The sequence below is a fragment of the Rhodobacter sp. CZR27 genome, assembly GCF_002407205.1.
Classification (GTDB): Bacteria; Pseudomonadota; Alphaproteobacteria; order Rhodobacterales; family Rhodobacteraceae; genus Cereibacter_A.
Genome location: NZ_CP023548.1, coordinates 1,840,448 through 1,894,747, shown reverse-complemented (window position 1 = coordinate 1,894,747; position 54,300 = coordinate 1,840,448). Strand labels below are relative to the sequence as shown.

56 protein-coding genes and 3 tRNA genes (1 of these 59 running past the window's edge) are annotated in these 54,300 nt (G+C 68.4%); 40 read left to right on the top strand and 19 right to left on the bottom strand.

Annotated features, from left to right (window positions below):
- Positions 1-97 precede the first annotated feature (97 nt).
- The 4 genes from clpX (at position 98) to CK951_RS09185 (ending at position 2,693) form a co-directional block, all read left to right on the top strand.
- Positions 98-1,360: an ATP-dependent Clp protease ATP-binding subunit ClpX gene (gene clpX / locus CK951_RS09200; protein ID WP_096785861.1), complete on the top strand. Its 1,263-nt coding sequence runs from the start codon at positions 98-100 to the stop codon at positions 1,358-1,360.
- 117 nt (positions 1,361-1,477) lie between these two features.
- A complete protein-coding gene (locus tag CK951_RS09195; protein WP_096785860.1) occupies positions 1,478-1,852 on the top strand; it encodes an NADH:ubiquinone oxidoreductase subunit NDUFA12 in 375 nt (124 codons plus the stop codon).
- Positions 1,852-2,322 carry an outer membrane lipid asymmetry maintenance protein MlaD gene (gene mlaD, locus CK951_RS09190; protein ID WP_096785859.1) on the top strand — a complete coding sequence of 157 codons (471 nt, stop codon included), beginning with the start codon at positions 1,852-1,854 and terminating at the stop codon, positions 2,320-2,322. The genes CK951_RS09195 and mlaD overlap by 1 nt, the downstream gene beginning before the upstream one ends.
- Positions 2,319-2,693, top strand: coding sequence for a DUF2155 domain-containing protein (locus CK951_RS09185; protein WP_096785858.1), 375 nt, complete (start codon positions 2,319-2,321; stop codon positions 2,691-2,693). The genes mlaD and CK951_RS09185 overlap by 4 nt, the downstream gene beginning before the upstream one ends.
- On the opposite strand, the gene aat is transcribed toward CK951_RS09185, so the two are convergent.
- Genes aat through accB form a run of 3 tightly spaced genes read right to left on the bottom strand, consistent with a single transcriptional unit; the run spans position 2,642 to position 5,160 of the window.
- Positions 2,642-3,286 (bottom strand): leucyl/phenylalanyl-tRNA--protein transferase, encoded by a 645-nt coding sequence (gene aat / locus CK951_RS09180; RefSeq protein WP_096785857.1) that lies wholly within the window; start codon positions 3,284-3,286, stop codon positions 2,642-2,644. The genes CK951_RS09185 and aat overlap by 52 nt on opposite strands.
- Before the next feature lie 19 nt (positions 3,287-3,305).
- Entirely contained in the window at positions 3,306-4,652 is a 1,347-nt protein-coding gene (accC, locus tag CK951_RS09175) for an acetyl-CoA carboxylase biotin carboxylase subunit (RefSeq protein WP_096785856.1), read from the bottom strand.
- Between the two features lie 7 nt (positions 4,653-4,659).
- A complete protein-coding gene (accB, locus tag CK951_RS09170) occupies positions 4,660-5,160 on the bottom strand; it encodes an acetyl-CoA carboxylase biotin carboxyl carrier protein (RefSeq protein WP_096785855.1) in 501 nt (166 codons plus the stop codon).
- A 259-nt stretch (positions 5,161-5,419) separates the two neighbouring features.
- Here accB and CK951_RS09165 point away from each other — a divergent pair, with 259 nt between their 5' ends.
- The 4 genes from CK951_RS09165 (at position 5,420) to CK951_RS09150 (ending at position 10,597) form a co-directional block, all read left to right on the top strand.
- The gene (locus tag CK951_RS09165; protein WP_096785854.1) at positions 5,420-6,757 is read left to right on the top strand and encodes an NAD(P)-dependent oxidoreductase; all 1,338 of its coding nucleotides are present in this window, start codon (positions 5,420-5,422) and stop codon (positions 6,755-6,757) included.
- Between the two features lie 63 nt (positions 6,758-6,820).
- Entirely contained in the window at positions 6,821-7,360 is a 540-nt protein-coding gene (locus tag CK951_RS09160; RefSeq protein ID WP_096785853.1) for a DedA family protein, read from the top strand.
- Positions 7,361-7,433: 73 nt separating this feature from the next.
- Positions 7,434-8,738, top strand: coding sequence for an NAD-dependent dihydropyrimidine dehydrogenase subunit PreA (gene preA / locus CK951_RS09155; RefSeq protein WP_096785852.1), 1,305 nt, complete (start codon positions 7,434-7,436; stop codon positions 8,736-8,738).
- A 254-nt stretch (positions 8,739-8,992) separates the two neighbouring features.
- Positions 8,993-10,597: a heme peroxidase family protein gene (locus CK951_RS09150; protein WP_096785851.1), complete on the top strand. Its 1,605-nt coding sequence runs from the start codon at positions 8,993-8,995 to the stop codon at positions 10,595-10,597.
- A 316-nt stretch (positions 10,598-10,913) separates the two neighbouring features.
- Here the strand turns inward: CK951_RS09150 and CK951_RS09145 are convergent, their stop codons facing one another.
- Together CK951_RS09145 and CK951_RS09140 are read right to left on the bottom strand one after the other, a co-directional pair.
- On the bottom strand, positions 10,914-11,525 hold the full coding sequence (locus tag CK951_RS09145) for a TetR family transcriptional regulator C-terminal domain-containing protein (RefSeq protein ID WP_096785850.1): 612 nt from the start codon (positions 11,523-11,525) through the stop codon (positions 10,914-10,916).
- Between the two features lie 232 nt (positions 11,526-11,757).
- Entirely contained in the window at positions 11,758-12,390 is a 633-nt protein-coding gene (locus tag CK951_RS09140) for a TetR/AcrR family transcriptional regulator (RefSeq protein WP_096785849.1), read from the bottom strand.
- A gap of 132 nt (positions 12,391-12,522) precedes the next feature.
- Between CK951_RS09140 and CK951_RS09135 the strand changes: the two genes are divergently transcribed.
- The 13 genes from CK951_RS09135 to CK951_RS09075 all read left to right on the top strand — a co-directional run bounded on the left by CK951_RS09135 (position 12,523) and on the right by CK951_RS09075 (position 27,176).
- Positions 12,523-13,782 carry a Zn-dependent hydrolase gene (locus CK951_RS09135; protein ID WP_096785848.1) on the top strand — a complete coding sequence of 420 codons (1,260 nt, stop codon included), beginning with the start codon at positions 12,523-12,525 and terminating at the stop codon, positions 13,780-13,782.
- Positions 13,779-14,855 (top strand): acyltransferase, encoded by a 1,077-nt coding sequence (locus CK951_RS09130; RefSeq protein ID WP_157764528.1) that lies wholly within the window; start codon positions 13,779-13,781, stop codon positions 14,853-14,855. The genes CK951_RS09135 and CK951_RS09130 overlap by 4 nt, the downstream gene beginning before the upstream one ends.
- A 102-nt stretch (positions 14,856-14,957) precedes the next feature.
- Complete coding sequence (gene hydA, locus CK951_RS09125; RefSeq protein WP_096785846.1) at positions 14,958-16,409, top strand: dihydropyrimidinase; 1,452 nt, start codon at positions 14,958-14,960, stop codon at positions 16,407-16,409.
- The gene (locus CK951_RS09120) at positions 16,409-17,206 is read left to right on the top strand and encodes an ABC transporter ATP-binding protein (protein WP_096785845.1); all 798 of its coding nucleotides are present in this window, start codon (positions 16,409-16,411) and stop codon (positions 17,204-17,206) included. The genes hydA and CK951_RS09120 overlap by 1 nt, the downstream gene beginning before the upstream one ends.
- A gap of 9 nt (positions 17,207-17,215) precedes the next feature.
- On the top strand, positions 17,216-18,079 hold the full coding sequence (locus tag CK951_RS09115) for an ABC transporter permease (RefSeq protein ID WP_096785844.1): 864 nt from the start codon (positions 17,216-17,218) through the stop codon (positions 18,077-18,079).
- Positions 18,076-18,927 (top strand): ABC transporter permease, encoded by an 852-nt coding sequence (locus tag CK951_RS09110; RefSeq protein ID WP_096785843.1) that lies wholly within the window; start codon positions 18,076-18,078, stop codon positions 18,925-18,927. Before CK951_RS09115 ends, CK951_RS09110 begins: the two co-directional genes overlap by 4 nt.
- A 29-nt stretch (positions 18,928-18,956) precedes the next feature.
- The gene (locus CK951_RS09105) at positions 18,957-19,937 is read left to right on the top strand and encodes an ABC transporter substrate-binding protein (protein ID WP_096785842.1); all 981 of its coding nucleotides are present in this window, start codon (positions 18,957-18,959) and stop codon (positions 19,935-19,937) included.
- Between the two features lie 288 nt (positions 19,938-20,225).
- Positions 20,226-21,071 carry a fumarylacetoacetate hydrolase family protein gene (locus CK951_RS09100; RefSeq protein WP_096785841.1) on the top strand — a complete coding sequence of 282 codons (846 nt, stop codon included), beginning with the start codon at positions 20,226-20,228 and terminating at the stop codon, positions 21,069-21,071.
- Positions 21,072-21,224: 153 nt separating this feature from the next.
- Entirely contained in the window at positions 21,225-22,511 is a 1,287-nt protein-coding gene (locus CK951_RS09095) for a helix-turn-helix domain-containing protein (RefSeq protein WP_096785840.1), read from the top strand.
- 101 nt (positions 22,512-22,612) lie between these two features.
- Positions 22,613-22,981 carry a response regulator transcription factor gene (locus CK951_RS09090; RefSeq protein WP_096785839.1) on the top strand — a complete coding sequence of 123 codons (369 nt, stop codon included), beginning with the start codon at positions 22,613-22,615 and terminating at the stop codon, positions 22,979-22,981.
- Positions 22,982-23,012: 31 nt separating this feature from the next.
- Positions 23,013-23,288, top strand: coding sequence for a hypothetical protein (locus tag CK951_RS09085; RefSeq protein WP_096785838.1), 276 nt, complete (start codon positions 23,013-23,015; stop codon positions 23,286-23,288).
- Positions 23,288-25,972, top strand: coding sequence for an ATP-binding protein (locus tag CK951_RS09080; protein WP_096785837.1), 2,685 nt, complete (start codon positions 23,288-23,290; stop codon positions 25,970-25,972). The genes CK951_RS09085 and CK951_RS09080 overlap by 1 nt, the downstream gene beginning before the upstream one ends.
- A gap of 280 nt (positions 25,973-26,252) precedes the next feature.
- On the top strand, positions 26,253-27,176 hold the full coding sequence (locus tag CK951_RS09075; RefSeq protein WP_232520598.1) for a FliM/FliN family flagellar motor switch protein: 924 nt from the start codon (positions 26,253-26,255) through the stop codon (positions 27,174-27,176).
- 58 nt (positions 27,177-27,234) lie between these two features.
- Here the strand turns inward: CK951_RS09075 and CK951_RS09070 are convergent, their stop codons facing one another.
- Complete coding sequence (locus CK951_RS09070) at positions 27,235-27,666, bottom strand: TIGR01244 family sulfur transferase (protein ID WP_096785835.1); 432 nt, start codon at positions 27,664-27,666, stop codon at positions 27,235-27,237.
- Between the two features lie 180 nt (positions 27,667-27,846).
- On the opposite strand from CK951_RS09070, the gene CK951_RS09065 reads away from it, so the two are divergent.
- A complete protein-coding gene (locus tag CK951_RS09065; protein WP_096785834.1) occupies positions 27,847-28,164 on the top strand; it encodes a TraR/DksA family transcriptional regulator in 318 nt (105 codons plus the stop codon).
- A 20-nt stretch (positions 28,165-28,184) separates the two neighbouring features.
- Positions 28,185-28,358: a hypothetical protein gene (locus CK951_RS21380; RefSeq protein WP_096785833.1), complete on the top strand. Its 174-nt coding sequence runs from the start codon at positions 28,185-28,187 to the stop codon at positions 28,356-28,358.
- A gap of 20 nt (positions 28,359-28,378) precedes the next feature.
- Here CK951_RS21380 and CK951_RS09055 read toward each other — a convergent pair whose 3' ends face one another.
- The gene (locus CK951_RS09055) at positions 28,379-28,594 is read right to left on the bottom strand and encodes a hypothetical protein (RefSeq protein ID WP_096785832.1); all 216 of its coding nucleotides are present in this window, start codon (positions 28,592-28,594) and stop codon (positions 28,379-28,381) included.
- Between the two features lie 133 nt (positions 28,595-28,727).
- Between CK951_RS09055 and CK951_RS09050 the strand changes: the two genes are divergently transcribed.
- Entirely contained in the window at positions 28,728-28,982 is a 255-nt protein-coding gene (locus CK951_RS09050) for a GapR family DNA-binding domain-containing protein (RefSeq protein ID WP_011908505.1), read from the top strand.
- A gap of 229 nt (positions 28,983-29,211) precedes the next feature.
- Here CK951_RS09050 and CK951_RS09045 read toward each other — a convergent pair whose 3' ends face one another.
- A complete protein-coding gene (locus CK951_RS09045; protein ID WP_096785831.1) occupies positions 29,212-30,084 on the bottom strand; it encodes a hypothetical protein in 873 nt (290 codons plus the stop codon).
- Positions 30,085-30,168: 84 nt separating this feature from the next.
- On the opposite strand from CK951_RS09045, the gene CK951_RS09040 reads away from it, so the two are divergent.
- From CK951_RS09040 to CK951_RS09015, 6 genes are all read left to right on the top strand, one after another.
- Positions 30,169-31,845, top strand: a complete 1,677-nt coding sequence (locus CK951_RS09040; RefSeq protein ID WP_096785830.1) for an iron ABC transporter permease — start codon at positions 30,169-30,171, stop codon at positions 31,843-31,845.
- A 42-nt stretch (positions 31,846-31,887) separates the two neighbouring features.
- Positions 31,888-31,963 (top strand) — tRNA-Thr (locus CK951_RS09035).
- 175 nt (positions 31,964-32,138) lie between these two features.
- The gene (locus CK951_RS09030) at positions 32,139-33,278 is read left to right on the top strand and encodes an acyl-CoA dehydrogenase family protein (protein WP_096785829.1); all 1,140 of its coding nucleotides are present in this window, start codon (positions 32,139-32,141) and stop codon (positions 33,276-33,278) included.
- Positions 33,275-34,309 (top strand): enoyl-CoA hydratase/isomerase family protein, encoded by a 1,035-nt coding sequence (locus CK951_RS09025; protein WP_096785828.1) that lies wholly within the window; start codon positions 33,275-33,277, stop codon positions 34,307-34,309. The genes CK951_RS09030 and CK951_RS09025 overlap by 4 nt, the downstream gene beginning before the upstream one ends.
- Positions 34,306-35,178: a 3-hydroxyisobutyrate dehydrogenase gene (gene mmsB, locus CK951_RS09020; RefSeq protein ID WP_096785827.1), complete on the top strand. Its 873-nt coding sequence runs from the start codon at positions 34,306-34,308 to the stop codon at positions 35,176-35,178. Before CK951_RS09025 ends, mmsB begins: the two co-directional genes overlap by 4 nt.
- A gap of 141 nt (positions 35,179-35,319) precedes the next feature.
- Positions 35,320-36,003 carry a hypothetical protein gene (locus CK951_RS09015; RefSeq protein WP_096785826.1) on the top strand — a complete coding sequence of 228 codons (684 nt, stop codon included), beginning with the start codon at positions 35,320-35,322 and terminating at the stop codon, positions 36,001-36,003.
- A 223-nt stretch (positions 36,004-36,226) separates the two neighbouring features.
- On the opposite strand, the gene CK951_RS09010 is transcribed toward CK951_RS09015, so the two are convergent.
- The 5 genes from CK951_RS09010 to CK951_RS08990 all read right to left on the bottom strand — a co-directional run bounded on the left by CK951_RS09010 (position 36,227) and on the right by CK951_RS08990 (position 41,552).
- Positions 36,227-37,534: a VWA-like domain-containing protein gene (locus CK951_RS09010; RefSeq protein WP_096785825.1), complete on the bottom strand. Its 1,308-nt coding sequence runs from the start codon at positions 37,532-37,534 to the stop codon at positions 36,227-36,229.
- A complete protein-coding gene (locus CK951_RS09005; RefSeq protein ID WP_096785824.1) occupies positions 37,531-38,649 on the bottom strand; it encodes an ATP-binding protein in 1,119 nt (372 codons plus the stop codon). The genes CK951_RS09010 and CK951_RS09005 overlap by 4 nt, the downstream gene beginning before the upstream one ends.
- Before the next feature lie 416 nt (positions 38,650-39,065).
- On the bottom strand, positions 39,066-39,590 hold the full coding sequence (locus tag CK951_RS09000) for a hypothetical protein (RefSeq protein WP_096785823.1): 525 nt from the start codon (positions 39,588-39,590) through the stop codon (positions 39,066-39,068).
- A 145-nt stretch (positions 39,591-39,735) separates the two neighbouring features.
- Complete coding sequence (gene glnA, locus CK951_RS08995) at positions 39,736-41,145, bottom strand: type I glutamate--ammonia ligase (RefSeq protein WP_096785822.1); 1,410 nt, start codon at positions 41,143-41,145, stop codon at positions 39,736-39,738.
- Positions 41,146-41,213: 68 nt separating this feature from the next.
- A complete protein-coding gene (locus CK951_RS08990; RefSeq protein WP_096785821.1) occupies positions 41,214-41,552 on the bottom strand; it encodes a P-II family nitrogen regulator in 339 nt (112 codons plus the stop codon).
- A 172-nt stretch (positions 41,553-41,724) separates the two neighbouring features.
- On the opposite strand from CK951_RS08990, the gene CK951_RS21980 reads away from it, so the two are divergent.
- Positions 41,725-42,393, top strand: coding sequence for an NAD(P)H-hydrate epimerase (locus tag CK951_RS21980; RefSeq protein WP_325175720.1), 669 nt, complete (start codon positions 41,725-41,727; stop codon positions 42,391-42,393).
- Positions 42,390-43,235: an NAD(P)H-hydrate dehydratase gene (locus CK951_RS21975; protein ID WP_096785819.1), complete on the top strand. Its 846-nt coding sequence runs from the start codon at positions 42,390-42,392 to the stop codon at positions 43,233-43,235. The genes CK951_RS21980 and CK951_RS21975 overlap by 4 nt, the downstream gene beginning before the upstream one ends.
- A 4-nt stretch (positions 43,236-43,239) precedes the next feature.
- On the opposite strand, the gene CK951_RS08975 is transcribed toward CK951_RS21975, so the two are convergent.
- The gene (locus tag CK951_RS08975; RefSeq protein ID WP_096785818.1) at positions 43,240-43,716 is read right to left on the bottom strand and encodes a Hint domain-containing protein; all 477 of its coding nucleotides are present in this window, start codon (positions 43,714-43,716) and stop codon (positions 43,240-43,242) included.
- Positions 43,717-43,904: 188 nt separating this feature from the next.
- Between CK951_RS08975 and CK951_RS08970 the strand changes: the two genes are divergently transcribed.
- Positions 43,905-43,989 (top strand) — tRNA-Leu (locus tag CK951_RS08970).
- 23 nt (positions 43,990-44,012) lie between these two features.
- Positions 44,013-45,347, top strand: coding sequence for a trigger factor (gene tig / locus CK951_RS08965; protein WP_096785817.1), 1,335 nt, complete (start codon positions 44,013-44,015; stop codon positions 45,345-45,347).
- A gap of 319 nt (positions 45,348-45,666) precedes the next feature.
- On the opposite strand, the gene rplI is transcribed toward tig, so the two are convergent.
- The 3 genes from rplI to rpsF are packed head-to-tail and all read right to left on the bottom strand — an operon-like array spanning position 45,667 to position 46,904.
- Positions 45,667-46,236 carry a 50S ribosomal protein L9 gene (gene rplI, locus CK951_RS08960; RefSeq protein WP_096785816.1) on the bottom strand — a complete coding sequence of 190 codons (570 nt, stop codon included), beginning with the start codon at positions 46,234-46,236 and terminating at the stop codon, positions 45,667-45,669.
- 12 nt (positions 46,237-46,248) lie between these two features.
- On the bottom strand, positions 46,249-46,476 hold the full coding sequence (rpsR, locus tag CK951_RS08955; protein WP_002720283.1) for a 30S ribosomal protein S18: 228 nt from the start codon (positions 46,474-46,476) through the stop codon (positions 46,249-46,251).
- 20 nt (positions 46,477-46,496) lie between these two features.
- Positions 46,497-46,904, bottom strand: a complete 408-nt coding sequence (gene rpsF, locus CK951_RS08950) for a 30S ribosomal protein S6 (RefSeq protein ID WP_096785815.1) — start codon at positions 46,902-46,904, stop codon at positions 46,497-46,499.
- Positions 46,905-47,100: 196 nt separating this feature from the next.
- Here rpsF and CK951_RS08945 point away from each other — a divergent pair.
- The 4 genes from CK951_RS08945 to pgi all read left to right on the top strand — a co-directional run bounded on the left by CK951_RS08945 (position 47,101) and on the right by pgi (position 51,272).
- Positions 47,101-47,174, top strand: a tRNA-Cys gene (locus CK951_RS08945).
- Between the two features lie 311 nt (positions 47,175-47,485).
- Entirely contained in the window at positions 47,486-48,937 is a 1,452-nt protein-coding gene (gene zwf / locus CK951_RS08940; protein ID WP_096785814.1) for a glucose-6-phosphate dehydrogenase, read from the top strand.
- A gap of 48 nt (positions 48,938-48,985) precedes the next feature.
- Entirely contained in the window at positions 48,986-49,657 is a 672-nt protein-coding gene (pgl, locus tag CK951_RS08935; protein ID WP_096785813.1) for a 6-phosphogluconolactonase, read from the top strand.
- Positions 49,658-49,670: 13 nt separating this feature from the next.
- Positions 49,671-51,272 carry a glucose-6-phosphate isomerase gene (pgi, locus tag CK951_RS08930; RefSeq protein WP_096785812.1) on the top strand — a complete coding sequence of 534 codons (1,602 nt, stop codon included), beginning with the start codon at positions 49,671-49,673 and terminating at the stop codon, positions 51,270-51,272.
- Positions 51,273-51,428: 156 nt separating this feature from the next.
- Here pgi and CK951_RS08925 read toward each other — a convergent pair whose 3' ends face one another.
- Positions 51,429-51,776 (bottom strand): RidA family protein, encoded by a 348-nt coding sequence (locus CK951_RS08925; protein ID WP_096785811.1) that lies wholly within the window; start codon positions 51,774-51,776, stop codon positions 51,429-51,431.
- Positions 51,777-52,053: 277 nt separating this feature from the next.
- On the opposite strand from CK951_RS08925, the gene CK951_RS08920 reads away from it, so the two are divergent.
- Together CK951_RS08920 and CK951_RS08915 are read left to right on the top strand one after the other, a co-directional pair.
- Entirely contained in the window at positions 52,054-53,310 is a 1,257-nt protein-coding gene (locus CK951_RS08920; protein ID WP_096785810.1) for a sorbosone dehydrogenase family protein, read from the top strand.
- Positions 53,307-53,888 (top strand): c-type cytochrome, encoded by a 582-nt coding sequence (locus CK951_RS08915; protein ID WP_096785809.1) that lies wholly within the window; start codon positions 53,307-53,309, stop codon positions 53,886-53,888. The genes CK951_RS08920 and CK951_RS08915 overlap by 4 nt, the downstream gene beginning before the upstream one ends.
- A gap of 22 nt (positions 53,889-53,910) precedes the next feature.
- Here CK951_RS08915 and CK951_RS08910 read toward each other — a convergent pair whose 3' ends face one another.
- Positions 53,911-54,300, bottom strand: the 3' portion of a protein-coding gene (locus CK951_RS08910) for a LacI family DNA-binding transcriptional regulator (protein ID WP_096785808.1). It continues 624 nt past the right edge of the window; the window shows 390 of its 1,014 coding nt (coding positions 625-1,014); its start codon lies beyond the right edge, outside the window; it ends in the stop codon at positions 53,911-53,913.

Here is a 54,300-nt window from a genome sequence, read left to right as displayed (position 1 = left end):
CGGCGGGGGCGATTTGGCGTTGTGAAGGTCGGGGCCTTGTCCTAGACTTTTCGCAGGGCCCGGAGGCCGCAAGGCAGGCGCACGGCAGAGGACGACGATGGCTAACAATTCTGGCAGCGACAGCAAGAACACGCTCTACTGCTCTTTCTGCGGCAAGAGCCAGCATGAGGTGCGCAAGCTGATCGCAGGGCCGACCGTGTTCATCTGCGATGAGTGCGTCGAGCTCTGCATGGACATCATCCGCGAGGAAACCAAGACCAGCGGGCTGAAATCGGCCGATGGCGTGCCGACGCCGCGCGAGATCTGCAAGGTCCTCGACGATTACGTGATCGGCCAGATGCATGCCAAGCGCGTGCTCTCGGTTGCGGTCCACAACCACTACAAGCGGCTCAATCACAGCTCGAAGAACGACATCGAACTGTCGAAGTCGAACATCCTGCTGATCGGCCCGACCGGCTGCGGCAAGACGCTGCTCGCGCAGACGCTGGCCCGCATCCTCGATGTGCCCTTCACCATGGCGGATGCGACGACGCTGACCGAAGCGGGCTATGTCGGCGAGGATGTCGAGAACATCATCCTCAAGCTTCTGCAGGCATCGGAATACAACGTCGAGCGGGCGCAGCGCGGCATCGTCTATATCGACGAGGTCGACAAGATCACCCGCAAGTCGGACAACCCCTCGATCACCCGCGACGTCTCGGGCGAGGGGGTGCAGCAGGCGCTATTGAAGATCATGGAAGGCACGGTGGCGAGCGTTCCCCCGCAGGGTGGGCGCAAGCATCCGCAGCAGGAGTTCCTGCAGGTCGACACGACGAACATCCTGTTCATCTGCGGCGGCGCCTTCGCCGGGCTGGAAAAGATCATTGCGCAGCGCGGCAAGGGCTCGGGCATCGGCTTTGGCGCCGAGGTCAAGGATCCCGACTCGCGGGGCGTGGGCGAGCTGTTCAAGGAACTCGAGCCCGAGGATCTGCTGAAGTTCGGCCTCATCCCGGAATTCGTCGGCCGTCTGCCGGTGATCGCCACGCTGACGGACCTCGACGAGGCGGCGCTGGTGACCATCCTGACCGAGCCGAAGAACGCGCTGGTCAAGCAGTATCAGCGCCTGTTCGAGATCGAGGGAGTGAAGCTGACCTTCACCGGCGACGCGCTGACCGCCATCGCCAAGCGCGCGATCAAGCGCAAGACCGGCGCGCGGGGCCTGCGCTCGATCATGGAGGACATCCTGCTTGACACGATGTTCGAGCTTCCCGGCCTCGAGGGCGTGGAAGAGGTGGTCGTGAACGAGGAAGCGGTGAACAGCGGGGCGAAACCTCTGCTGATCTACACCGAGGTCAAGAAGAAGGACGCCACCGCCGGCTGACCGGCGGAGGGTTCGGAAAGGCGGGCATCTGGCCCGCCTTCTTCTTTTCTGCCGATCCCGCTGGACCTCGGCGGCGGCTTTTGCCATATCGATGCAGCAGAATTCGGAGGCTCGCGGATGTCCATTCTCAAGCGTGCGGTCACCTGGTGGGACGGCCAGACCCTTGGCACCCAGCTCTTCACCTGGCGCAAGGGCGTCAAGGTTGGCGAGGACGAGCAGGGCAACGTCTTCTACACCAGCCGGGACGGCAAGCGGCGCTGGGTGATCTACAACGGCGAGATCGAGGCGAGCCGGATCGGGGCGGACTGGCACGGCTGGCTGCACTCGACCTGGGAGGATCCGCCGACCTCCAGGCCGCTGAAGCACAAGCCTTGGGAAAGGGCCCATGTCGAGAACCTGACCGGCACCGATGCCGCCTATGCCCCGCCCGGCTCGATCCGGCGCACCGATCCCGTCGCCCGGCGCGACTACGAGGCGTGGCAGCCCGAGTGATGTCCGAAAATCGTGCAGAAGTTCTCGCGGGGGCGGCCGTGCTCGCCGCGGCCGCAGCGTTCCTCGTTTATGCCGGCCAGACGGCCGGGCTTTCACGTGACAGCGGCACCTATCCGCTGAAGGCCAGCTTCCGCTCGGTCGAGGGGATCTCGGTCGGCACCGACGTCCGGCTTGCCGGCGTGAAGGTCGGCACCGTGACGGACCTGACCCTCAACCCACAGACCTTCTTCGCCGATGCCACTGTCTCGGTGAAGCAGGGGGTGGAACTGCCGACCGATTCCGCCATCCTGATCTCGTCCGAAGGGCTGCTGGGCGGCAATTATGTCGAACTGGTGCCCGGCGGCGCGCTGGAGAACCTCGCCCCCGGCGACGAGATCGAGGATACGCAGGGCTCGGTCAGCCTGATCTCGCTGCTGATGAAGTTCGTGGGCTCCGGCACCGAGGACGCGATGAAGGGCGAGGACGGATGAAGCGCCTCGCGGCGCTCCTGCTGCTGATCTCGGCGCCGGCGCTGGCACAGGATGTCCGCACCGCCGAGGGCAGCGGCGCGCTGCTCCGCTGGCTCGACAAGATGTCGGGAGAGACCGCGGACGTGGAACTGTCCGCCGGGCAGGCTGCGGTCAGCGGGCATCTGACGATCCTGCTCGACGAATGCCGCTATCCTGCGGCCGACCCGGCCTCGGATGCCTTCGCGCACTTGACCATCCGCGATTCGCGCGCCGCCGATCCGGTGTTTTCTGGCTGGATGATCGCCTCAAGCCCCGCGCTCTCGGCGCTGGACCATCCGCGCTATGACGTCTGGCTGCTGCGCTGCACGACCGAGGCGGGATCGGCGGAGTAACCCGGCGGATCGAAGTCGGCCGTACCGGTCAGGGCCGCGGCCAGACGGCGGCGGTAGTCCGCCCGGCTGATCTCGATCGCGCCGAGCGAGGCGAGGTGAGGCGTCAGGAACTGCGTGTCGAACAGGGTGAACCCGCCGGCCTTCAGCCGGTCGATCAGGAAGGCCAGCGCGACCTTCGAGGCGTCGCGGCGGCGAGAGAACATGCTTTCGCCGAAGAACGCCCGGCCGAGTGTCACGCCATAGACGCCGCCGATCAGCTCGTCACCCTCGCGCACTTCGAGCGAATGGGCGTGGCCCATCGCGTGCAGATCGCGGTAAAGCCGGAAGATCGTCTCGTTGATCCAGGTTTCCTCGCGCGCGGCGCAAGCCTCGACGGTGGCGGCGAAATCCTCGTCAATGCCGATCCGCCAGTCCATCCGCCGGATGCGGCGGGCAAGGCTGCGCGAGATGTGGAAGCCGTCCAGCGGGAAGATGCCGCGCCGCTTGGGATCGACCCAGTGGATCTCGGGGTCGTCGCGCGACTCGGCCATCGGGAAGATCCCCATAGCATAGGCGCGGAGCAGGAGGGGTGGGGTCAGCGCAGGCGGGGTCATGCCCCGCCCGCGAGAGGCTTCAGCCGAACTGGGCCGCGAGCCATTTTTCCAGCCAGTGGATGTTGTATTCGCCGTTCTGGATGTCGGGCTCGGCCAGCAGCGCGTGGAACAGCGGCACGGTCGTGTCGACGCCGTCCACGATCAGCTCTCCCAGCGCGCGCTTCAGACGGGCCAGCGCCTCGGGCCGGTCGCGGCCGTGCACGATCAGCTTGCCGATCAGGCTGTCGTAATAGGGCGGGATCGAATAGCCGCCATAAAGGGCCGAATCCATCCGCACGCCGAGGCCGCCGGGCGCGTGGAACACCCGCACCTTGCCGGGGCAGGGCGTGAAGTTCGGCAGCTTCTCGGCGTTGATCCGCACCTCGATGGCATGGCCGTTGATCTCGAGGTGGTCCTGCTCGAAGGACATCGGCAGGCCGGCGGCCACGCGGATCTGTTCGCGCACGAGGTCCACGCCGAAGATCGCCTCGGTCACCGGATGCTCCACCTGCAGCCGGGTGTTCATCTCGATGAAGTAGAACTCTCCGTCCTCGTAGAGGAACTCGATCGTGCCGGCGCCGATGTAGTTGATCCGCGCCACGGCATCGGCGCAGATCCTGCCGATATGCGCCCGCATCTCGGGCGTGATGACGGGGCCGGGGGCTTCCTCGAACACCTTCTGGTGGCGGCGCTGCAGCGAGCAGTCGCGCTCGCCCAGATGCACGGCCTTCCCCTTGCCGTCGCCGAAGACCTGGATCTCGATGTGGCGCGGCCGCTGGAGGTATTTCTCCATGTAGACTTCGTCGTTGCCGAAGGCGGCCTTGGCCTCGGAGCGCGCGGTCCGGAAGGCCACTTCCAGCTCTTCCACGGTCCGGGCGACCTTCATGCCGCGCCCGCCGCCGCCGGCGGTGGCCTTGATGATGACCGGGAAGCCGATGGAGGTCGCCACCGTGACCGCCGTCTCGAAATCCGGCACGCCGCCGTCCGAACCCGGAACGCAGGGCACGCCCAGCGCCTTCATCGTCTCCTTGGCGGTGATCTTGTCGCCCATGATGCGGATGTGGTCCGCGGTCGGGCCGATGAAATCGATGCCGTGGTCCTGCAGCGCCTGCGCGAAGGCCGCGTTCTCGCTCAGGAATCCGTAGCCCGGGTGCACGGCCTCGGCGCCGGTGATCTCGCAGGCCGAGATGATCGAGGCCTTGTTCAGGTAGCTTTCGGTCGAGGAGGCCGGGCCGATGCAGACGCTTTCATCGGCCATGCGGACGTGCATGGCGTCGGCATCCGCGGTCGAATGGACGGCGACCGACTTGATCCCCATCTCCTGGCAGGCGCGGATCACGCGCAAGGCGATCTCGCCGCGGTTGGCGATCAGGATCTTTTCGAACATCGGTGCCTCACTCGATGATCATGAGGGGCGCGCCATATTCCACGGCGGTGCCGTCGGCGACGAGGATGCGCTTCACCGTGCCCGCGCGCGGCGCGGGGATGTGGTTCATGGTCTTCATCGCCTCGATGATGAGCAGCGTCTGGCCTTCCGACACGGTCGTGCCCACGGCCACGAAGGGCGAGGCGCCCGGCTCGGCCGCGACATAGGCGGTGCCGACCATCGGCGAGGTGACGCATCCCGGGTGCTGGGCCGGATCCTCGACCGCCGGGGCAGGGGCGCCGGCGGTGGCTGCCGCGGCCGGGGTCGCGACGGCAGGGGCGGCCTGCATGACCGGGGCGGCGACCTGGGTCGTGACGATGTTGGCCTGCTTCACCACGCGCACGTCGAGGCTGTCGTCCTCGCCGTATTCCCGTTTCACCGAGAGTTCCGTCAGCTCGTTCTTGTTCAGAAGCTCGGCGAGCGCCTGGATGAAGGCGACATCGGCCTCAATGTTGTTCTTGTTGCTCATGACCGTCCTCGGTTGGCTGATCTGCCGGATGGGAATGGGCCACGCCCCCACCCGGGCGCGCGGTTTCGCTGGCTTATACGCAAAGCCTGCGGGGGTGAAAAGCGCCAGTTCGTCGCGAGAACTGCGGGTTCTGCCGCTTTTTCAGGCGCTGCCGGAGGCGGAGGGCCGGCACGAGGCCAGCGGCATTATTTACCGTTTGATAAAAAATCGGACCCGTGTCAGCCTTTTCCCACAACAACAGCCCAGGGAGGGCACGCCCTTGTCCAACAGCCAGCTCACGCCCGGCGTCGTGCCGGGTCGTCTGCCAGCGGAAGCCTACTGTCGGAACTTCGCGGATGTGGACCCGCCGCTTGACGCGCACGAGGCGCGGGTGGCGGCCGACCGCTGCTACTTCTGCCACGACGCGCCCTGCGTCACCGCCTGTCCGACCTCGATCGACATTCCGCTGTTCATCCGCCAGATCGCCACCGGCACGCCCGAGGCCGCGGCGCGGACGATCTTCACCCAGAACATCCTCGGCGGCATGTGCGCCCGGGTCTGCCCGACCGAGCAGCTCTGCGAGGAGGTCTGCGTCCGCGAGGTGGCCGAGGGCAAGCCGGTGGAGATCGCGCGCCTCCAGCGCCACGCCACGGATACGCTGATGGCGAAGAACCTTCATCCGTTCACCCGCGCGCCGGCGACGGGCAAGCGGGTGGCGGTGGTGGGCGCGGGGCCTGCGGGACTTGCGGCCGCGCACCGGCTGGCGATGCTGGGCCATGACGTCACGCTTTACGACGCGCGCCCGAAGCCCGGCGGGCTGAACGAATACGGTATCGCCAGCTACAAGGCCCCCGGCGGCTTCGCGCAGGCCGAGGTGGACTGGCTGCTGATGATCGGCGGCATCACGCTGAAGACCGGCGTGGCGCTCGGCAGGGACATCACGCTCGAGAGCCTTCGCGCGGATCATGACGCGGTGTTCCTCGGCATGGGCCTGTCGGGCGTCAACGCGCTGCGCGCCGAGGGCGAGGACCGCGAGCATGTCCATCCGGCGGTGGACTTCATCGCCGCGCTGCGTCAGGCCGAGGATCTGGCCAGCCTGCCGGTCGGCCGCGACGTGGTGGTGATCGGTGGCGGCATGACGGCCATCGATGCCGCGGTGCAGTCGAAGCTGCTGGGCGCCGAGACGGTGACCATCGTCTACCGCCGCGGGCAGGAGAAGATGAGCGCCTCGCGCCACGAGCAGGACCACGCGACCTCGCATGGCGTGCGCATCGTCTGCAACGCGGCGCCGGTGAAGGTGCACGGCAACGGCGCGGTGCGCGAGGTCGAGTTCGCCTATACCGAGGACGGGCCGGCCGGCCTGAAGCTTCTGCCCGAGACCTTCCGGCTGAAGGCGGACCAGCTGTTCAAGGCCATCGGCCAGACGCTCGGCGAGGTGCCCGAGGCGCTCGCGCTCGAGGGCGGCAAGATCGCCGTGGATGCCGCAGGCCGCACCAGCCTGTCCGGCGTCTGGGCCGGCGGCGATTGCGCCACCGGCGGCGAGGACCTGACGGTGACGGCCGTGGCGCAGGGGCGGGATGCCGCCATCGACATCCATGCCGCGTTGACGCAGCCATGAGCGTCGCTTGCACGCATCCGGTCGAGGGGCTAGGTCCTTTCCCGGTCACAACCGGAGAGGCACATGGGCGGCATCGTCGAGACGATCGTGGACTTCATCCGCGACAACAGCGCCTGGGCGTTGTGGATCGCGCTGGCCTTTGCTGCGGCCGAGACCACGGCCTTCCTGTCGATCCTGATCCCCTCGACCGCGATCCTGTTCGGAGTGGGCGCGCTGGTGGCCACCGGCGGGCTCGACTTCCTGCCGATCTGGGTCGGAGCCTCGATCGGGGCGATGATCGGCTCGTTCTTCTCCTACTGGCTGGGCTGGCGCTTTGGCCAGAAGGCGCTCGAGATGCGGCCGATGCGCGACCATCGCGCGCTGATCATGCGGGGCACCGATGCCTTCGCGCGCTGGGGTGCCTTCGCGGTGCTGATCGGGCATTTCTTCGGCCCGCTGCGCGCGGTGGTCTTCGTGATGGGCGGCGTCTCGCGGCTGCCCTTCTGGCAGTTCGCGCCGGTCAACATCCTGGGCTGCATCGCCTGGGCCTGGGCCACGCCCAAGTCGGGCGAGATCGGCGGCAACATCCTCGGCTACCTCTGGAACCTCGTCACGGGCGGCTGACCCCCGCTGCCCGTTCCATGGCATCGCTTCAGGCCGCACCGCGGCCCGCTTCCGCATTCTGAGGACCAAAACCATGGCCAACCTGCAATCCGACTTCATCGGCATCAAGTCCCCGAACCCGTTCTGGCTCGCCTCGGCGCCGCCCACCGACAAGGAATACAACGTCCGCCGCGCCTTCGAGGCCGGCTGGGGCGGCGTGGTCTGGAAGACGCTGGGCAGCGAGGGCCCGCCGGTCGTCAACGTGAACGGCCCCCGCTACGGCGCGATCTGGGGCGCCGACCGGCGGCTTCTGGGCCTGAACAACATCGAGCTCATCACCGATCGCCCGCTCGAGGTGAACCTGCGCGAGATCAAGTCGGTCAAGCGCGACTACCCTGACCGGGCGCTGGTGATCTCGCTGATGGTCCCCTGCGACGAGGACTCGTGGAAGGACATCCTTGCCCGCATCGAGGACACCGAGGCCGACGGGGTGGAACTGAACTTCGGCTGCCCGCATGGCATGGCCGAGCGCGGCATGGGCTCGGCCGTGGGGCAGGTGCCGGAATACATCGAGATGGTCACGCGCTGGGTGAAGAAGCACAGCCGCATGCCCTGCATCGTGAAGCTCACGCCGAACGTCACCGACATCCGCAAGCCCGCCGAGGCCGCGAAGCGGGGTGGTGCGGATGCGGTCAGCCTGATCAACACCATCAATTCGATCACCGGCGTCGACATCGATGCCTTCGCGCCGATGCCGACCATCGACGGCAAGGGCACCCACGGCGGCTATTGCGGCCCCGCGGTCAAGCCCATCGCGCTGAACATGGTGGCCGAGATCGCGCGGAACCCCGAAACCCACGGCCTGCCGATCTCCGGCATCGGCGGGGTCACGACATGGCGGGACGCGGTGGAGTTCATGCTGCTCGGCGCGGGCAACGTGCAGGTCTGCACCGCGGTGATGACCTACGGCTTCCGCATCGTGCAGGAGATGATCTCGGGGCTTTCCGATTACATGGACGGCAAGGGCTTCGAGACGACCGCCGGGATCGTCGGCCGCGCGGTGCCGAACGTGACCGACTGGCAGTATCTGAACCTGAACTACGTCACCAAGGCGCAGATCGATCAGGACCTCTGCATCAAGTGCGGGCGCTGCTACGCCGCCTGCGAGGACACCAGCCATCAGGCCATCGCCATGTCGGCCGACCGCACCTTCAGCGTGAAGGACGAGGAATGCGTCGCCTGCAACCTTTGCGTCGACGTCTGCCCGGTCGAGAACTGCATCACCATGCGCGAACTGCCGAAAGGCAGCGTCGATCCGCGCACGGGGCGCACCGTGGGCGATTATGCCAACTGGCTTTCGCATCCGAACAATCCGGCGGTGCGTGAAGCCGCCGAGTGACAACCGGGCGGCGGCGCCTGGGGGCGCCGCCGCAATGCCCGCCGCGCGGCGCGGCGCGTTCCATGTCCTGCGAAGCGACCCCTCCGCCGGATGCATGCCCCGGTCGGCCAGGCACCGTTCGCGCGAGAGGCAGGTTTTGCTTTCTGCCTCCGGTTGATCTATTCTTGAGCGTGCCCTTTTGATTCCCGGCACGCATCCCGTTTTTGCACGACCTTTTCCGCTTCCCCTTTTCAGCCAGATGTTGGAGTCATTTCATGACCGCTCCTCAGGATTTCCGTAACGCCGTTCCCCAGAACCCTCCGCGACGCGGCAGCCTCGAATGCCACCACGGCCACTCGCCGCGCCAGCCGTCGCCTGCCGCGCTGAACGCGCTGAACGGGCATGGCGATCCGGGCAAGTTCGGCCGGATGTTTCCCTTCCTGCCGCCGCTCGTCGTGCCGGACGAGGCGCTGCTCGATCTTGCCCGCGCCATGAAGGATCCCGACCCGGGCGGGGCCGCAGGCAACAACCCCGAGGTTCCGGCGGGCTTCACCTACCTTGGCCAGTTCATCGACCATGACATCACGCTCGACCTCACCCCGCAGGAGGTGCAGCGCGAGGACCCGCTGGCCACGGTGAACTTCCGCACACCGGCGCTTGATCTCGATGCGCTTTACGGGCCTGGGCCGGCGCTGGCGCCCTATCTCTACCAGCGCGACCCGGCGACAGGGGCGATGACGCCGAAGCTGCTGGTCGGCCGCGCCACCGCCTCGCCGGACGAGGCGGGCGGGCTGGTGCCGGACCTGCCGAACGACCTGCCGCGCAGCAGCGCCGGCCGCGCCATCATCGGCGACGAGCGCAATGACGAGAACCTGCTGGTCGCGCAGACCCACCTGGCCTTCATCCGCTTTCACAACGCGGTGGTGGACTGGGTGGCGGAGCGCACCCCCGGCCTGAGCGCGGCCGAGCTGTTCGACGAGGCCCGGCGGCTCGCGACATGGCACTACCAGTGGATCGTGCTCTTCGACTTCGTGGAGCGGCTGACCGAACCCGGCCTCGTCCGCCGCATCCGGCGCGAGGGCCGGCGTTTCTACCGCTTCCGCTCGCGCCCCTACATGCCGGTCGAGTTCTCGGCCGCGGCCTACCGGCTGGGCCATTCGATGGTTCGCGAGGGCTACAACCACAACCGCGTGTTCCGCTTCGGCCCCGGAGCGCTGGCGCCCGCCACGCTGGGCCTGCTCTTCGCCTTCACGGCGAAGTCCGGCGCCATCCTCGGCAATCTGGCGGCAGGTGCGCCGGCCGGGGCCTTCCCGCCGGTCGGGCCGCAGGCGAGCCTGCCGTCGAACTGGGTGATCGACTGGCGTCGCTACTTCGACTTTGGCGGCAATCCGGACGGCGTCACCGTCAACCCCTCGCGCCGGATCGACCCGATGCTGGTGCCGGCGCTGCACACGCTGCCGGGCGCGCCGTCCGAGAAGATGGGCAACCTCGCCTTCCTGAACCTGCGGCGCGGCGTGCTGCTGGGGCTGCCCTCGGGGCAGGCGGTGGCGGCGGCGATGGGAGTGGCGCCCCTCGACCCGCAGGACATCGCCGATGCCGGGCCGGACGGCGCCGCGGCGGCCGAGCACGGCCTGCACCGGACCACGCCGCTCTGGTACTACATCCTGAAGGAAGCGGAACTGCTGCGCGAGGGCCGGCGCCTCGGGCCGGTGGGGGCGACGATCCTTGCCGAGACCTTCCTTGGCCTCGTCCATGGCGACCATCGCTCGTTCCTCTGGATGCGCAGCAACTGGACGCCCGAACTGCCGCGCGCCGATCCCGACACCTTCACGATGACCGACCTGCTCAACTTCGTGGGCGACATCAACCCGGTCGGCTGACCGGCAGAGGGGGCGGTGCCCGTCGCCGTCCCCCACTTGCCAATGTCGGGGTAGCCCCGGTCGCGGGCCCCACGCACCAGTGTCAGGGCATCTGCCCGCCGGTGGCAGGTGCGGGAACAGGGCGGGGGCACAACTGCAGCCCGGTCCTGCGCGGCAGGGCGAGAGGAGCGTGGCGCGTCCCGCTGACGCCTCGTCCGCGATACGTGAGCTTCTCCCGTCCGGCGCCGCGGCCAGGGGTGCCGACCGTTCGCCGGTCCCGCTTCAGGCGCAGGCGCATCGCGAGGGCCGGGTTTGCGCAGGCAAGCTCCTCCGGTGGTCAGACGGCAAGCAGGCGGCGGAACAGTGTTTCCAGGTAGCGCTGCGCCTCGGGGTAGGGGTCAGGTTCGCCCTCTCCCAGCACCGCATGCACCTGCACGTCGAAATCGGCATAGTGCTGTGTCATGGCCCAGATCGAGAAGATCAGGTGTACCGGATGGAGGCGCGCAATCCGCCCCTCGTCCATCCAGCGGGTCAGCACGGCGGCCTTGTCCTCGACCAGCGCCCGCAGGTCGCCCTCGATCGCGGCGCGCATCCGCGGCGCGCCCTGCAGGATCTCGTTGGCGAACAGCCGGCTTTCGCGTGGGAAGTCGCGCGACAGTTCCAGCTTGCGGCGCACGTAGCCCAGAACCTCGGCCACCGGATCGCCCGCCGGGTTCATCGCCCTGAGCGGGTCGAGCCAGGTATCCAGCAGCCGCGACAGGAGCGCGACATGAATCGCCTCCTTGGAGGGGAAGTAATAGAGCAGGTTCGGCTTCGACAACCCCGCCACCTCGGCGATCTGGTCGAGAGTCGCCCCGCGGAACCCCTGCTGGGAAAACACCTCGAGCGCGGCTTCGAGGATGACTTCGGAATTGCGCCGCTGGATGCGGGTCTGCCGCGGCTGGCTCATGCCCTGGGGGTCCTGGGGTGCGGGATCATCTGTGTCTCCTCCGATGGCGCAAGCCTAGCCCGGCCTTTACCGGATGGTCAAACCCCTGCCGCTCCGATCGCCGGGAGTGGCGGCTTGCGACTGGAGGAGACCCCGCCAAGGGTCGGGCAGGCCCGGGCGCGGGCGTCGCACCGGCAAGGTTTCGAACATCCTCGCCACGAGAGCCTCCCCGTGCGGGCCGGTCCCTTCATCGCTAGAGCGCGCCGATCCCGCGAAGGATGATCGCCTTCACGCTGTCCGTCGCGGCTGCCCAGTCCTCGTCCGACAGCGGCTGCCCGCCGTTCAACGTCTCGATCTGGTGGCCGAAATCGGCATAGTGCTGGGTCGTCGCCCAGAGCATGTAGAGCAGGTGGTAGGGATCGACCGGCCGCATCCGCCCTTCAGCGATCCAGCGCCGGATCGCGGCCGCGCGGCCCTCGGTCCAGTCGCGCAAGGTCGTCTCCAGATAGTCCTGGATCACCGGCGCGCCGTGCATGACCTCGCTCGCCCAGACCTTCGAGCCATAGGGGCGCCGGCGCGAGATCTCCATCTTGGCGTCGATATAGGCACCGATGCCCGCCACGGGGCAGTCCGCCTCGTCGAGCGCATCCGCCGCATGCAGCCAGATCTCGAAGATGTCCTGAACCACGCGGCGGTAGAGCGCCTCCTTGGTCGGGAAGTAATAGTGCAGGTTGGCCTTCGGCAGCCCCGCCATGTCCGCGATGAGCTGCATGGTGGCGCCGCCAAACCCGGCCTCGGCAAAGACTTTTTCGGCGGCGGCAAGGATTGCGCGCTCGGTCTCGCGGCGGCTTTCCTCTCGTTTGGTGGGGCGGAGCGCGTCGGGCATGGCTTCGAGATAATCATTGACCGCTTGGTCAGGTTATGGTGCGCTCCGATGAGACCAACTGGTCAGCCAAAGAGCAACAGAAAGAGTCGGGGCGACCGCGTAACCGTGGCGACCCCGGACAGGGAGACGACGATGGCGGACATTCCGGCCGCGGGTGAGAACCTGCGCATAAATGGCGAACGCCTGTGGGACAGCCTGATGGAGATGGCGAAGATCGGCCCCGGTATCGCCGGCGGCAACAATCGCCAGACCCTGACGGACGCCGATGCCGAGGGGCGCACGCTGTTTGCCCGCTGGTGCGAGGCGGCGGGTTGCTCGATGGGCGTGGACGCCATGGGCACGATGTTCGCGATGCGCCCCGGCGAGGACCCGGACGCGCTGCCGGTCTATGTCGGCAGCCACCTCGACACCCAGCCCACGGGCGGCAAGTATGACGGCGTGCTGGGGGTGCTGGGCGCGCTGGAATGCGTGCGCACGATGAACGACCTCGGCATCCGCACGAAGCACCCCATCGTCATCACCAACTGGACCAACGAGGAGGGCGCGCGCTTCGCCCCCGCCATGCTGGCCTCGGGCGTCTTCGCGGGAGTCCACACGCTCGACTACGCCTACGCGCGCCGCGATCTGGAGGGCAAGAGCTTTGGCGAGGAGCTTTCGCGCATCGGCTGGAAGGGCGACGAGGCCGTCGGCGCGCGCAAGATGCACGCCTATTACGAGCTTCACATCGAGCAGGGACCGATCCTCGAGGCCGAGGGCAAGACCATCGGCGTGGTGACGCACTGCCAGGGCCTCTGGTGGCTGGAGTTCACCCTGACCGGGCGCGAGGCGCACACCGGCTCGACCCCCATGACGATGCGGGTGAACGCCGGCCTCGCCATGGCGCGGATCTTCGAGATGGTGCAGGAGGTGGCGATGGCCGCCCAGCCCGGCGCGGTGGGCGGCGTGGGACAGGTGACCTTCAGCCCCAACTCGCGCAACGTGCTGCCGGGGACGGTGGTCTTCACCGTGGACATCCGCTCGCCCGATCAGGCCAAGCTCGACGGGATGCGGGCCGAGATAGAGACGCGGGCCGCGGCGATCTGCGCGGAGCTGGGCGTGGGTTGCTCGGTCGAGCCGGTGGGCCATTTCGACCCCGTCACCTTCGCGCCCGAACTGGTGCAGACGGTGCGCGCGGCGGCCGAGAAGCTGGGCTTGAGCCACATGAACCTGATCTCGGGCGCGGGCCACGACGCCTGCTGGGCGGCGCGCGTGGCGCCCGCGACGATGGTCATGTGCCCCTGCGTGGGCGGGCTTTCGCACAACGAGGCCGAGGAGATCTCGCCGGAATGGGCGGCCGCGGGGACGGATGTGCTGTTCCACGCGGTGCTGGAGACCGCGGGCGTCGTAGCATGAGCATCGCTTCGCCGGCGGCACAAACGATTGCAAGGTTGGATACTCTTCAGGCCGGTCGCGGCATTGCGGCCGTTTACGTGGTGCTGTTCCACGCGCGGTTGATCACGGACGAGCGGCTCGGCGTCGAGGTATCTAACCGCTTCATCGAGGCAGGTCATGCAGGCGTCGAGTTCTTCTTCGTGCTCAGCGGCTTCATCATCTTTCACATCCACCGGAAGGACCTTGGCCGGCCGGACCAGTTGTGGGGCTATTTGCGCAACCGGCTGGTAAGGATCTACCCAATGTTCTGGATAGTCTTCGCAATGTTCGTCGCGGGACAGGCAGCGTCCGGCCAGATAGACAAGCTGCTGAGCGGGGCGATCAACATTGCCCGTGCGATCCTGCTTGTGCCGTTCGACGGATTGCCGCCGATGACAGTGGCTTGGACGCTGTCGCACGAACTGCTGTTCTACTGCCTGTTTGCCCTCGCTATCTGCTCACCGCGCATCGGCTGGATGGTCTTGGCAGCGTGGTGGACTGTCTGCACTGCACTTATTCCGTTGAGTATGGCGATGGGGGTGAGTCCCATATTTCCGCAGTCTTTTTTCTTTTCGCCGTACAACCTGCTGTTTCTCGTTGGCATTTGTGCCGCGAGCTACAGTAGCCACCTGCCGGCGAGTGCATTGCTCTGCGGCGGCCTGTTCGGTGGCGGCTTGCTGCTCTTCTCCGTAATCATCCTGCTCGAGCCGCAACTTCACGATACTGTGACGGTCGTTCTGTACGGGCTCGGCGCTGGTGCGATGATCTTGGCTGCGGTGCGGGCCGAGGAATTGCGCCTCGTCAGGGTGACCCGATTGATGACCTTCTTGGGGGACGCCTCTTATTCGATCTACCTACTCCACAGCATCGCGATAATCCTAGCGACCATGATTGTCGGACACCTAGGGCTGGCGGCGGTGCTTCCGCCACTTGGAACAGCCCTTCTGATGGCTTTCGCGGGAGTTGTGGCAGGCAGTCTGTTCCATGTCACAGTCGAACGGGAAATGATGAAGGCATTTCGCCGCAAGCACCGCCTGAACGCTGTGAGTACCTAAGCGCCGTGAGCAGGCTCAATGGACTCGCCGTGGAACTGAGCTGTTTAGTCCGATTCGTTGGCTTAGCAGCTGCTTCGTAATGGACCTGATTGGAGCGCAGCCATGTCCACAGTCATCAAGAACGGAACGATCGTCACGGCCGACCTGACCTACAAGGCTGACGTGCTGATCGAGGGCGGGGTGATCGCGGCCATCGGCCCGGATCTCAAGGGCGACGAGGTGCTGGACGCCACCGGCTGCTACGTCATGCCGGGCGGCATCGACCCGCACACGCATCTCGAGATGCCCTTCATGGGCACCTATTCCTCGGACGATTTCGAAAGCGGCACGCGGGCGGCGCTGGCGGGCGGCACCACGATGGTGGTGGATTTCGCGCTGCCCTCGCCCGGGCAGGGGCTGCTCGACGCGCTCGCCATGTGGCACAACAAGTCGGGGCGCGCGAACTGCGACTACTCCTACCACATGGCGGTGACCTGGTGGGGCGAGCAGGTCTTCGACGAGATGAAGGCCGTGGTCGATCAGGGCATCACCTCGTTCAAGCACTTCATGGCCTACAAGGGCGCCCTGATGGTGAACGACGACGAGCTTTACGCGAGCTTCCGTCGCTGTGCCGATCTGGGGGCGCTGGCGATGGTGCATGCCGAAAACGGCGACGTGGTGGCCGAGCTTTCGGCACGCCTGCTGGCCGAAGGCAACCGCGGGCCCGAGGCCCACGCCTATTCACGTCCCCCGCAGGTCGAGGGCGAGGCCACGAACCGCGCCATCATGATCGCCGACATGGCGGGCGTGCCGCTCTATGTCGTCCACACCTCCTGCGAGGAGGCGCACGAGGCGATCCGCCGTGCCCGGATGCAGGGCAAGCGGGTCTGGGGCGAGCCTCTGATCCAGCACCTGACGCTGGACGAGAGCGAGTATTTCAACCCCGATTGGGACCATGCCGCCCGCCGTGTGATGAGCCCGCCGTTCCGCAACAAGCAGCATCAGGACAGCCTTTGGGCCGGGCTTCAGTCGGGCTCGCTGTCGGTGGTGGCGACCGACCATTGTGCCTTCACGACGGATCAGAAGCGGTTCGGCTTGAACGATTTTACCAAGATCCCGAACGGCACCGGCGGGCTCGAGGACCGGATGCCGATGCTCTGGACGCATGGCGTGAACACGGGACGTCTCACGCCGAATGAATTCGTGGCCGTAACCTCCACGAATATCGCGAAAATCCTGAACTGCTACCCGAAGAAGGGCGCGGTTCTGGTGGGGGCGGATGCCGACCTCGTGGTCTGGGACCCCGAGAAGACCAAGGTGATCTCGGCCGGCTCGCAGCAGTCGGCCATCGACTACAACGTGTTCGAAGGGAAAGAGGTGAAGGGCCTGCCGCGCTACACGCTCTCGCGCGGCCATGTGGCTGTGGCGGATGGGGAAATCCGCACGAAGGAGGGCCACGGCAAGTTTGTCGCCCGCGAGCCGCGGCCGGCGGTCAACCGTGCGCTGTCCGCCTGGAAGGAACTGACGGCGCCGCGGCCCGTGGTGCGGTCGGGCATCCCGGCGACGGGGGTGTGATGTCGGACGCGACGACAGGCCGGCCCGTGATCGATGCGCGGAAGGTGGGCCTCACCTTCCAGACGGCGGACGGGCCGGTGCATGCCCTGAAGGACGTCAACCTGCAGGTGATGAAGGGGGATTTCGTCTCGTTCATCGGGCCTTCGGGATGCGGCAAGACCACCTTCCTGCGCGCCATCGCGGCGCTTGAGCATCCGACCGAGGGGGAATTGACCGTCAACGGCATGACGCCCGAAGAGGCAAGGAAGAGAAGGGCTTACGGCTATGTCTTCCAGGCTGCGGGGCTTTATCCCTGGCGCACCATCACGGGCAACATCCGGCTGCCGCTCGAGATCATGGGGTTCAGCCGGGCCGAGCAGGAGCGGCGCGTGAAGGACGTGCTGCAACTGGTTGACCTTGAAGGTTTCGGCAAGAAATATCCCTGGCAGCTTTCGGGGGGCATGCAGCAGCGCGCCTCGATCGCCCGGGCGCTGGCCTTCGATGCCGACATCCTGCTGATGGACGAACCCTTCGGCGCGCTGGACGAGATCGTGCGCGACCGGCTGAACGAGGCTCTGCTGAAGCTCTGGGCGCGGACGGGCAAGACCATCGGCTTCGTGACCCATTCGATCCCCGAGGCGGTCTATCTGTCCACGAGGATCGTCGTGATGTCGCCCCGTCCGGGCCGGATCACCGACGTGATCGAAAGCCCGCTCCCGCGCGAGAGGCCGCTCGACATCCGCGACAGCGCAGAGTTCATCCAGATCGCCCACCGCGTCCGCGAGGGGCTGAGGGCCGGGCATTCCTATGACGACTGAGGTGCGCCCATGAGGTCGGTCGTCCCGGTCCTGACGGTCGTCGCGGTGATCGTTGGCCTCTGGTATGCCGCAGCGGTGGGGATGAACGCGGCCTGGGTCCGCGATCAGGCCGCCCGCTCGGGCACCGAGGTTTCGTTCCTCGACCTCGTCCCGCAGACCATGACGCAGGAACGCCCGGTGCTGCCCGCGCCGCATCAGGTGGCCAAGGGGCTGTGGGACGGGGTGACGGGGCAAAAGGTGACCTCGAAGCGGAGCCTCGTCTATCACGCCTGGATCACGCTCTCGGCGACGCTGCTGGGCTTCGGCATCGGCACCGGCCTCGGTATCCTTCTGGCGGTGGGGATCATCCACAACAAGGCGATGGACCAGAGCGTGATGCCCTGGGCGATCGCGAGCCAGACGATCCCGATCCTCGCCATTGCGCCGATGATCATCGTGGTGATGAATTCCATCGGCGTGTCGGGGCTGCTGCCGAAGGCGGTGATCTCGGCCTATCTGAGCTTCTTCCCGGTGGTCGTCGGCATGGTGACGGGCCTGAGAAGCCCCGACCGGATGCAGCTCGACCTGCTTTCCACCTATAACGCGAGCCGTGCCCAGACCTTCTGGAAGCTGCGCCTGCCGGCCTCGATGCCCTATCTCTTTGCCTCGCTGAAGGTGGGGATCGCGGCCAGCCTTGTGGGCGCCATCGTGGGCGAACTGCCGACCGGTGCAGTGGCGGGCCTCGGCGCGCGCCTGCTGTCGGGCAGCTACTATGGCCAGACCATCCAGATCTGGGCGGCGCTGTTTGCGGCGGCCATCGTGGCGGCGGTGCTGGTGGGGATCGTGGGCTGGGTGCAGGCGGTCGTGCTGCGTCGGATGGGGATGGCGCGATGATCTGGATCCTCGCCGCGCTCGCGTTCTGGATCGGCACGCTGCTGCTGAACGTCCGCATCTCGCATTCGCGCTTTTCCACCACGAGGGCCGGGCGGCTGGTGGTGCCCGCGATCTTCGGGCTGACGATTCTGGTCGTCTGGGAGCTGCTGGTGCGGGGGCTTCAGGTGCCCTCGGTCATCCTGCCGCCGCCCTCGGCCATCGGGGCGCGGATCGCGTCGAGCCTGCCGGTTCTCTGGGGCGACTTCGTGCAGACCTTCGTGAAGGGCGCGCTGACCGGCTGGCTGATCGGCTGCGGCGCGGCGGTGCTGACTGCCATCGCCATCGACCGCTCGCCCTTCCTGCAGCGCGGCCTGCTGCCGGTCGGCAACTTCGTGGCGGCGCTGCCGATCGTGGGGATCGCGCCGATCCTTGTCATGTGGTTCGGCTTCGACTGGCAGTCGAAGGCGGCGGTCGTGGTGGTGATGGTGTTCTTCCCGGTGCTGGTGAACACGGTCGCAGGGCTTGCCGCCACCGACAGCATGCAGCGCGACCTGATGAAGACCTACTCCGCCAGCTATGCCCAGACGCTCCTGAAGCTGCGCCTGCCTGCCGCGATGCCCTTCATCTTCAACGGCCTGAAGATCGCGACCACGCTCGCGCTGATCGGGGCCATCGTCGCCGAATTCTTCGGCAGTCCGATCCGCGGCATGGGCTTCCGCATCTCGACCGAGGTCGGGCGGCTCGGCCTCGACATGGTCTGGGCCGAGATTGCGGTTGCCGCGCTGGCGGGTTCGGCCTTCTATGGGGCGGTGGCCCTGATCGAACGCGGGGTGACCTTCTGGCACCCCTCGCAACGACGTCAACAATAGCCCGAAGGGGCACAACACGGAGGTATAGGATGAAAGGACTTCTGACCGGAGCGGCGGCGCTCGCGCTCATCGCCGGGGCGGCGCAGGCCGAGGAGGTGACGCTGCAGCTCAAGTGGGTGACGCAGGCGCAGTTCGCGGGCTACTACGTCGCCAAGGACAAGGGCTTCTACGAGGAGGAGGGACTCGAGGTCACCATCAAGCCGGGCGGGCCGGACATCGCGCCGGTGCAGGTGCTGCTCGGCGGCGGCGCCGACGTGATGGTGGACTGGATGCCCTCGGCGCTGGCCGCGCGCGAGCAGGGGGCCGACATCGTCAACATCGCCCAGCCCTTCAAGTCGTCGGGCATGATGCTGACCTGCCTCAAGGAATCGGGTGTCTCGACCCCCGAGGACTTCAAGGGCAAGACGCTGGGGGTCTGGTTCGGCGGCAACGAATATCCGTTCCTGAACTGGATGTCGAAGCTCGGCCTGCCGACGGACGGCTCGCCCGAGGGCGTGACGGTGCTCAAGCAGGGCTTCAACGTCGATCCGCTCCTGCAGAAGCAGGCGGCCTGCATCTCGACCATGACCTACAACGAATACTGGCAGGTGATCGACGCCGGGCTGAAGCCCGAGGACCTCGTGACCTTCAAGTATGAGGATCAGGGCGTGGCGACGCTCGAGGACGGGCTTTACGTCATGTCCGACAAGCTGAAGGACCCGGCCTTCTCCGAGACGATGGTCAAGTTCGTCCGCGCCTCGATGAAGGGCTGGAAATGGGCCGAGGAGAACCCCGACGAGGCGGCCGACATCGTGCTGGAGAACGACGACACCGGCGCGCAGACCGAGACCCACCAGAAGCGGATGATGGGCGAGATCGCGAAGCTCACCGCCGGCTCGAACGGCGCGCTGGACGAAGCCGACTACAAGCGCACGGTTGCGGCACTGCTCGGCGGCGGCTCGGACCCCGTGATCTCGAAGGAGCCCGAGGGCGCCTGGACCCACGACATCACCGACAAGGCGCTGAACTGACGCCCACGCCGCGTGAGCCGGGGGCGCATCCAGCCGGATGCGCCCTCGCGCCCTGCGGGCGGCTCTGATGCTGCGGGCGGCAGGAAGGTCAGCTCCTCGCCGGTCTAGTCGGCGCTGATCGGCCGGCCGCCTCTGCCCACGACGCGGGGCCGCAGGGCACTGCTCGGCGAGGACGGCGGCCGTGTCGTGACGATCCTGCACCGGCGGTGGCGACAGGCGGATTCCGCTATACCCCCGGACCGAGCCATGGCATCGATGCGGCTGCCAACATCCGAGGGGGGAGATCCCATGAAACTGCTGCGCCACGGGCCCGCGGGGGCCGAGAAACCCGGGCTGCTCTGCGCCGACGGCACGATCCGCGACCTGTCGGGCGTGGTGTCCGACATCGCGGGGCCGGTGCTGTCCGATGCCGGGCTGGAGCGGCTCCGCAACCTCGATCCCGCCTCGTTGCCGGTGGTCGAACCGGGCACCCGGCTCGGCCCCTGCGTCGCGGGCATCGGCAAGTTCATCTGCATCGGCCTGAACTATTCCGACCACGCCGCGGAGACGGGCGCCGCCGTCCCGGCAGAGCCGATCGTCTTCATGAAGGCGACTTCGGCCGTCTGCGGGCCGGACGATCCGATCCTCATCCCCCGCGGCTCGGTCAAGACCGATTGGGAGGTTGAACTGGCGGTCATCATCGGCACCCGCGCGAAATACGTCTCCGAGGCCGAGGCGCTGTCGCATGTCGCGGGCTATGCCGTGGCCAATGACGTCTCGGAACGCGCCTTCCAGATCGAGCGCGCGGGGCAGTGGACCAAGGGCAAGAGCTGCGACAACTTCGGGCCGCTCGGGCCCTGGCTCGTGACCCGGGACGAGGTCGCCGACCCGCAGACCCTGCCGATGTGGCTGAAGCTGAACGGCGAGACGATGCAGGACGGCTCGACCCGCACGATGGTGTTCGGGGTAGCTCATCTGGTCAGCTACCTGTCGCAGTTCATGACGCTGCATCCGGGCGACGTGATCTCGACCGGCACGCCGCCGGGCGTGGGGATGGGCAAGAAGCCCCAGCGGTTCCTGAAGCCCGGCGACGTGGTGGAACTGGGGGTCAAGGGGCTGGGACACCAGCGCCAGCAGGTCGTGGCCGACGCCTGACGGCGGGGGTCGCCGGCCGCGACCGCCCGCAGGCGGTGCGGCTGGCCGCACCAAAGGGCCCTTGCCCGGGCAGCCGGAAAAGCTGCCGCTGAAAACACTTGCGCGAGTGGCGGAGCTTGCGGAAGAATCCTGTAAAGTTCCGGGAGACCATCCATGCCGATGACCGCCCTGATGGGCAGCCGGGTGCGCGAGCGGAGGCTTCAGCTGGGGCTGCGCCAGGCCGAGCTGGCGCGGACCACGGGCATCTCGGCCTCCTACCTCAACCTGATCGAGCACAACCGGCGCCGGATCGGCGAGGACGTGCTGCTGCGCCTCGCACGCGCGTTGAAGATCGACGCGCAGACCCTTGCCGCCGGTGCCGAGGGCCTGCTGATCGAAGACCTGCGCGCCGCCGCAGCCTCTGCCGGCGACGAACAGCCCGAACTCGACCGGGTCGAGGATCTTGTCGGCCGCTTCCCCGGCTGGGCGCGGATGCTGGCCACGCAGCACCGCCGCATCGGCCTGCTGGAGCGCACGGTCAATGCGCTGAACGACCGCATGACGCATGACACCCACCTGAGCGAGGCATTGCACGAGGTGCTTTCGGCCGTCAGCGCCGTGCGCTCGACGGCGGCGATCCTGGCCGAGACCGAGGACATCGAGCCCGACTGGCGCGCGCGGTTCCACGCCAACATCCATGCCGACAGCGAGCGGCTGGCCGTGGGGGCCGAGGCGCTGGTGGCCTATCTCGATGGCTCGGGCGAGGATGACCAGGAGGGTCTTGCCGCGCCGCAGGAGGAGGTGGAGGGCTGGCTGGCCGGCCGGGGCTGGCATCTGGCGGAACTGGAGGCCGAGGGCGGGCGCGACGTCCTCGAGGCCGAGATCGAGGCGCTGGTGTCGGCCTCGGCGCGGGCGATGGCGCGCGACTGGATCGCCCGTGCGGCCGAGGATGCGGCGGCCATGCCGCTCGTGCCCTTCCGCGCGGCCCTTGCGGCCGAGGGCGACCCGGTGCTGATCGCCCGGCGCTTCCGCGTGGGCGTGCTCGCGGTCTTCCGCCGGATCGCCACGCTGCCCGGTGCGGTGGCGGGCCTCGTGATCTGCGACGGCTCGGGGACGCTCGTATTCCGCAAGCCGCCCGAGGGATTCCTGCTGCCGCGCTTCGGCGCGGCCTGTCCGCTCTGGCCGCTGTTCGAGGCGCTGGCCCGGCCGATGAGCCCGGTCGAAGCGGTCGTGGAGCCCGCCGCGCGGACGCGGAGGCGCTTCCGCGCCCGTGCCTATTGCGAGCCGCGCCATCCCGCTGGCTTCCGCGGCCCGGAGCTTCGCGAGGCGGGGATGCTGATCGAGCCCGCGGTGCCGGACCCGTCCCATCCGCCGCGCGCGGTCGGCACGAGTTGCCGGATCTGCCCGCGCCCCGACTGTCCGGCGCGGCGCGAGCCCTCGATCCTGCTCGAAGGGTCCTGAAGCTCCTGCTTTGACAGAAACCCGTTTTCCGCAGATAGTCGCTTGAGGGAGACAGGGGGAGGGCGGCCCGGACGTGCCTGTCCCTCGGGGGGAGAGGGAGCATGACGGCACATGTGCTGCTGATCGAGGACGAGCCGAACATTGCCGAGGCGATCCGGTTCATCCTCATGCGGGATGGGCTGAAGGTCTCGACCCATGCGGGCGGGGCGGACGCCATCGAGGTCGTGCGCAGTTCGCAGCCGGATCTTCTGATCCTCGACCTGATGCTGCCGGGCATGAGCGGCTTCGACATCCTGTCGGCGATCCGCGCCGATCCGCAGACCGAGGACCTGCCGGTGCTGATGCTCTCGGCCAAGGGTCAGGTCCGCGACCGCGCCGCGGCCGAGAAGGCGGGCGCGGACGCATTCATGTCAAAGCCATTTTCCAATACCGAGATGCTGGCCTCGGTCCGGGCGCTGGTGCCGCGATGAGCCGGCTGCCCTCGCCGCTGTCGGTAGCGCGATGAGCCGGCGGCCTTCGCCGCTGTTCCTTGCCCGGCGGTCGTATCGGCGACGCAGGCTTCGCGATGCCGCCCGCCTGCTGCCGGTGCTGGGCGCATTTCTTTTCCTGCTGCCGATCCTGTGGGAGCCGGCGGCGACCGACCGGCGGGACACCGCGCCGGACGGGATCTACCTCTTCGTGGTCTGGGCGCTGCTGATCGTGGCCGCAGCCGCCATGGCGCCGGGCCTGCGGGCCGAGGCGCGCGAGGATGGCGCCGAGGAGGATGGGCCGGTCTGATGCCGTTCGACGTCCTCGTCCTTGCCTGCCTCGCCTATGTGATCCTGCTGTTCATCGTGGCCTTCCTGGTCGAGCGCCGGGCGGTGGGCGAGGCGTTGCCCTGGCTGCGCTCGCCGCTGGTCTATACGCTGTCGCTGTCGATCTACTGCACCGCCTGGACCTTCTATGGCGCGGTGGGCTACGCCGCGCGCTCGGGGCTGGAGTTCCTGACGATCTACCTCGGCCCCACGCTGGTCTTCGTCGGCTGGTGGTGGGTTCTGCGCAAGCTCGTGCGCATCGGACGCCAGCAGCGCGTGACCTCGATCGCCGACCTGATTTCGTCGCGCTATGGAAAGTCGAACCTGCTCGGCATCCTGGTCACGCTGCTCTGCGTGGTGGCGGCGACGCCCTACATCGCGCTGCAGCTCCAGTCCGTGACACTCAGCTTCAGCGTCTTCGCCAGCGGCTCCAGCGAGGGCTGGACCATGCCGGATCGCAACAGCACCGCGATCTGGGTGGCGGCGGGGCTTGCGCTCTTCACCATCCTGTTCGGCACCCGCAAGCTCGATGCGAACGAGCAGCACACCGGCATCGTGACCGCCATCGCGGTCGAGGGCATCGTGAAGCTGGTGGCGCTGGTCGGCGTGGGAAGCTTCGTGGTCTGGGGTATCGCGGACGGGCCTTCCGACGTCGTGGACCGCATCAACCGCTCCTCGATTGCCGACTGGTCGCTCGATCCGTCCCGCTGGGCCGGGCTGACCTTCCTGTCCGCGGCCGCGGTGGTCTGCCTGCCGCGGATGTTCCAGGTTCTCGTGGTCGAGACGGGGGACGAGCGTCACCTCGCTACCGCCAGTTGGGCCTTCCCGCTCTACATGTTCCTGATGAGCCTCTTCGTGGTGCCCATCGCCGTGGTCGGGCTCGAGATCATGCCGGCGGGCGCCAACCCGGACCTGTTCGTGCTGACGGTGCCGCTGGATCGCGGTCAGGGCGCGCTGGCGATGCTGGCCTTCCTCGGCGGGTTCTCCTCGGCCACGGCCATGGTGATCGTGGCGGCGGTCGCCCTGTCCACGATGGTGTCGAACCACATCGTCATGCCGCTCTGGCTGTCGCTGCGCCCTGCGCCGGCGGTCTCGGGGGATGTGCGCCGCCTCGTGCTGCTGTCGCGCCGGATCTCGATTGCCGGGGTTCTGGCGCTCGGCTACGGCTATTACCGCTTTTCGGGCGGGTCGGGGGCGCTTGCCGCCATCGGCCTGATCTCCTTCGTCGGGGTGGCGCAGATCCTGCCTGCGATGCTCGGCGGGATCTTCTGGCGGGGCGCCACACGGGCCGGCGCGCTCTGGGGCCTGACGATCGGCTTCGCGGTCTGGATCTACACGCTGTTCCTGCCCTCGCTCGGCCCGGGCTCCCTCCTGCCGGCGCCGGTTCTTGCCGACGGGCCGTTCGGCATCGGCTGGCTGCGTCCGCAGGCGCTGTTCGGGGTGGCGGACATGGACCCGCTGATCCATTCGATGTTCTGGTCGCTGGTCCTTAATGCGACCGCCTTCTTCGTCGCCTCGCTGGTGACCTTTCCCGGCCCGCTGGAGCGGCTGCAGGGCGCGGCCTTCGTCAACGTGTTCGAGACCGGCAACCGCGGCCCGCAGGGCTGGGCACAGGGCAAGGCGGAGGCCGAGGAACTGCTGGTGATGGCGCAGCGCATCCTGGGCGAGGAGCCCGCGCTTGCCATGTTCGAGGCCGAGGCGCGGGCGCAGGGCAAGGTGGGCTATCTGCCCGACCCGACGCCCGCCTTCGTCGAGCGGCTGGAGCGGCGCCTTGCGGGCTCGGTCGGCGCGGCCACGGCCCATGCCATGCTCGCCCAGCTTGCCGGGCGGGCCGTGGTCTCGGTCGAGGATCTGATGGCGGTGGCCAACGAGACCGCGCAGATCATGGAATATTCCGCCCGTCTCGAGGCGCAGCAGGACGAGCTGACCCGCACCGCGCGCCAGCTGCGCGACGCCAACGAGAAGCTCACGCGGCTTTCGGTGCAGAAGGACGCCTTTCTCAGCCAGATCAGCCACGAGCTGCGCACGCCGATGACCTCGATCCGCGCCTTCTCCGAAATCCTGATGGAGGGCGACATGCCGCCAGAGATGTCCGGCCGTTACGCGCGGATCATTCATGACGAGGCGATCCGGCTCACGCGGCTGCTCGACGACCTGCTCGACCTGTCGGTGCTCGAGAACGGATCGGTCCAGCTGAACCTCGGGCTGTCCAATCTGCACGAGATGATCGACCGGGCGCTGCAGGCCGCCGCCCACACCCGGCCCGAGCGCGGCTTCGTCATCCATCGCGATCCGGCGGCCGAGAACATCTTCCTGCACACCGACGGCGACCGGCTGGCGCAGGTCTTCATCAACCTGATCTCGAACGCGCGCAAATACTGCGATGCCGAGCAGCCCGAGCTGCGCATCGCCGTTCGGCAGAAGGGCGGCCGGGTGACGGTGGACTTCATCGACAACGGCTCGGGCATCTCGAAGGAGAGCCAGGAGCTGATCTTCGAAAAGTTCGCGCGGCTGTCGGATCAGACACGGGCGGGCGGGGCGGGCCTCGGGCTCGCGATCTGCCGCGAGGTGATGGCCAATCTTGGCGGCACCATCACCTATCTGCCCGGCCAGGGCGGGGCGGCGTTCCGCGTGACCCTGCCGCTGCGCCTGCAGCGCGCCGCCTGATGCCCGATACCGGCGCCGCGTCCGGGACCCGCCGGCAGGCTTCACCGGCGGTCAGACGCCCTTGCCGCCCCTGCGGGCTTCCCCGGCCGTCGTGGGTCGGATCCAGAGCGCGGAGAGGTAATTCCGCGGGTCCTTCAGGCGCCCTGGCGGCCCCTGCGCGTTCCGCTGGCCGCCCCGGATCCGATCCGGTCGCGCCACCTCCGGCCGTCAACCTTTTGTAAAGGCTGATGTGTCAGGAACGACGGGAAGGACGATACGGGGCCCGGGCGTGGACGGAAGCGTGCTCAGACGCAAGATCGAGGCGAAAGCCCGGCCGGCCGACCCGCCTCCCGCGGGGGCGGAGCGCGCCTGGCGGCTGGCGCTGGCCCGGTCGGGCCGGGACGCCTTCGCGCTGGCGGTGGAGGTCTCGGGTCTTACATCGGCGAGGCGATCGCTGACCGAACTGCTCGAGATGCCGGAGGCGCGTTCGCTCTATGCCGTGCTCGAAGGGCCGGGCGAGGCGCTGGGCCTGGCGGCGCTCTCGCCGCCCGTGCTTTCCGCCCTGATCGAGGTGCAGACGATCGGCCGTGTCTCCGCCGCGCCGACGGCGGTGCGCAAGCCGACGCGCACCGATGCCGCGATGGTCTCGGGCTTCCTCGACAGGGCGCTCGCCGATCTCGACCAGCAACTCGAGGCCGAGGAGGATCGGGTCTGGGCCGCGGGCTTCCGCTACGCCTCGTTCCTCGACGATCCACGGCCGCTCGGCCTGCTGCTGGAGGACTGCACCTACCGCGTCCTCGTGGCCGAGGTCGAACTGGCGCTGGGCGCCAAGACCGGGCCGCTGCTGCTGGCCTTGCCCGCGGACGGGCGCGGCGAACGTCCGGCCCTGCCGGATGCCGAGCCCGTGGGGACCGGGGCCGAGCCGTCCTTTTCCGCCGCCTTGTCCGAGCAGGTTCTGGCGGCCGACTGCCGGCTAGACGCGGTGCTGGAGCGGCTGACACTGCCGCTAGGAGCACTGATGGGCTGGCAGGTGGGCGATGTCGTCGAACTGCCGAAGGCGTCGCTGGAGCGGATCGCCTTCGAGGGTCTCGATGGTCGGCCGGTTGCCGAGGGCCGGCTGGGCCAGCATCGGGGAATGCGCGCGGTGCGGCTTTCAAGTGCCGTGGTGGCCCCGGCGGCCGGCGCCACGGTCATGCCGTTGCCGATGACCGGCACGGACGACTGACGAGCCCGTGGAGCGAGCGTCCGGCGCCGTCCGGGCGGTCCCTCTGCCGCGGCGGCGCTCAGGACGCCTCGGCCGCCAGACGGTCGATGTCGCGGCGGAAGTCTTCCAGCCGGTAGCCGTGCCGGGCGGGCAGGGCGATCAGCTCGTCGGTGGGAATCCGGCCCGCATTCGCCAGCGCCCAGACGATCGAGGACCGGTTGCCCGAGGCGCAATAGGCCAGCACGGGCCCGTCGGCCGCGTCGATCGCCGCGCGCTGCCGCGCGACGTTCTCCAGCGTGATCGCCCCGCCGACCACCGGGTTCTCGACGAAGACGAAGCCGGCCGCCTCGGCCGCGCGCCGCATCTCGGCCGAGTGCAGCGGCGGCGGGATTTCGCCGTCGGGGCGGTTGTCGATGATCGTGGTGTAGCCCGCCGCGCGCAGCGCCGGCAGATCCTGGGGCGTGATCTGGGGCGAGACGGCGTAACGGTCGGTCAGGGGGCGAATGCTCATGGCGGTCCTTCTGCGGCGGCAAGGGTGGCGCGAGGGCGCCACCGTGCGACCATACCGTCCGCCGCCGCAGGAGGAAAGCCGCCGGCGGCCCCCCTGTTTCTCGGCCTGAAAGCATTGACCTGCGTCAAGGATCGCCTTCGGGCCATCGCCTAACGTCTTCGGGACGAGAGGAGAAGCACCATGACCGACATCGCCAAACGCAAGGCCCAGCTGGAGGCCCGTCTTGCCGATCTCGGGTCGCGCCTCGAGAACATCGAGGCGGAGCTCGACTCGCACAACTCCCGCGACTGGGAGGAACTCGCCACCGAACGCGAGGGCGAGGAGGTGCTCGAAAGCATGGGCAACTCCGGCCAGCAGGAGATCCGCGCAATCACCGCGGCACTTGCCCGCATCGACGCAGGCGACTACGGTTACTGCGTGAGATGCGGCGCCGAGATCGGCGAGGCACGACTGGACGTGCTGCCCTACACCCCGTTCTGCCGCAATTGCGCCGGTTGAGCCCGGCCGAGGAGGAGAAGGTGACACACGCGAAGAAGACCAAGGACGAGACCCCGAAGCCCGAAGTCGCGACGGACAGCGAACAGGGACTCGGTCACCTCCTTGCCGAAATGCGGGCCCTTGCACTCGTTTTGCCGCCCACTGACCGGACGGATGCCGAGATCGAGGCCGATTTCGACAACATGCCGGTCTGAGCGCCGGCCCCGGGGATCCGTCAGCCGAACAGGATCCCCGCCACCACGCACATGAGACCGATGGCCGAGATCCCGAGCGCGGCGAGGTTCAGCACCACCACATGCTGCAGCCGCTGCCGCATCTCGGCATCGGGCAGGTTTGACCGACGCGCCGCCAGCGCGAGCCAGATGCACCAGACCAGCCCGCCGACCCCGGCGAGCGAGATCGCTGCCCCGATCCAGATCAGCCATTCCATCGCTGCCTCCCTCGCCTGACTGCGCGTCCGCGGGCCTAGCCGAGCGCGGGCGCGCTGGCAAGCCCGGCTGCCGCTTGATCAGCGCCCCCCGCCCGCGATAGGAGGGGCGCCAACGAGAGCGAGAGGCAGAAACATGAGCGACCCGCTGGATTCCTACAACGTCACCGCCGACGAGCTTCGCCAGTTCATCGAGCGTTACGAGCAGCTCGAGGCCGAGAAGAAGGACGTGACCGAGCAGCAGAAGGAGCTGATGGCGGAGGCCAAGGGGCGCGGCTACGACACCAAGGTGATGAAGAAGGTCGTTGCCCTGCGCAAGCGCAAGCCCGACGACATCGCCGAGGAAGAGACCATTCTGGAACTTTACAAGAACGCGCTCGGCATGGCCTGATCCGCAGCCGCAGCCGCAGCCGCAGCCGCAGCCGCAGCCGCAGCCGCAGCCGCAGCCCGCAGCCCGCAGCCCGCGGGCATTCCGGCAGGCCGCGGTCAGCGCGTGGACTTCGTCCGGTGGCGCGCGCGGCGGGCGGACGGATTGGCCGGACGCAGGTCATCGCGGGGATGGAGGGGCCTGCCGGCAGGCTTTCACCCCCGCCCGCCGGGGGCTTGATCCTTGCCCCCGCTCATGGCGCGATGAAGGTGACACCCGGCAGTGACTGGATCCGGGCGACATCCGCGTCATAGCCGCGGGTCAGGGTGTCGATGACCTCGTCGGTCCAGCCGGGCATCTCGAATTCCATCTCGATCCGCTCCGGCAGGCCGAACTTCTCGAGGAAGGCCGAGACGGCCTGCCGGCGCTGCTGCGCGCTCTGGGGCGGATGCTCGGCCAGGAAGGCGCGCATGCGCTTCAGCCCGGCGGGCGACATGAGCGAGGCGAGCAGATCGTCCGCCCCCTCGAAGCGGCCCGCATCCGGATGGCCCGAGACGGCGACCAGCACCTCGGGCCAGATCAGCGGCGTATCCTCGTCGCACCAGACGGTCAGCGGCACCTCGGGCACGGCCAGGCGGATCGACCGGATCGTGTCCGACCATCGCAGCGCGCCGATCTGGCTGCCCTCGAGGAAGTCCGCGTGGCTGCGGCCGCGCTGCTTCCGGAGCAGCGCAGGCAGGAAGGTCGCGGGGTTGCGGATCGCCAGATGCGCCTCGACCTCGCAGCCGGGAAAGATGTCGGCGAGGGCGCGCACCCGCTCTCCCGCCGCCGGATAGAGCGCGCCGCGCAGAACCCATTGCGGATAGGACAGGAAGCTGTCCCAGGAAAGCACGATCCGCCCGGCCCCGGGCAGGTCGAGGATGCGGGACAGCACGGCGCCGCGCGTCTCGATGGAGGCGGGCATGCCCTTCAGCCCCACTGCGGTGTCCCGCAGCAGCGTCCGGTAGCCGGCGGGCGCGGGCACGGCGATCCCGGCCTGCGCCAGCGCCTCGCGGTTGGCGAGAAGACACCTCAGCAGCCGTTCCTCGTCGGTGCAGTGGGCCCCGAGGTGGTAGATGACTCGCATGGCACAGGGATCCGGCTGGCAACAACGTGGCGGACTATAGGGGCTTTTCTGGACAGGGAAACCGGTTTCCGCTAATCGCGGGACATGCTGGATACCGATCGGACACCCGCACCCGCCGAGCGGGTCGCGCAGAGGCGCCTGCCCTGGCCGGACGGCTGGTCGCTGGGGGCGCTTGCCATCGCGGCGCTGGTGCTGGCGCCGATCGTCTCGGTGCTCTGGATCGCCTTCCATCCGGTGGAGAACATCTGGCCGCATCTGCTGGCGACCGTTCTGCCGCGCTACCTGGGCAACACGCTCCTGCTGATGAGTGGCGTTGCGCTGCTGACCGCGGCGGTCGGAACCGGGGCGGCATGGCTTGTCACGATGTACCGGTTTCCCGGCTCGCGCTTCCTTGATCATGCGCTGCTCTTCCCGCTCGCCATTCCGGCCTATGTCGGGGCCTATGCGCTGGCGGATTTCTTCGACTATTCCGGCGCCGTGCAGACCGGGTTGCGCGGACTGACGGGATGGCAGTCGGCGCGCGACTACTGGTTCCCCGAGGTGCGCTCGCGCTGGGCGGCGGTGCTCGTGCTGTCCTCGGCGCTCTATCCCTATGTCTACCTGCTGGCGCGCGCGGCGTTCCGCGAGCAGTCGGGCGCCTCCTACGAGGTGGCACGTGCGCTGGGGACCGGACCCTTCGGTCTCTTCCGCCGGGTCGGGCTGCCGCTGGCGCGGCCCGCCATCGCGGCCGGCGTCGCGCTGGCAATGATGGAGACGGTGGCGGATTTCGGCACGGTCGAGCATTTCGGCGTGCAGACGCTGACCACCGGCATCTTCTCGGTCTGGCTGACCGCGGGCAATGCGGGGGGTGCCGCGCAGATCGCAGGCGTGGTGCTGGTGCTGATCTTCCTGCTGCTGGCGCTGGAGCGGCTGGGTCGGCGAAATGCACGGTACCACCGCATGTCGCGCGGCAGCCGGCCCATCGTGCCGGTCGATCTGGCCGGGGGACGGGGCTGGCTGGCCGCGCTGCTTTGCACCCTGCCTTTCGCCATGGGCTTCCTGCTGCCGGTGGGGGTGATGCTGGGCCATGCGGTGCGGCGGCCGGAGGCCTGGACCTCGCCCGGCCTGCTGCGCGCGCTTGGCAACACGCTGACCGTGGGGGGGATCGCGGCGGTCCTGACGGTGGCGGGTGCGGTGTTCCTTGTCTATGGCGTCCGGCTTGCGCGGCGCGGCCTGCCGCGGCTGGTCCTGCCGCTGACGCTGCTGGGTTATGCCGCGCCCGGCGCGGTGCTGGCACTCGGCTTCCTCATCCCACTGGCGGCGCTCGACCACAGGGTCGCCGATGCGGTCGAGGCGCTGACCGGGCATGATCCCGGCCTGCTTCTGACCGGGACGGCGGCGGCGCTGGTCCTGGCCTATGTGGTTCGCTTCTTCGGAGTGGCACAGGGCGCGGTGGATTCGGCCTTCGGGCGGATCTCGCCCAGCCTGCCGCTGGCGGCGCGCTCGCTCGGCCGCGGGCCGGGCGGCACGCTGGGCGCGGTCTATCTGCCGCTGATGCGCGGATCGGTGGCGACCGCGCTGCTGGTCGTCTTCGTCGATTGCGTGAAGGAGCTTCCGGCAACGCTGCTGCTGCGGCCCTTCAACTACGATACGCTGGCCACGCGGGCGCACGAACAGGCAAGCCTCGAGCGCCTTGGCGATTCCGCCCCGGCCGCGCTTCTGGTCATGCTGGTTGGTCTTGCCGCGGTCGCGCTGCTTGCGCGGGCCAATCGCGCGCCCTGAGGGCTTGCACCGTTTGTCCCGGCAGGGTATCGGAACTGGCGTGCCCTTATAGCTCAGCTGGTAGAGCAGCGGTTTTGTAAACCGAAGGTCGGCGGTTCGATCCCGTCTGGGGGCACCAGCGCAATCCGGCAATCACCCGTCCCGGCGTGCCGCAGGCGCAGGCTTCCCTCCCGACGTGCGTGGCGGAACGCGTCTCAGGCCCGATCCGCCGGAATTACGTAACGTCCCGCTCGCTTTACACCGCCGAGGCGGCTGCTCTAACCTCGTGGCTCGGGGACAACGGGGGAGGAAGCATGGATTTCGCGTTGAGCGAGGAGCAGCAGGCGATCTTCGACATGGCGCGCGACTTTGGCGCGGCCGAGATCGCGCCGAACGCCCGCGCCTGGGAGGCGGAGGGCACCATCCCGCGGAGCCTCTGGCCGAGGCTTGCGGAACTGGGCTTCGGCGGGGTCTATGTCTCCGAGGACTTCGGCGGCTCGGGCCTCGGCCGGCTCGACGCGACGCTGGTGTTCGAGGCGCTCGCCATGGCCTGCCCCTCGGTCGCGGCCTTCCTGTCGATCCATAACATGTGCGCGGGCATGATCGACCGTTATGCCTCGGACGAGGTAAAGGCGCGGTGGCTGCCGGGGGTCTGCGCGCTCTCGACCCTCGTTTCCTATTGCCTGACCGAGCCGGGCGCGGGGTCGGACGCCGCCGCCCTGCGCACCCGGGCCGTGAAGGGGAACGACGGCTACCGCCTCACGGGCACCAAGGCCTTCATCTCCGGAGGCGGCTATTCCGACGCCTATCTCGTGATGTGCCGCACCGGGGGGGAGGGTCCGAAGGGCATCTCGACGGTGATCGTGCCGGCCGGCTCCGCAGGGCTCAGCTTCGGCGGGCTCGAGGACAAGATGGGCTGGCGCGCGCAGGAGACGCGCCAGGTCCAGTTCGATGACTGCCTCGTCGCGGCGGAGAACCTCGTGGGCGAGGAGGGCCGCGGCTTCTCCTACGCCATGTCCGGCCTCGACGGCGGGCGGCTCAACATCGCGGCGACCGCGCTCGGCGGCGCGCAGGCGGCGTTTGACGCGACGCTGGCCTACATGTCCGAGCGCCGCGCCTTCGGGCGACGGCTCGACGACTTCCAGGCGCTGCAGTTCCGGCTGGCGGAGATGGAGGTGAAGCTGCAATCCGCGCGGATCTTCCTGCGGCAGGCGGCGTGGAAGCTCGACCGGGGCGAGGCCGACGCCAGCAAGTTCTGCGCGATGGCGAAGCTGATGGTGACCGATGCGGCCTTCGACGTGGCGAACCAGTGCCTGCAGCTGCATGGCGGCTATGGCTATCTCGCCGATTACGGGATCGAGAAGATCGTGCGCGACCTGCGGGTGCACCAGATCCTCGAGGGCACCAACGAGATCATGCGGCTGATCGTGGCCCGCAGCCTGGTGACGGCATGAGCGAGGTCGAGATCCGCAAGCGCGGCCGGGCGGGGCGCATCACGCTGAACCGCCCCGAGGCGCTGAACGCGCTGAACTACGACATGTGCCTGAGGATCGACGCCGCCCTGAAGGGCTGGGTGCAGGATGCCGACGTCGATCTGGTGGTGATGGATGCGGCCGGCCCGCGCGCCTTCTGTGCGGGCGGCGACATTGCCGAACTTTACGCCCGCGGCACTGCGGGCGACCATGCCTTCGGCCAGACCTTCTGGCGTGACGAATACCGGATGAACGCCCGGATAGCGGACTATCCGAAGCCGGTCGTGAGTCTGATGCAGGGCTTCACCATGGGCGGCGGCGTGGGCCTTGGCTGCCACGCCAGTCACCGGATCGTCGGCGAGACGACGCAGATCGCCATGCCGGAATGCGCCATCGGCCTCGTGCCGGATGTCGGCGGCACACATCTGCTGGCACATGCGCCGGGCAGGGTCGGGGTCTGGCTCGGGCTGACCGGCAGCCGGATGGGGCCGGGCGATGCCATTGTCGCGGGCTTTGCCGACCATCTCGTGCCCGAGGCCGAGTGGCCCGACCTGATCGCCGCACTGGAGGAGGGGCGGCTGGAGATCCCGGCGCATGAGCCGCCCATCGGGCGCATCCCCGACCTGCGGGAGGAGATCGACCGCCTGTTCGCGGCCGAGAGCCTTGCAGGCATCGCCGAGGGATTGGCCGCCGACGGATCGCCCTTCGCGGGTGAGGCGCTGAAGGCCATTGCCCGCGGCTCGCCACTTGCGATGGCGGCGACCCTCGAGATCCTTCACCGGCTGGGGCCGACACCCACGATGCGCGAGGCGCTCGGGATGGAATACCGTTTCACCTATCGCGCGCAGGCGGAGGCGGATTTCCTCGAAGGCATCCGGGCGGCCATCATCGACAAGGACCGGAAGCCGCGCTGGCGGCACGCGGAGATTGGCGACGTGAGCCCGGAGGAGGTGGTGGCCCTGCTGGAGCCGCTCGGGCCGCACGCCCTGACTTTCGAGGAGGAGAGCATATGAAAATCGCATTCATCGGTCTGGGGAACATGGGCGGGCCGATGGCCCGCAACCTCGCCGCGGCCGGGCACTCGGTCACCGGTTTCGACACCGCGGCACCGATGCCCGAGGGCGTCGCGCCTGCGGCTTCGGCCGCCGAGGCCGCGCGCGAGGCCGAGGTCGTGCTGACCATGCTGCCGAACGGCCAGATCCTCCGCGCCGTCGCGGCCGAGGTCACCCCGGTCATGCCGAAGGGCGCGGTGCTCTGCGACTGCTCGACCGTCGACGTCGAGAGCGCGCGCGAGGTCGCGCGGCAGGCCGAGGCCGCAGGCCTCGGTGCGCTTGATGCGCCGGTCTCGGGCGGGGTGGGCGGGGCCGCGGCCGGGACGCTCACCTTCATGGTCGGCGGCAGCGCCGAGAGCTTTGCGAAGGTCCTGCCGCTGTTCGAGGTCATGGGGCAGAAGGCCGTCCATTGCGGCGATGCCGGCGCAGGGCAGGCGGCGAAGATCTGCAACAACATGATCCTCGGGGTCACCATGATCGCCACCTGCGAGGCTTTCGCGCTGGCCGACAAGCTGGGTCTCGACCGGCAGAAGATGTTCGATGTCGTCTCGACCTCCTCGGGCTACAGCTGGACGATGAACGCCTATTGCCCCGCGCCGGGCGTCGGGCCGAAGAGCCCGGCGGACAACGACTACCGGCCCGGCTTCGCCTCGGAACTGATGCTGAAGGACCTGCGCCTGTCGCAGCAGGCGGCCGAGGCGGCGGATGCCGACACGCCGATGGGCCGCCTTGCCGCCGATCTCTACGAGAGCTTCGTGGAGCGCGAGGACGGCCGGGGCAGGGACTTCTCGGCGATGCTGCCGCGGTTCGAGCGGCGCGGTCGGGGCTGAGCCTCGGCCCGCCCGGCGCAGGGCCGGGACGCCGGTGATCCGTTTCCTGCTGATGACGTAAATGTCCAATAGCTCCCGGCGGCTCTCACCGGGAACCGCAGGTGCGCCCCGAACATTGAGAGGGCAACAGGCAGGTTGGACATGATCTTCGTACTGGCACCCTCCACCATCTTCAATCGCTGGACGCTCAAGGCGCGCCGGCTTCCCCGACTGATGCTGGCCGAGGCCCAACGGCCTCTGCCCCGGCGGCTCATGCTGTCCTCGGCCTTCTGGCGGATGGCGGCCGAATCGCCCATGCTGCGCAATGCCGCCGTGATCGCGCCGATTCCCGCCGCGGTCCTTGTGGCGCCGGATCTGGTGACGGCGTCGCTGGGCCTGTCGCCGGCGCTGCTGTTCCTGATGCTGTTCGCCGAGGGCAATCTTGTCCCGGTGCGGGCGCGCAAGGGCGAGGCGGAGGAGGCCGAGCGCGTGCTTGACCTGCTGCGCACGCGAGGGCGCGCGGTGCTGACCCGCATTGCCGCCAGCCGCGGCGTGGCGAAGGGCAAGCTGACGCTCGTGGTCGAACAGTCGAGCCTCGCGCGGCTGCCGCCGATCACCCTTGTCTCGGTGCACAGCGCCAGCGACAACGCGGTGATCGACCTGAGCCGGGACGAACAGAGGATGCTGCGCGAGGGCCTCTTTGCCGAAGGGCTGGACGAAGCCATGCTGTTGCGGGTGAACCTCGTGCAGAAGACGCCGGTGCGCGAGGTATCTCTGGAGGCTGGCAGCATCTCGGCCCATGCGCGTCTCGCGGGAATGGCGCGCAGGGTGAAGGAACCCGCCTGACGTTTCGATGACACGAAAGGCCGTCGGCATTCTGCCGACGGCCTTTCGTATTATCAGCTGGGGGAGCGTCTGGTGCTGGCATTGTATTTCACGGCCGGTCGGTGCTTGTGCCTTGAGCGGTCTGCGTAAACCCGGTGCGCGACGCAAGCCCGTGAGCTTCGATTGGCGCAGCTGGCAGCCGTATCGCGCAACGAACACTTCAACGGAAAACTTTTGCGCTCGTCTACCGCGCGAGGCTGATCACCTTGCCGAAGGGCGGAGGCGGAGCGGTTTCCTGCGGGATCGCCCAGATCACGGGCACCTTCGGTCGGGGCCCGCAGGGGCCGTCGAGGTCGGTGAGCATGACGATCACCGAGGGGTCCAGTTCCATTGCCTTGGCGATGACTGGGCCGAAATCGGTCCCACCGCCGCGGGCGAAGGTCACGCGCTGGATCTCGGATTCCCAGGCGATTCCCTGCATCCGGGTATGGCCGGTGACGACGGTATCGAACGCCAGAACGTGCACCTCGGCGCCGGTGCGGCGCCCGATGCCCGCGACCTGCGCCGCGAACAGCGACAGGCGCGCATTGTCGATGGAGGTCGAGGTGTCGATCGCCACTGCCACCCGTGCCCGGTTCCGGTCGGGGCGCCGCGCGGGCTGGAAGGCGGGCTGGAACCGCCCCTCGATTGCGGCGGCGCTGTCGGCGGCCAGCCAGCGTTTCGCGGGGGTGCCCCAGTCGGGACGCGGGACATGGGTCACCGCCTTCGAGATCATCCGGCGCAGCAGGCGCTCCCACGGAGGCATGCCGATCTGGGGCAGGTCAAGCAGCCGGTGCGAGAGCGTCCCGATCCCGCGCCCGGCCGAGCGTCCGGCCTCCATCGCCCGCGCGATCCGCTCCTGCCACTCGGAGGCGTCAGGCGACTCGTCCTCGTCGCCCTCGACCGGGCCGGGGGCAGGCTCAAGGTCCGAACCGAACCCCTTCTGCTTCGCGAAGTCGCGCGCAGCCTGCGCGGGATCGGGGCGCGCTTCGCTCGGGTCGCGGCCCTTGCCCTTGCCGTCCCCGCCGCCGTTGCCCTTGCCCGAGCGGTTCGACTCCGTCATCAGCCGGACATAAAGCCCCTCGGCGTCCCAGCGGCTGGTCTGCGTGTCCTCGGGCAGGGCCGCCTTCAGGAGGTCGGGCAGCAGGACCGCGGGGCGCGGGATGCAGTGGCCGGCCTCGACAAGCGTCTGGTTCAGGATCGCGTCGCAGGCGATGTTGAACAGCTCGTCGTCGTAGCGGTCGCCGAAGCGGCTGTGCATGGCCTGGGCGCGCGGCCCGTGGCGCAGCGCGAGATGCAGCACCTGATGCGCCGCGAGGCCCACCTGTTCATGCGCCGCCAGCAATTCGAAGCCCGGGCCGTAGAAGATCGAGCGGCCGTCCGTCCAGGCGGCCATGTCGCGCGCGTCACTGTCGCGATGGGCGCACCAGAGCGCCAGCGCGCCAAGCGCCGGATCCTCCTCGGACAGCCGGCGCAGCGCGGCGCCGGCGCGGCGCGTGTGGCGGGCGCTCATTCCAGCCCCAGCGCCTGCCGTTCGCTGGCATAGGCGGCATAGGCCGGATGGCACAGGAAGTCTTCGGCAAGGCCCTGCTCCAGCCCGCGGCGGATCGCCATCTCGAAGCCGTGCGTGCAGAGTTCGGCCAGCGGCATCCGGCCGAAGGCGCAATCGGTGCGGTGCAGGTCGAGCGTGCGGATCCCGGCCATGACGTCGATCACCGGTGCCGCCGTCTGCGGCCCGAGCGCCCCCACGAGGCCGTAGATCAGGGCGTGCAGCCCGTGCATCGAATCCGGATAGAGGCTGATCCGCTCGTGCGGGGCGGCGTTCAGAAGCCGCTCGACCGAGACCGAGGTCTCGATGTCATCGGCCACCAGCATGAACTCGGCGGCGATCGCCTCGCCCACGGTGCCCGCCACCATGATCCGGCGCAGGGCACGATCCGTCACAGCTCCCATGATGCGGCTGACGCGCTCCCAGCTGCGCGGCGTGGTCGAGATCATCAGGCCGCGGTCGAGCGCCTCGGCCGTGGTTTCCAGCAGGTCCGGCCGCATGCGGATGAAGGCAAGCACGGCGGGGTGCAGTGTCTTCGGAATGGCGTAGTTTTCCAGCCAGTCCGAGGCCGAGGCGCGGACCTGAAGGTGGATCAGCCGGTCCGAGAGCGCGGTCCCCATTTCGTAGGCCACGGCGCCGTCCTCAATCATGTTGCCGGCGGCGACCACGAAGACGTTGTCGGGAAGGTGGTGGGGTCCCACGCGACGCTCCAGCAGCAGGCCATAGACGGCGGGATGCAGGTGCGGCGGCGCGGCAGTCAGTTCATCGAGGAACAGCAGTGCCGGCTTGTCGGGATCGTCGGGAAGATCCTCGGGGCGATACCACATCGTCTTGCGCGTCGCGTGGTCGTAATAGGGCAAGCCGCGCAGGTCCTGGCTTTCGATGGTGGTAAGGCGCAGGTCGTAGAGCCGGGCTGCCTGTTCCCCGGCAAGCTGGCGAACGATCTCGGTCTTTCCCACGCCGGGGCGTCCGTGCAGCATCCATGAGGTTGTCAGGGCGCCGGCGCGCTGTGCAGCCCATCCCTCGCGCAGAACCTTGAGAGCCTGGCCGGCCGAAACGTCCACGGTATTTACGGTCATTACTGTTCCTTTCACTTCCGACGTCAAGGAACCGCCTCGGCCCGATCACCCGGACCGGCGGCGGGGACTCAATCGGGCCGACTAGGCACGCAGTTGTTCAAGATGATCTGGAGCGGAAAGTTCCAAAGTCATGCGCGCAAATGTCGCATTGACGTGTCTGATTTTGGAAGATGACGAAATCGCCACGTGCGGACGCGAAGGCGCAGAATCAATGCGGTCCGCGCATGCCCGTGGTCGCGCCTGCGGCGGCGGAAGCCTACCTGCCTTGATCTAGACCTGCGGCCGCGCGTTTCAATCGACGCGATGGGGCGGGGGCTGCGCATTGAACCGCTGGCGTCCCTGCGCGCAGGTCGCATTGCCCGGGAACCTCTCGCCCCGCGGACCGCATGGCAGCGCCCGACAGCGCGGCGGAAAGGCTAGGGCGGGCCGGCCGCTTCGCAGAGGGGGGCGCCTGCCTGACGAAGCGCCGCGCGCAGCCGTGCGAGAGCGGCCGCCCGCCCCGCCGTGGCGCTGCAGGGGGAAAGGTCGGTCAGCCGCTCCACCATCTCGTCGCGACGCTCGGGCGTCATGGCGCCATCGAGCCGCTGCCACAGCACAAGGTCGGCTGGCCAGCGGGTCTCGACGCATTCCACGATCGTCCGGCAGAACGGTCCGGCCCGGCGAAGCAGCGGACTTCCGGTCGCGCCGTTCGAAATCGGTCCGACCGAGACGGTCAGGCAGGCAGCATGGTCAGGCGAGGGACAGCCGCCGAGGCCCAGCAGGATTCGTGCCCCTTCGAGGTCGATCATCGCGACGTCGTCACAATCCCACTGCAGCACCGGCCGCTTCGCTCGGCCGCGCAGCAGCGCGCGGTGCAGCCCGGTGATGAAGCCCGGGAAGCCGATGCCTGGCCGCTCGACAAACAGAAGCTGCGCGATCACGCTGGCCGTTGCGGGTGTCATGAGGATTCTCCTCTGCCGATGCCGTCTTCGCGGACCGTGGGAGAGGACTTCGGCAGGAGTGGGCACGAATTGCGGCCTTGGCGAGACGCCTCGGCAAGAAAAAAGGGCGCCCGGAGGCGCCCTTTCCTGTCCCTCGCCGCCTTGATCAGCAGCTGTAGTACATCTGGTATTCGACCGGGTGCGGCGTGTGCTCGTAGGCATAGACCTCTTCCCACTTCAGCGCGATGTAGCCATCGAGCTGGTCGCGGGTGAAGACGTCGCCGGCCAGCAGGAAGTCGTGGTCCTTTTCCAGCTCCTCGAGCGCCTCGCGCAGCGAGCCGCAGACGGTCGGGATTTCGGCCAGTTCTTCCGGCGGCAGGTCGTAGAGGTCCTTGTCCGAGGCCGGGCCCGGATCGATCTTGTTCTTGATGCCGTCGAGGCCGGCCATCAGCAGCGCCGCGAAGGCGAGATAGGGGTTCGCCGACGGATCGGGGAAGCGGGCTTCGACGCGCTTGGCCTTCGGCGACTCGGTCCACGGAATACGGACGCAGCCCGAGCGGTTGCGGGCGGAGTAGGCGCGCAGAACCGGGGCCTCGAAGCCGGGGATCAGGCGCTTGTAGCTGTTGGTCGCCGGGTTGGTCAGCGCGTTCAGCGCCTTGGCGTGCTTCAGGATGCCGCCGATGAACCACAGGGCTTCCTGCGAAAGGTCGGCATACTTGTCGCCCGCGAAGAGCGGCTTGCCGTCCTTCCAGATCGACATGTTGACGTGCATGCCCGAGCCGTTGTCGCCCTTCATGGGCTTCGGCATGAAGGTCACGGTCTTGCCATAGGCGGCCGCGACGTTCTGGATGACATACTTGTACTTCAGGATGTTGTCGGCCTGCTCGGTGAGCCCGCCGAAGATCAGCCCGAGTTCGTGCTGGCAGGTCGCCACTTCGTGGTGGTGCTTGTCGACCTTCATGCCCATGCGCTTCATGGTCGAGAGCATCTCGCCGCGCAGGTCCTGGGCCTCGTCGATCGGGTTCACCGGGAAGTAGCCGCCCTTGTGGCCGGCACGGTGGGCGAGGTTGCCCATCTCGTATTCCGAGTCGGTGTTCCAGGCCGCGGCATCGGCGTCGATCTGGTAGGCCACCTTCGCCGGCGTCACCGAGTAGCGCACGTCGTCGAAGATGAAGAATTCGGCTTCCGGCCCGAAGTAGGCGGCGTCACCGATGCCGGAGGCCTTCAGGTAGGCTTCGGCCTTCAGCGCGGTGCCGCGCGGGTCGCGCGAGTAGGGCTCGCCCGTGTCCGGCTCGACGACGTTGCAGTGCACGCACATCGTCTTTTCGGCATAGAACGGGTCGATGTAGACCGAGCCCGCATCCGGGATCAGCTTCATGTCCGACTGGTCGATCGACTTCCAGCCCGCGATGGACGAGCCGTCGAACATGAAGCCTTCCTCGAAGAAGTCCTCGTCGACGAGATCGGCCACCAGCGTCACGTGCTGGAGCTTGCCGCGCGGGTCGGTGAAGCGGATGTCGACGTATTCGACCTCCTCGTCTTTCATCAGTTTCAGAGCATCAGCTACTTTGCTCATTGTCTTCCCTTTGCTGAAGGATCGCTGTCGAAGGGCCGGTTCTGCCGCGCCGGCCCCGGTCTCGGGGGTCAGATCGCGTCTTCGCCGGTCTCGCCGGTGCGGATGCGGATGGCCTGCTCGACGGGGCTGACGAAGATCTTGCCGTCGCCGATCTTGTCGGTGCGGGCGGCCGCGATGATCGCCTCGACGGCGGCATCGACCATGTCATCGGCCAGAACCACCTCGATCTTCACCTTTGGCAGGAAATCGACGACATACTCGGCCCCGCGATAGAGCTCGGTGTGGCCCTTCTGGCGGCCGAAGCCCTTGACCTCGGTCACCGAAAGTCCCTGCACGCCAGCGGCCTGCAGCGCCTCCTTCACTTCGTCGAGCTTGAACGGCTTGATGATCGCCTCGATCTTCTTCATGGCTCGACTCCCCCACTTGCCTTGTCCGAAAGCCACTGATCACTTCTCGCCTGCGGGGACAATTGGCTAGGATCGGAGGCGGCGGCGGAGCCGGGGGAATCTCGTCGCGCCGGCTAGATTTTAGGCAAGCCGCTCGAAATGGCGGCGGGAAAAGAACGCTACGAGGCGGGAAATGGTCCAACTTGTCACATCTGCCCAAATGCGCGCCATCGAGGCGACGGCGATGAACGCCGGACGGACGACCGGGCTGGAGTTGATGGAGCGTGCCGGCGCGGCGGTGGTCGAGGCCGTGGCCGACGAGTGGCCCGAGCTGTCGGGACCCGCCTCCGCCGTGGTGCTCTGCGGGCCGGGCAACAACGGCGGCGACGGCTTCGTGGTGGCGCGCCTCCTGCGCGAGCGTGGCTGGAGCGTGACGGTCTTCGCGATCGGCTGGGAGGCGCTGATGCTGCCGGGCCTGCCGCCGCGGGCGGGCGACGCCTGGACCAATGCCGTGCGCTGGCGTCAGGGCGGCGGCGACATTGCCATGCCGACCCCCGAGGCGGTAGCCCGCGCGGCGGCAGAGGCACGGCTGGTGGTGGATGCGCTGCTCGGCATCGGCCAGTATCGCAGCGCCGAGGGGATGCTGCAGCCGTTCCGCCCGCTCTGGCGGCAGGGCAAGGCGCGGCTTGTGGCGGTCGACATCCCCACTGGCTGGAACTGCGACAGCGGCGAGGCGCTCGCAACGGAACCCTTCCCGGCCGAACTGATCGTGACCTTCCACGCCGAGAAGCCGGTCCATGCCGCCCTCCGCGCATCGGGCGCGAGGGTCGTGGTGGCCGACATCGGCCTTGCCGCGCCATGACCCTGCGCGAGATCGGCGCCGGGCCTGTGGCCGAGCGGCTGCGCAAGCGCGAGGAGCAGCACAAGTATCACCACGGCCATGCGCTGGTCGTGTCGGGCCCGCCCGGCCATGGCGGTGCGGCCCGGCTTGCCGCACGGGCGGCGCTGCGGGTCGGCGCGGGCCTCGTGACGCTTGGCTGTCCGCGTGCGGCGGTGGCCGAGCATGCCGCCCGGCTCGATGCGATCATGGTGCGCGCCCTCGATGCGGCCGAGGATCTGGACCGCCTGCTCGAGGATCGCCGGTTCTCGGCGCTCTGCCTCGGTCCGGGCCTGGGGTTCGAGCCGGTGCGGGCCGAATTGGTGGCCGCGGCGCTGGCCTCGGGCCGGCCGCTGGTCCTTGATGCGGATGCGCTGACGCTGGTTTCGCGGGACGCCATCCTGTTCGACCGCCTGCATCCGGCCTGCGTCCTGACCCCCCATGCGGGGGAGTTCGCGCGGCTCTTTCCGGATCTTGCGGCGGCGGAGGAGTTGACGGCGCGGGTCGATGCCTGCCACGCGGCGGCCGGGCGCGCGGGCTGCACCGTGCTGCTGAAGGGCGCCGAGACCGTGATCGCCTCGCCCGGCGAGGTGGCCGTCAACCGGGCGACCGGCGCGCGCGCCGCGCCCTGGCTGGCCACGGCCGGCGCGGGGGATGTGCTGGCGGGGCTGATCGCCGGTCTGCTCGCCCGCGGCCTCACACCCTTCGAGGCGGCGGAAACCGGCGCCTGGCTGCATGTCGAGGCGGCCCGCGCCTTCGGCCCGGGCCTCATCGCCGAGGATCTGCCCGAGGCGCTGCCGGGCGTCTTCCGGGCGCTCGGCCTGTGACGGGTCAGCCGTGGGCGGGGGTGACCTCGGGCAGGGTCACGCACTGCAGTGCGCCGGCGTAGATCGCGGCGGGCGAGTCGAAGCCCAGCGTCACGAGGCGGATTTCGGCGATGCGGACGATCCGGTTCAGGCGCCCGTCGGCGATGCGGACGGCCGGCACCGTGACCGGATCGCGGCGATAGACGAGATCCGCCCGCTCGCCGGACAGGCGCAGGGGCTGGTCCGGCGGCAGCAGCACCGGCGCGCCCGGCTGGCCATGCGCCATCGTTCCGGCGCCGATGCGCAGCATCTCCACGTCGCGGAGCACGAAGGTCTCGATCCGGACCAGCCGGATGGCCCCGGATCGCCCCACCAGCCGGTCCCCGGCCGCAAGGCTGCCCGCGGCCACGACGCCCCGCAGCGTCAGGACCTCCGCCCCGGCCTCGAGGCGCACGAGATGCAGCAGTCGGGACGCGGGCCTGCTCCGGGTGGTGGCGTTCATGCTCGGCTCTCGTCTCCGCTTCCGCTGCGCGACGGAGGCTCGCCTTCAGGTGGCGCATTTCTAAGGCGAAGACGGGAAAGTTCGTGGCGAAGACGGGGCAGGGCGCATGCTTTTCCTCTCGCATCGGGTGCGGCGCTTTGCTAGAAGGGCGCGGATTTTCGGGGCGCATCGCCGGTGCGGCCCCGAAGGCGGGTGTGGCGGAACTGGCAGACGCACCAGATTTAGGTTCTGGCGCCGCAAGGCGTGGGGGTTCAAGTCCCTTCACCCGCACCAGAGGAACAGAAGGACGGGAAAAGATGCAGGTCACCGAGACCCTGAAGGAAGGTCTGAAGCGCGCGTACACCATCACGGTGACCGCTGCCGAACTGGACGCTAAGGTCCAGGAAAAGCTGGTCGAGGCGCAGCCCGACATCGAGATGAAGGGCTTCCGCAAGGGCAAGGTTCCGCTGCCGATGCTGCGCAAGCAGTTCGGCGCGCGGCTGCTCGGCGACGCGATGCAGGACGCCATCGACGGCGCCATGCGCAACCATCTCGAGACCTCGGGCGACCGCCCGGCGATGCAGCCGGAAGTCCGGATGCTCGATGGCGAGACCTGGAAGGAAGGCAACGACGTCGTCGTCGAGATGAGCTACGAGGCCCTGCCGGAGATCCCGGAGGTCGACACCGCCTCGATCACGCTGGAGCGTCTGGTGGTCAAGGCCGACGAGGCCGCCATCGACGAGGCGCTGAAGAACCTCGCCGAGTCGTCGAAGAACTTCGAGGACCGCCGCAAGGGCTCGAAGGCCAAGGAAGGCGATCAGGTCGTGATCGACTTCAAGGGCTCGGTCGATGGCGAGCTGTTCGAGGGCGGCTCGGCCGAGGATTATCCGCTTGTCCTGGGCTCGGGCTCGTTCATCCCGGGCTTCGAGGAGCAGCTGGTCGGCGCCAAGGTCGACGAGGAAGTGGTGGTCAAGGTCGCCTTCCCGGCGGAATACGGCGCCAAGCACCTTGCCGGCAAGGATGCCGAGTTCGCCTGCACGGTGAAGGCGGTGAAGGCGCCGAAACCGGCCGAGATCGATGACGAGCTGGCGAAGAAATTCGGCGCCGAGGATCTGGCCGGGCTGAAGGCCCAGATCGCCGAGCGGCTGGAAGCGGAATACAAGGGCGCCGCCCGCGCCGTGCTGAAGCGCGCGCTGCTCGATGCGCTGGACGCACGCGTGAGCTTCGAGCTGCCCTCCAAGCTGCTCGAGGCCGAGACGGCGCAGATCGCGCACCAGCTCTGGCACGAGGAGCACCCCGAGGAGCACGGCCACAACCACGGCCATATCGAGCCGACCGACGAGCACAAGGCGCTCGCCGCCCGCCGCGTGCGGCTGGGCCTGCTGCTGGCCGAGATCGGCCGCAAGGCCGAGGTGACGGTGACCGATGCCGAGATGACCCAGGCGGTGCTCGCCCAGGCCCGTCAGTATCCGGGGCAGGAACGCGCCTATTTCGAGTTCGTGCAGAAGAACCCGCAGATCCAGCAGCAGCTGCGCGCGCCGATCTTCGAGGACAAGGTCGTGGACCTCATCCTGTCCGGCGCGACTGTGACGGAAAAGGAAGTCGGCAAGGCCGATCTCGAGAAGGCGATCGAGGCCCTCGACGAGATGTGATCCATTCGCGCTTCGCGAATGACAGGGCCGCCCTCGGGGCGGCCCTTTGCATTGTGCCATCGGGACGAGAAGGCCCGGCCGGGGCACGCGCGACTGTCGGATGCCGTTGGGACGTTCTGGTCCAGCCCGGGGCACGTCCGACTGTCAGTGTCCCGTCGCGGCGTGCAGGCCCAACCGGGGCACGTTCGACCGGCATCGTGCCGTCGGGACGTGCAGGCCCCGCCGGAGCACATTCGATCGTCAGTGTCCCGAACGTGCCGCTCATGAAAAAAAACCGCGCCGGAGATCCGGCGCGGTTTCAGAAGGCGGTCGGGGAAGATTACTCTTCCTGCGAGGCGGCGCCGATCTCGTCGAACAGTTCCGCGATCTCGAAATCCGCGGCGGCTTCCGCCTCGGCCGCGAGTTCCTGGATCGACTTGCCCGAGGCCTGAAGTTCGGCCTCTTCCGGCGAACGGGCGACGTTCAGCGTGATCTTCACCGCGACTTCCGGGTGCAGCGTCACGGTGACGGTGTGCAGGCCCAGTTCCTTGATCGGACGATCAAGGATGACCTGGCCGCGGCCAACGGTGAAGCCCGCGGCGGTGGCCGCGTCGGCGGCGTCGCGCGTGGTGACCGAGCCGTAGAGCGCGCCGGCGTCCGACGCCGAGCGGATCACTACGAAGCTCTGGCCGTCGAGCTTCTCGGCGACGGCGGCGGCCTCTTTCTTCGTCTCGAGGTTCTGCGCCTCGAGCTGGGCCTTGCGGGCCTCGAACGACTTGATGTTCGAATCGTTGGCGCGCAGCGCCTTGCCCTGCGGCAGCAGGTAGTTGCGGGCGTAACCGTCCTTGACGTTCACGACCTCGCCCATCTGGCCGAGCTTGGCCACGCGCTGGAGAAGGATGACTTGCATGGGATCAGCTCCTCACTTCACGGCGTAGGGGAGCAGGGCGAGGAACCGGGCGCGCTTGATGGCGGCGGCGAGTTCACGCTGCTTCTTGGCCGAGACGGCGGTGATGCGCGACGGGACGATCTTGCCGCGCTCAGAGATGTAGCGCTGGAGCAGACGGGTGTCCTTGTAGTCGATCGCGGGGGCATTGTCGCCCGAGAACGGGCAAACCTTGCGGCGACGGAAGAAGGGTTTGTTGGCCATGGGATGTCTCCTCTACTCGATCAGCGACGGAAGCCGCCGCGGTCGCCGCGATCGCCGCGGTCGCCACGGTCGGGACGGTCGCCCCGGTCGCCGCGCTCACGCTCGTCGCGCTTCTGCATCTGGATCGAGGGGCCTTCGGGGTGCTTGTCGACCTTGATGGTCAGGACGCGCATCACGTCGTCATGCAGCCGCATCAGGCGCTCCATTTCCTGCACGGCGGCCGAGGGCGCGTCCGACTTCAGGAAGGCATAGTGACCCTTGCGGTTCTTGTTGATCTTGTAGGCCATCGTCTTGACGCCCCAGTACTCGCGATCGACGACCTTGCCGCCGTTGTCCGCGAGGACGGTCGAGAAGTGTTCGATGAGCCCTTCGGCCTGCGCGTTGGACAGGTCCTGACGCGCGATGAAGACATGCTCGTAAAGCGGCATGCGGTCTCCAGTTCTGTCGGGCGCATTTCATAGGTCGGACCGATCCTTCCGCGGTCCGTCCACGAGAGTCTGCGCCGGTTCGCATGAGTGCGGAAGGATGGGGCCTTATAGCGGTCTCGTCGCCGCGCGCAAGCACGAAGGCATCGCGAAGTGCCTTGACGCGGGCTGCCGCAGCCACTAGACGAAACGCGCTCTCGGCGGGTTGGCGGAGAGGTTACGCAGCGGATTGCAAATCCGTGAAGACCGGTTCGATTCCGGTACCCGCCTCCAGAGCACTTCCTCAAAATTCTCCGGCTCCGGGCTGGCGCCAAAGCTGCCTGATCGCTCCGGTATTCCGTTGTGTGGCGTCCGAGGGCTTGCGCTCTCTCGCAGGGCATCGCCTTGGCAAGGATCGATGCTGCATCCGGTGGCAGGTGGCCGCTTCCGGGAAGCGGAGCGAACCTTTTTTGTCGCGCTCGGGGCAGAACCGTGAATACCATGCCTTGCCTCCGGGGTCGGGGGCCGGTCGGCCGGCGCTGGACTTGGCCTCCGTCTGCCGCTAGAAGAAGGCCCGTTAGCGCTAACAGATGCGGAGAGAGCCCATGGTTTCGCGAGTCATCCCGGTGGACACCTTCGATCTGGTCATCTTCGGCGGCACCGGCGACCTCGCGCGGCGGAAGATCCTGCCGGGGCTCTACCGGCGCTTCCTCGGCGGGCAGATGCCGCCGGAAAGCCGCATCATCGCCGCCGCGCGTTCCGAGATGGACGCCGAGACCTTCCGCGGTCAGGTCCGCGCCGCGCTGGAGGAGTTCGTCCCCGCGGCCCGTCGCGACGAGGCGGTGATCGCCGCCTTCCTCGAGCGGATCCTCTATGTCGCCATCGACGCCACCGGCACCTCGGGCTGGGCGCAACTGAAGGAGATGATGCGCCCGGACGTCGTGCGCGCCTTCTACTTCTCGGTCGCGCCGTCGCTGTTCGGCGCGCTGGCCGAGCGCCTGCACGAGCACGACATCGCGGGATCGCAGAGCCGCATCGTGGTCGAGAAGCCCTTCGGGCGCGACCTCGCCTCGGCCCGGGCCCTCAATGCGGTGCTGGCCCAGCATTTCTCGGAAGAGCAGATCTACCGGATCGACCATTACCTTGGTAAGGAGACGGTGCAGAACCTGATGGCGGTGCGCTTCGCCAACATCCTGTTCGAGCCGCTGTGGAAGGCGCAATACATCGACCATGTGCAGATCACCGTGGCCGAGACGGTGGGCGTGGGCGGCCGCGGCGCCTATTACGATACCTCGGGCGCGATGCGGGACATGGTGCAGAACCACATGATGCAGCTGCTCTGCCTGATCGCGATGGAGCCGCCCTATCACTTCGACCCCAACGCCGTGCGCGACGAGAAGCTGAAGGTGATCCGCGCGCTCGACCCGGTGCCGCCCGAGGACATCGTGCGGGGGCAATACCTCGCCGGGAGCGGGCAGGAGGGCTATCTCAGCCATTCGGGAAATCCGCAGAGCCGCACCGAAAGCTACATCGCCATGAAGGTGCATATCTCGAACTGGCGCTGGAAGGGCACGCCCTTCTACCTGCGCACCGGCAAGCGGCTGCGCGCGCGGACCTCCGAGATCGCCATCACCTTCCGCGAGCCGCCACATTCGATCTTCGACGATGCCGAGGACTGGCGCGAGAACGTGCTGGTGATCCGGCTGCAGCCGAACGAGGGGATCAACCTCAAGGTGATGATCAAGGAGCCGGGGCCGGGCGGGATGCGGCTGACGCAGGTGCCGCTCGACATGTCCTTCGCCGAGGCCCTGGGCGAGAACGGCGAGGACATACCCGACGCCTACGAGCGGCTGATCATGGACGTGATCCGCGGCAACCAGACGCTGTTCATGCGCGGCGACGAGGTCGAGGCTGCCTGGGCCTGGGTCGATCCGATCATCGCCTCGTGGGAGCGGCGCGGCGACCGGCCCTGCACCTACGAGCCGGGAACCTCGGGGCCCGAGGATGCGCTGATGCTGATGCACCGCGACGGGCGGCGCTGGCGCGAGATCCGGTAAGGGCGGCTGCCGCGCCGGCGCGCGACCTGTCACGCGAGGAGACCTTACATGAAATTCGTCGAATACCCTGACCGCGAGTTCCTGATGCTCTCGCTGGCCAACACGATCGCCGGGGAACTGGCCGATTTCCTGCGCCGCGAGGATCACGCCAGCCTCTGCGTGCCCGGCGGCACCACGCCGGGGCCGATGTTCGACACGCTCTCGGGGGTGGATATCGACTGGTCGAAGGTCACGGTGTTCCTGAACGACGAGCGTTGGGTGCCCGAGACCAGCCCGCGCTCGAACACGCGCCTGCTGCGCGAGCGGCTGCTGACCGGGCCGGCGGCGGCGGCGAACTATCTGCCGCTGCGCGCCGATACCGAGACGCCGGAAGAGGCGCTCGAGGGGCTGGCCGAGGCGATCCGGCCGCATCTGCCGATCTCGGTGCTGCTGCTGGGCATGGGCGACGACATGCATACGGCCTCGCTCTTTCCCGGGGCGGACCGGCTGGAGGAGTCGCTGTCGGACAACGCGCCGCTTCTGATGGCGCTGCGGGCGGAGGCCGCGGGCGAGCCGCGCATCACGCTGACGGCGCCGGCGCTGAAGGGGGCGCTGGCGATCCATGTGCTGATCGTGGGCGCGGCAAAGCGTGCCGCGCTGGAGCGGGCGCAGGGGTTGACGCCGAAGGAAGCCCCGATCAAGGCTTTGCTCGCGAATGCGACGGTGCACTGGGCGGAATAGTGGACGGAACGGAATGAAGCAGATCTGGCAGGCGCTGAAGGCGCATCAGCAGGCGGTCGACCACCGCGCGATCCTCGATTTGTTCGCGGACCCGCGGCGGGCCGAGGCCTTCTCGACGCGCTTCGGCGACATGCTCTTCGACTGGTCGAAGACCAACATCGACCACACGGCGCGCGACCTGCTGGTCGATCTGGCCGGTGCCGCGGGCGTGGCCGAGAAGCGCGACGCGATGTTCGCCGGCCGGAAGATCAACGAGACCGAGGGCAGGGCGGTGCTGCATACTGCCTTGCGCAACATGGACACGCCCGTCTTCGTGGACGGCACCGATGTCACGCCCGCGCTGCGCGAGACCCATGCCCGGATGCAGGCCTTCGCCCGCGACGTGCGCGAGGGGCGGTTCACGGGGCAGGGCGGCGCGATCACCGATGTGGTGAACATCGGCATCGGCGGCTCGGACCTCGGGCCGGCGATGGCCTGTCTGGCGCTCGCGCCCTATGCCGACGGGCCGCGATGCCATTTCGTCTCGAACGTGGATGGGGCCCATGCCGCGGATATCCTGCGGGGCCTCGACCCCGCGACCACGCTGGTGATCGTCGCCTCGAAGACCTTCACGACCATCGAGACCATGACCAACGCCGAAACCGTCCGGCGCTGGATGGCCGCGAAGGTCGCGACCCCCGCCGAGCAGTTCGCCGCCGTCTCAACCGCAGCCGACAAGACCGCGGCCTTCGGCATCGACGCGTCGCGCGTCTTCGGCTTCGAGGACTGGGTGGGCGGGCGCTATTCGATGTGGGGGCCGATCGGGCTCTCGCTGATGATCGCCATCGGCCCGGAGGCCTTCGACGAGTTCCTTGCCGGTGGGGCGGCGATGGACCGCCACTTCCGCGAGGCGCCGTTCCGCGAGAACCTGCCGGTGATGCTCGCGCTCGTCGGCATCTGGCACAATCAGGTCTGCGGCCATGCGACCCGGGCCGTCCTGCCCTATGACCAGCGGCTTGCGCGGCTGCCGGCCTATCTCCAGCAGCTCGAGATGGAATCGAACGGCAAGCGGGTCGCGATGGATGGGCACGATCTGGCGCTGCATTCCGGACCGGTGGTCTGGGGCGAGCCGGGGACGAACGGCCAGCACGCCTTCTACCAGCTGATCCATCAGGGCACCCGGATCGTGCCCTGCGAATTCCTCGTCGCCCGCGAGGGGCACGAGCCCGACCTTGCGCACCAGCACCTTCTGCTGGTCGCCAACTGCCTCGCCCAGTCCGAGGCGCTGCTGCGCGGCCGCAGCCTTGACGAGGCGCGGGCGATCATGGCTCGGAAGGGCCTGACGGGCAGCGAGCTGGAGCGGCAGGCGCGGCACCGGGTCTTCCCCGGCAACCGCCCCTCGACCACGCTGGCCTATCCGAAGCTGACGCCTGCGGTGCTGGGCCAGATCATCGCGCTCTACGAGCATCGGGTGTTCGTGGAAGGCGTGATCCTTGGCATCAACTCCTACGACCAGTGGGGCGTGGAGCTTGGCAAGGAACTGGCGCTGGCGCTGCAGCCGATGCTGGAGGGCCGGGCGGCCGCCGCGGAAAAGGACGGCTCGACGCGGCAGCTGCTCGCCTATCTCGGCCGCTGACGGCGGCGACGCGCACGCCACGTTCCCCTCGGGCGCTGCGGGAGCATCGGCCCCGCCGCGCGCCGATCCGGCGGGTTCAGGGTTCGCCGCTCCGCCGGGGCGGCTCGGACTGGCGGGCGGCGGCTTCCGGTCGCAGGAGGGCCGCCGCCCGTCGCATCAGATCACCGCGGTGACGATGACTTCCACCCGGTAGTCGGGTGCTGCGAGCTTCGCCTCGCCGGTGGCCCGGGCCGGGGTATGGCCGGCGGGCACCCATTGATCCCAGACCGAGTTCATCTCGGCGAAGTCGGCGATGTCGGCCAGCCAGATCTGCGCCGAGACGATCCGCGTCTTGTCGGTGCCGGCCAGTGCGAGAAGCCGGTCGACCTCGGCAAGGCAGGTGCGGGTCTGGTCGGCCACGCTGTCGCCGGGCTTGCCGACCTGGCCGGCCAGCCAGACGATGCCGTTCGCGCTGACGGCCTGGCTCATGCGCGGGCCGCTCTCGATGCGGGTGATCTCGGTCATGGAAACCTCCTGAAATGACGCCCCCTGTTAGCCCAGACCACCAGGCGGGGGAAGGTGGCGGGACTGCCGCGGGCACGCCTTCCTTCCCCAAGGTCATGCGCCCGGGCACCGGGGGTGTCGGGCAATTTCCGTTGACAGACCGTCGAACCGGTCAGCTATCCTGACCGCGCGGCCACATTGGGAGGTGTAGCCGGTTCTTGCAGCACAGACCGCAGGCTGGCTGTCGCCCGCGGGGCGGCCGCGGCCCGGATGTGACGGTTCATCACGGGAGGAAGACATGAAGCGACTGACCTCGTCCATCGCGGCACTTTCCCTGTCCGCGGGACTGGCCCACGCGCAGGGTGCCGAGGTGCCGGACAATCTGGAGAAGCTGTCGAATTTCCAGAGCACCGGAAAGACCGAGTTCACCTTCGTCGAGCAGGGCGGCCCCTTCGCCGAGAGCATCCGCAAGACCCTCGAGCGGATCACCCTGCCGCCCGGCTTCCGTATCGGGCTATATGCGGTGGTGCCGGATGCCCGTCACATGGCAGTGGGCCCGCAGGGCATCGTGACCTTCGTGGGCACGCGGAAGGACAAGGTCTGGGCCGTCACCGACCGCAACAAGGACCGCGTGGCCGACGAGGTGAAGGACTTCGCGCCCTCGCTGAGCTTCGCCATTCCGAACGGGCCCTGCTTCTCGAAGGACGGCATCCTCTACATCGCCGAGCAGAACCGCGTCCTGCTGTTTCCTGCCGCCGAGTTCTACTATGAATCCGGCGATGTCGCGGCCTTCACGCTGGTGAAGCAGGGCGAGCTGATCCCGCCCGCGGAGGAGAGCTACAACCACACCGCGCGGGTCTGCGACGTGGGGCCGGACGGCATGCTCTACATCGCGCTCGGTCAGCCCTTCAACGTGCCCCCGCCCGAGAAGCGCGAGGTCTATGACAAATGGGGCATCGGCGGCATCGTGCGGATGAAGACCGACGGCACGGGCCGCGAGGTCTTCGCCCGCGGCATCCGCAACTCGGTCGGCATGGACATCCATCCCGAGACCGGCGAGGTCTGGTTCACCGACAACCAGGTGGACGGCATGGGCGACGACATCCCGCCGGGCGAGCTGAACCACGCGACGGCGCCGGGGCAGAACTTCGGCTTCCCGTGGTATGGCGGCGGCAGCGTCCGCACCAATGAATACAAGGACGAGGAGCCGCCGGCCGACACGGTGATGCCCGTGGTCGAGATGCAGGCCCATGCCGCCGACCTCGGCATGATGTTCTACACCGGGACCATGTTCCCCGAGGAATACCGGGGCGCGATCTTCTCGGCACAGCATGGCTCGTGGAACCGCACCACGCCGGTGGGCGCGCGCGTCATGGTGACGACGGTGGCCGAGGATGGCACGGCGACGGCGAAGCCCTTTGCCGAAGGGTGGATCGACGAGAACGGCGAGTATCTCGGGCGGCCCGTCGACGTGGCGCAGTTGCGCGACGGCTCGATCCTCGTCTCGGACGATCTGGTGGGTGCGATCTACCGCATCTGGTATGAGCCGGAATGAGGGCGGCGGCGCTTCTGGCGGGTCTCGTCGGGGCGCTGCTCGCGCCGGCGGGCCTGGCCCAGGACGGCGATCCGGCAGCGGGCAAGGTCGCAGCCGGGCTCTGCCGCACCTGCCACGGGTTGAACGGCTTTGCCAGGATCCCCATCGCGCCCCATATCGGCGGCGAGCATCCGTCCTATATCCGTCACCAGCTGACCGCCTTCCGCGAGGGGCAGCGGGTGCACGAGATCATGTCGGTGGTCGCCGCCTCGCTGACCGACGAGCAGATCGCCGATCTCGCGGCATGGTTCTCCTCGCAGACCATCCATGTCGCGCTGAAGCCCGGCCTTGGTCCCGGTGACGCGCCCGAGGCCTGCGCGCTCTGCCACGGTGCGGAGGGCGTGGCGGTGCTGGAGGACGCGCCCAACCTTGCCGGCGAAAGCGCGATCTACATCGAGACGCAGCTCAAGGCCTTCCGGACCGGCAGGCGGGTGCACGAGATCATGTCGCCGATCGCCGCGGACCTGACCGACGAGGAGATCCGCGCGGCTGCCGACTGGTATGCCGCAGTCAGGCTGACGATCGACCCGCCGCGCTAGGCAGCAGGGCCGGGCGTTCGGGTCAGGCGTTCTCGGGCATGAAGATCTGGATGTCGGTCGAGATCGAGGCAGGCAGGCCCGGCAGCCGGCCGTGCAGGCGGGCCATGGTCTCGACCGCCAGCCGTGCCTCGAGCAGCGGCTTCTGGTCGATCACCGCGCTGATCCGCCGCTCGCGCAGCAGCATCCGCCGGTTGGGCGTCAGTTCGTGCGTGATGATCTCCACGCGGTTCCGCCGGCCCATCCGCTCCAGTGTCTCGACGATGGCCAGCGCGCCGACCGACGTGTGGTAGATCCCGCGCAGGTCGGGGTCGTTGCGCATGGCGACCTCGGCCAGCCGCCCGGCGACGGCATGGTCCTCGCCGGTCTCGATCACCGTCACGAGGCGGCAGGCGGGATGATGCTCGGCCACCAC

Bases quoted from the DNA above. Each gene is read 5' to 3' on its own strand.
- clpX (WP_096785861.1), top strand. From the start codon at position 98: ATGGCTAACAATTCTGGCAGCGACAGCAAGAACACGCTCTACTGCTCT.
- CK951_RS09195 (WP_096785860.1), top strand. From the start codon at position 1,478: ATGTCCATTCTCAAGCGTGCGGTCACCTGGTGGGACGGCCAGACCCTT.
- mlaD (WP_096785859.1), top strand. From the start codon at position 1,852: ATGTCCGAAAATCGTGCAGAAGTTCTCGCGGGGGCGGCCGTGCTCGCC.
- CK951_RS09185 (WP_096785858.1), top strand. From the start codon at position 2,319: ATGAAGCGCCTCGCGGCGCTCCTGCTGCTGATCTCGGCGCCGGCGCTG.
- aat (WP_096785857.1), bottom strand. From the start codon at position 3,286: ATGACCCCGCCTGCGCTGACCCCACCCCTCCTGCTCCGCGCCTATGCT.
- accC (WP_096785856.1), bottom strand. From the start codon at position 4,652: ATGTTCGAAAAGATCCTGATCGCCAACCGCGGCGAGATCGCCTTGCGC.
- accB (WP_096785855.1), bottom strand. From the start codon at position 5,160: ATGAGCAACAAGAACAACATTGAGGCCGATGTCGCCTTCATCCAGGCG.
- CK951_RS09160 (WP_096785853.1), top strand. From the start codon at position 6,821: ATGGGCGGCATCGTCGAGACGATCGTGGACTTCATCCGCGACAACAGC.
- preA (WP_096785852.1), top strand. From the start codon at position 7,434: ATGGCCAACCTGCAATCCGACTTCATCGGCATCAAGTCCCCGAACCCG.
- CK951_RS09150 (WP_096785851.1), top strand. From the start codon at position 8,993: ATGACCGCTCCTCAGGATTTCCGTAACGCCGTTCCCCAGAACCCTCCG.
- CK951_RS09145 (WP_096785850.1), bottom strand. From the start codon at position 11,525: ATGAGCCAGCCGCGGCAGACCCGCATCCAGCGGCGCAATTCCGAAGTC.
- CK951_RS09140 (WP_096785849.1), bottom strand. From the start codon at position 12,390: ATGCCCGACGCGCTCCGCCCCACCAAACGAGAGGAAAGCCGCCGCGAG.
- CK951_RS09135 (WP_096785848.1), top strand. From the start codon at position 12,523: ATGGCGGACATTCCGGCCGCGGGTGAGAACCTGCGCATAAATGGCGAA.
- CK951_RS09130 (WP_157764528.1), top strand. From the start codon at position 13,779: ATGAGCATCGCTTCGCCGGCGGCACAAACGATTGCAAGGTTGGATACT.
- hydA (WP_096785846.1), top strand. From the start codon at position 14,958: ATGTCCACAGTCATCAAGAACGGAACGATCGTCACGGCCGACCTGACC.
- CK951_RS09120 (WP_096785845.1), top strand. From the start codon at position 16,409: ATGTCGGACGCGACGACAGGCCGGCCCGTGATCGATGCGCGGAAGGTG.
- CK951_RS09115 (WP_096785844.1), top strand. From the start codon at position 17,216: ATGAGGTCGGTCGTCCCGGTCCTGACGGTCGTCGCGGTGATCGTTGGC.
- CK951_RS09110 (WP_096785843.1), top strand. From the start codon at position 18,076: ATGATCTGGATCCTCGCCGCGCTCGCGTTCTGGATCGGCACGCTGCTG.
- CK951_RS09105 (WP_096785842.1), top strand. From the start codon at position 18,957: ATGAAAGGACTTCTGACCGGAGCGGCGGCGCTCGCGCTCATCGCCGGG.
- CK951_RS09100 (WP_096785841.1), top strand. From the start codon at position 20,226: ATGAAACTGCTGCGCCACGGGCCCGCGGGGGCCGAGAAACCCGGGCTG.
- CK951_RS09095 (WP_096785840.1), top strand. From the start codon at position 21,225: ATGCCGATGACCGCCCTGATGGGCAGCCGGGTGCGCGAGCGGAGGCTT.
- CK951_RS09090 (WP_096785839.1), top strand. From the start codon at position 22,613: ATGACGGCACATGTGCTGCTGATCGAGGACGAGCCGAACATTGCCGAG.
- CK951_RS09085 (WP_096785838.1), top strand. From the start codon at position 23,013: ATGAGCCGGCGGCCTTCGCCGCTGTTCCTTGCCCGGCGGTCGTATCGG.
- CK951_RS09080 (WP_096785837.1), top strand. From the start codon at position 23,288: ATGCCGTTCGACGTCCTCGTCCTTGCCTGCCTCGCCTATGTGATCCTG.
- CK951_RS09070 (WP_096785835.1), bottom strand. From the start codon at position 27,666: ATGAGCATTCGCCCCCTGACCGACCGTTACGCCGTCTCGCCCCAGATC.
- CK951_RS09065 (WP_096785834.1), top strand. From the start codon at position 27,847: ATGACCGACATCGCCAAACGCAAGGCCCAGCTGGAGGCCCGTCTTGCC.
- CK951_RS09055 (WP_096785832.1), bottom strand. From the start codon at position 28,594: ATGGAATGGCTGATCTGGATCGGGGCAGCGATCTCGCTCGCCGGGGTC.
- CK951_RS09050 (WP_011908505.1), top strand. From the start codon at position 28,728: ATGAGCGACCCGCTGGATTCCTACAACGTCACCGCCGACGAGCTTCGC.
- CK951_RS09045 (WP_096785831.1), bottom strand. From the start codon at position 30,084: ATGCGAGTCATCTACCACCTCGGGGCCCACTGCACCGACGAGGAACGG.
- CK951_RS09040 (WP_096785830.1), top strand. From the start codon at position 30,169: ATGCTGGATACCGATCGGACACCCGCACCCGCCGAGCGGGTCGCGCAG.
- CK951_RS09030 (WP_096785829.1), top strand. From the start codon at position 32,139: ATGGATTTCGCGTTGAGCGAGGAGCAGCAGGCGATCTTCGACATGGCG.
- CK951_RS09025 (WP_096785828.1), top strand. From the start codon at position 33,275: ATGAGCGAGGTCGAGATCCGCAAGCGCGGCCGGGCGGGGCGCATCACG.
- mmsB (WP_096785827.1), top strand. From the start codon at position 34,306: ATGAAAATCGCATTCATCGGTCTGGGGAACATGGGCGGGCCGATGGCC.
- CK951_RS09015 (WP_096785826.1), top strand. From the start codon at position 35,320: ATGATCTTCGTACTGGCACCCTCCACCATCTTCAATCGCTGGACGCTC.
- CK951_RS09010 (WP_096785825.1), bottom strand. From the start codon at position 37,534: ATGAGCGCCCGCCACACGCGCCGCGCCGGCGCCGCGCTGCGCCGGCTG.
- CK951_RS09005 (WP_096785824.1), bottom strand. From the start codon at position 38,649: ATGACCGTAAATACCGTGGACGTTTCGGCCGGCCAGGCTCTCAAGGTT.
- CK951_RS09000 (WP_096785823.1), bottom strand. From the start codon at position 39,590: ATGACACCCGCAACGGCCAGCGTGATCGCGCAGCTTCTGTTTGTCGAG.
- glnA (WP_096785822.1), bottom strand. From the start codon at position 41,145: ATGAGCAAAGTAGCTGATGCTCTGAAACTGATGAAAGACGAGGAGGTC.
- CK951_RS08990 (WP_096785821.1), bottom strand. From the start codon at position 41,552: ATGAAGAAGATCGAGGCGATCATCAAGCCGTTCAAGCTCGACGAAGTG.
- CK951_RS21980 (WP_325175720.1), top strand. From the start codon at position 41,725: ATGGTCCAACTTGTCACATCTGCCCAAATGCGCGCCATCGAGGCGACG.
- CK951_RS21975 (WP_096785819.1), top strand. From the start codon at position 42,390: ATGACCCTGCGCGAGATCGGCGCCGGGCCTGTGGCCGAGCGGCTGCGC.
- CK951_RS08975 (WP_096785818.1), bottom strand. From the start codon at position 43,716: ATGAACGCCACCACCCGGAGCAGGCCCGCGTCCCGACTGCTGCATCTC.
- tig (WP_096785817.1), top strand. From the start codon at position 44,013: ATGCAGGTCACCGAGACCCTGAAGGAAGGTCTGAAGCGCGCGTACACC.
- rplI (WP_096785816.1), bottom strand. From the start codon at position 46,236: ATGCAAGTCATCCTTCTCCAGCGCGTGGCCAAGCTCGGCCAGATGGGC.
- rpsR (WP_002720283.1), bottom strand. From the start codon at position 46,476: ATGGCCAACAAACCCTTCTTCCGTCGCCGCAAGGTTTGCCCGTTCTCG.
- rpsF (WP_096785815.1), bottom strand. From the start codon at position 46,904: ATGCCGCTTTACGAGCATGTCTTCATCGCGCGTCAGGACCTGTCCAAC.
- zwf (WP_096785814.1), top strand. From the start codon at position 47,486: ATGGTTTCGCGAGTCATCCCGGTGGACACCTTCGATCTGGTCATCTTC.
- pgl (WP_096785813.1), top strand. From the start codon at position 48,986: ATGAAATTCGTCGAATACCCTGACCGCGAGTTCCTGATGCTCTCGCTG.
- pgi (WP_096785812.1), top strand. From the start codon at position 49,671: ATGAAGCAGATCTGGCAGGCGCTGAAGGCGCATCAGCAGGCGGTCGAC.
- CK951_RS08925 (WP_096785811.1), bottom strand. From the start codon at position 51,776: ATGACCGAGATCACCCGCATCGAGAGCGGCCCGCGCATGAGCCAGGCC.
- CK951_RS08920 (WP_096785810.1), top strand. From the start codon at position 52,054: ATGAAGCGACTGACCTCGTCCATCGCGGCACTTTCCCTGTCCGCGGGA.
- CK951_RS08915 (WP_096785809.1), top strand. From the start codon at position 53,307: ATGAGGGCGGCGGCGCTTCTGGCGGGTCTCGTCGGGGCGCTGCTCGCG.